46 protein-coding genes and 1 other annotated feature are annotated in these 54,839 nt (G+C 28.5%); of the genes, 43 read left to right on the forward strand and 3 right to left on the reverse strand.

Going from position 1 to position 54,839, the window contains the following annotated elements:
- The first annotated feature begins 120 nt into the window (after nt 1–120).
- The 16 genes from Q0F58_RS02985 to Q0F58_RS03060 all read left to right on the forward strand — a co-directional run bounded on the left by Q0F58_RS02985 (nt 121) and on the right by Q0F58_RS03060 (nt 19,951).
- Nucleotides 121–441, forward strand: a complete 321-nt coding sequence (locus Q0F58_RS02985) for a hypothetical protein (RefSeq protein ID WP_294372385.1) — start codon at nt 121–123, stop codon at nt 439–441.
- A gap of 235 nt (nt 442–676) precedes the next feature.
- Complete coding sequence (locus tag Q0F58_RS02990; RefSeq protein ID WP_294372388.1) at nt 677–2,800, forward strand: RND family transporter; 2,124 nt, start codon at nt 677–679, stop codon at nt 2,798–2,800.
- A gap of 19 nt (nt 2,801–2,819) precedes the next feature.
- Complete coding sequence (locus Q0F58_RS02995) at nt 2,820–4,928, forward strand: hypothetical protein (protein ID WP_294372393.1); 2,109 nt, start codon at nt 2,820–2,822, stop codon at nt 4,926–4,928.
- Nucleotides 4,929–5,180: 252 nt separating this feature from the next.
- Nucleotides 5,181–6,080, forward strand: a complete 900-nt coding sequence (locus Q0F58_RS03000) for an NUDIX domain-containing protein (protein ID WP_294372395.1) — start codon at nt 5,181–5,183, stop codon at nt 6,078–6,080.
- 263 nt (nt 6,081–6,343) lie between these two features.
- Nucleotides 6,344–7,702 carry an MATE family efflux transporter gene (locus Q0F58_RS03005; protein WP_294372398.1) on the forward strand — a complete coding sequence of 453 codons (1,359 nt, stop codon included), beginning with the start codon at nt 6,344–6,346 and terminating at the stop codon, nt 7,700–7,702.
- Nucleotides 7,703–7,831: 129 nt separating this feature from the next.
- Nucleotides 7,832–9,589 (forward strand): 1-deoxy-D-xylulose-5-phosphate synthase, encoded by a 1,758-nt coding sequence (locus Q0F58_RS03010; protein ID WP_294372402.1) that lies wholly within the window; start codon nt 7,832–7,834, stop codon nt 9,587–9,589.
- A gap of 241 nt (nt 9,590–9,830) precedes the next feature.
- The gene (locus tag Q0F58_RS03015) at nt 9,831–10,421 is read left to right on the forward strand and encodes a biotin transporter BioY (protein WP_294372405.1); all 591 of its coding nucleotides are present in this window, start codon (nt 9,831–9,833) and stop codon (nt 10,419–10,421) included.
- Nucleotides 10,414–11,370, forward strand: a complete 957-nt coding sequence (gene bioB / locus Q0F58_RS03020) for a biotin synthase BioB (RefSeq protein WP_294372407.1) — start codon at nt 10,414–10,416, stop codon at nt 11,368–11,370. Before Q0F58_RS03015 ends, bioB begins: the two co-directional genes overlap by 8 nt.
- Before the next feature lie 424 nt (nt 11,371–11,794).
- Nucleotides 11,795–12,463: a peptidylprolyl isomerase gene (locus Q0F58_RS03025; protein ID WP_294372410.1), complete on the forward strand. Its 669-nt coding sequence runs from the start codon at nt 11,795–11,797 to the stop codon at nt 12,461–12,463.
- Between the two features lie 90 nt (nt 12,464–12,553).
- Nucleotides 12,554–13,594, forward strand: a complete 1,041-nt coding sequence (locus tag Q0F58_RS03030; RefSeq protein WP_294372412.1) for an Acg family FMN-binding oxidoreductase — start codon at nt 12,554–12,556, stop codon at nt 13,592–13,594.
- Between the two features lie 374 nt (nt 13,595–13,968).
- Complete coding sequence (locus Q0F58_RS03035) at nt 13,969–15,891, forward strand: PrkA family serine protein kinase (RefSeq protein ID WP_294372497.1); 1,923 nt, start codon at nt 13,969–13,971, stop codon at nt 15,889–15,891.
- Nucleotides 15,892–15,897: 6 nt separating this feature from the next.
- Nucleotides 15,898–17,070: a sporulation protein YhbH gene (yhbH, locus tag Q0F58_RS03040; protein ID WP_294372415.1), complete on the forward strand. Its 1,173-nt coding sequence runs from the start codon at nt 15,898–15,900 to the stop codon at nt 17,068–17,070.
- A gap of 3 nt (nt 17,071–17,073) precedes the next feature.
- Nucleotides 17,074–18,444 carry a SpoVR family protein gene (locus Q0F58_RS03045; protein WP_294372417.1) on the forward strand — a complete coding sequence of 457 codons (1,371 nt, stop codon included), beginning with the start codon at nt 17,074–17,076 and terminating at the stop codon, nt 18,442–18,444.
- A gap of 251 nt (nt 18,445–18,695) precedes the next feature.
- Complete coding sequence (locus tag Q0F58_RS03050) at nt 18,696–19,241, forward strand: rubrerythrin family protein (RefSeq protein ID WP_294372420.1); 546 nt, start codon at nt 18,696–18,698, stop codon at nt 19,239–19,241.
- 14 nt (nt 19,242–19,255) lie between these two features.
- The gene (locus Q0F58_RS03055) at nt 19,256–19,531 is read left to right on the forward strand and encodes a hypothetical protein (RefSeq protein ID WP_294372422.1); all 276 of its coding nucleotides are present in this window, start codon (nt 19,256–19,258) and stop codon (nt 19,529–19,531) included.
- Nucleotides 19,532–19,594: 63 nt separating this feature from the next.
- On the forward strand, nt 19,595–19,951 hold the full coding sequence (locus Q0F58_RS03060) for a hypothetical protein (protein ID WP_294372425.1): 357 nt from the start codon (nt 19,595–19,597) through the stop codon (nt 19,949–19,951).
- Between the two features lie 118 nt (nt 19,952–20,069).
- Here Q0F58_RS03060 and pssA read toward each other — a convergent pair whose 3' ends face one another.
- On the reverse strand, nt 20,070–20,606 hold the full coding sequence (gene pssA, locus Q0F58_RS03065; protein ID WP_294372428.1) for a CDP-diacylglycerol--serine O-phosphatidyltransferase: 537 nt from the start codon (nt 20,604–20,606) through the stop codon (nt 20,070–20,072).
- 208 nt (nt 20,607–20,814) lie between these two features.
- On the opposite strand from pssA, the gene Q0F58_RS03070 reads away from it, so the two are divergent.
- On the forward strand, nt 20,815–21,705 hold the full coding sequence (locus Q0F58_RS03070) for a YegS/Rv2252/BmrU family lipid kinase (protein ID WP_294372431.1): 891 nt from the start codon (nt 20,815–20,817) through the stop codon (nt 21,703–21,705).
- A gap of 40 nt (nt 21,706–21,745) precedes the next feature.
- Nucleotides 21,746–22,399 carry a hypothetical protein gene (locus Q0F58_RS03075; protein ID WP_294372433.1) on the forward strand — a complete coding sequence of 218 codons (654 nt, stop codon included), beginning with the start codon at nt 21,746–21,748 and terminating at the stop codon, nt 22,397–22,399.
- A gap of 56 nt (nt 22,400–22,455) precedes the next feature.
- Here the strand turns inward: Q0F58_RS03075 and Q0F58_RS03080 are convergent, their stop codons facing one another.
- Both Q0F58_RS03080 and Q0F58_RS03085 read right to left on the reverse strand, forming a co-directional pair.
- Nucleotides 22,456–22,986 carry a hypothetical protein gene (locus tag Q0F58_RS03080; protein WP_294372435.1) on the reverse strand — a complete coding sequence of 177 codons (531 nt, stop codon included), beginning with the start codon at nt 22,984–22,986 and terminating at the stop codon, nt 22,456–22,458.
- A 155-nt stretch (nt 22,987–23,141) separates the two neighbouring features.
- Complete coding sequence (locus Q0F58_RS03085) at nt 23,142–25,115, reverse strand: YgiQ family radical SAM protein (protein ID WP_294372439.1); 1,974 nt, start codon at nt 25,113–25,115, stop codon at nt 23,142–23,144.
- A gap of 525 nt (nt 25,116–25,640) precedes the next feature.
- Here Q0F58_RS03085 and Q0F58_RS03090 point away from each other — a divergent pair.
- From Q0F58_RS03090 to Q0F58_RS03210, 25 genes are all read left to right on the forward strand, one after another.
- Nucleotides 25,641–26,888: a magnesium transporter MgtE N-terminal domain-containing protein gene (locus tag Q0F58_RS03090; RefSeq protein WP_294372442.1), complete on the forward strand. Its 1,248-nt coding sequence runs from the start codon at nt 25,641–25,643 to the stop codon at nt 26,886–26,888.
- A 104-nt stretch (nt 26,889–26,992) separates the two neighbouring features.
- Nucleotides 26,993–27,225 (forward strand) — a binding site (T-box leader).
- A 211-nt stretch (nt 27,226–27,436) separates the two neighbouring features.
- The gene (cysK, locus tag Q0F58_RS03095; protein ID WP_294372445.1) at nt 27,437–28,348 is read left to right on the forward strand and encodes a cysteine synthase A; all 912 of its coding nucleotides are present in this window, start codon (nt 27,437–27,439) and stop codon (nt 28,346–28,348) included.
- A gap of 53 nt (nt 28,349–28,401) precedes the next feature.
- The gene (epsC, locus tag Q0F58_RS03100) at nt 28,402–28,992 is read left to right on the forward strand and encodes a serine O-acetyltransferase EpsC (protein WP_294372447.1); all 591 of its coding nucleotides are present in this window, start codon (nt 28,402–28,404) and stop codon (nt 28,990–28,992) included.
- 10 nt (nt 28,993–29,002) lie between these two features.
- Nucleotides 29,003–30,040, forward strand: a complete 1,038-nt coding sequence (gene queG / locus Q0F58_RS03105; RefSeq protein WP_294372450.1) for a tRNA epoxyqueuosine(34) reductase QueG — start codon at nt 29,003–29,005, stop codon at nt 30,038–30,040.
- 66 nt (nt 30,041–30,106) lie between these two features.
- Nucleotides 30,107–30,811 carry a 1-acyl-sn-glycerol-3-phosphate acyltransferase gene (locus Q0F58_RS03110; RefSeq protein WP_294372452.1) on the forward strand — a complete coding sequence of 235 codons (705 nt, stop codon included), beginning with the start codon at nt 30,107–30,109 and terminating at the stop codon, nt 30,809–30,811.
- Between the two features lie 13 nt (nt 30,812–30,824).
- Nucleotides 30,825–31,445 carry an endonuclease III gene (gene nth, locus Q0F58_RS03115; RefSeq protein ID WP_294372455.1) on the forward strand — a complete coding sequence of 207 codons (621 nt, stop codon included), beginning with the start codon at nt 30,825–30,827 and terminating at the stop codon, nt 31,443–31,445.
- Between the two features lie 110 nt (nt 31,446–31,555).
- Complete coding sequence (locus Q0F58_RS03120) at nt 31,556–32,461, forward strand: D-alanine--D-alanine ligase (RefSeq protein ID WP_294372457.1); 906 nt, start codon at nt 31,556–31,558, stop codon at nt 32,459–32,461.
- A 170-nt stretch (nt 32,462–32,631) separates the two neighbouring features.
- Nucleotides 32,632–33,339 (forward strand): response regulator transcription factor, encoded by a 708-nt coding sequence (locus tag Q0F58_RS03125; RefSeq protein WP_294372500.1) that lies wholly within the window; start codon nt 32,632–32,634, stop codon nt 33,337–33,339.
- A 13-nt stretch (nt 33,340–33,352) separates the two neighbouring features.
- A complete protein-coding gene (locus Q0F58_RS03130; protein ID WP_294372502.1) occupies nt 33,353–34,834 on the forward strand; it encodes a cell wall metabolism sensor histidine kinase WalK in 1,482 nt (493 codons plus the stop codon).
- A gap of 80 nt (nt 34,835–34,914) precedes the next feature.
- Nucleotides 34,915–35,856, forward strand: coding sequence for a glycoside hydrolase family 25 protein (locus Q0F58_RS03135; RefSeq protein WP_294372459.1), 942 nt, complete (start codon nt 34,915–34,917; stop codon nt 35,854–35,856).
- 341 nt (nt 35,857–36,197) lie between these two features.
- Nucleotides 36,198–37,721, forward strand: coding sequence for a VanW family protein (locus Q0F58_RS03140; protein ID WP_294372461.1), 1,524 nt, complete (start codon nt 36,198–36,200; stop codon nt 37,719–37,721).
- A gap of 118 nt (nt 37,722–37,839) precedes the next feature.
- Entirely contained in the window at nt 37,840–38,304 is a 465-nt protein-coding gene (locus Q0F58_RS03145; RefSeq protein ID WP_294372463.1) for a tRNA (cytidine(34)-2'-O)-methyltransferase, read from the forward strand.
- A 478-nt stretch (nt 38,305–38,782) separates the two neighbouring features.
- On the forward strand, nt 38,783–40,162 hold the full coding sequence (gene rpoN, locus Q0F58_RS03150; RefSeq protein WP_294372466.1) for an RNA polymerase factor sigma-54: 1,380 nt from the start codon (nt 38,783–38,785) through the stop codon (nt 40,160–40,162).
- Nucleotides 40,163–40,576: 414 nt separating this feature from the next.
- Nucleotides 40,577–41,641, forward strand: coding sequence for a sugar-binding transcriptional regulator (locus Q0F58_RS03155; protein WP_294372468.1), 1,065 nt, complete (start codon nt 40,577–40,579; stop codon nt 41,639–41,641).
- Nucleotides 41,642–41,711: 70 nt separating this feature from the next.
- Nucleotides 41,712–42,716 (forward strand): type I glyceraldehyde-3-phosphate dehydrogenase, encoded by a 1,005-nt coding sequence (gene gap / locus Q0F58_RS03160; protein ID WP_294372471.1) that lies wholly within the window; start codon nt 41,712–41,714, stop codon nt 42,714–42,716.
- Between the two features lie 131 nt (nt 42,717–42,847).
- Nucleotides 42,848–44,038 carry a phosphoglycerate kinase gene (gene pgk / locus Q0F58_RS03165; protein ID WP_294372474.1) on the forward strand — a complete coding sequence of 397 codons (1,191 nt, stop codon included), beginning with the start codon at nt 42,848–42,850 and terminating at the stop codon, nt 44,036–44,038.
- Between the two features lie 370 nt (nt 44,039–44,408).
- Nucleotides 44,409–45,155: a triose-phosphate isomerase gene (gene tpiA / locus Q0F58_RS03170; protein WP_294372477.1), complete on the forward strand. Its 747-nt coding sequence runs from the start codon at nt 44,409–44,411 to the stop codon at nt 45,153–45,155.
- Between the two features lie 189 nt (nt 45,156–45,344).
- Nucleotides 45,345–46,877: a methyl-accepting chemotaxis protein gene (locus Q0F58_RS03175; RefSeq protein ID WP_294372479.1), complete on the forward strand. Its 1,533-nt coding sequence runs from the start codon at nt 45,345–45,347 to the stop codon at nt 46,875–46,877.
- Between the two features lie 437 nt (nt 46,878–47,314).
- Nucleotides 47,315–47,467, forward strand: coding sequence for a hypothetical protein (locus Q0F58_RS03180; protein ID WP_294372481.1), 153 nt, complete (start codon nt 47,315–47,317; stop codon nt 47,465–47,467).
- Between the two features lie 129 nt (nt 47,468–47,596).
- Nucleotides 47,597–48,136 (forward strand): hypothetical protein, encoded by a 540-nt coding sequence (locus Q0F58_RS03185; RefSeq protein WP_294372483.1) that lies wholly within the window; start codon nt 47,597–47,599, stop codon nt 48,134–48,136.
- A gap of 120 nt (nt 48,137–48,256) precedes the next feature.
- A complete protein-coding gene (gene gpmI / locus Q0F58_RS03190) occupies nt 48,257–49,795 on the forward strand; it encodes a 2,3-bisphosphoglycerate-independent phosphoglycerate mutase (RefSeq protein ID WP_294372485.1) in 1,539 nt (512 codons plus the stop codon).
- A gap of 120 nt (nt 49,796–49,915) precedes the next feature.
- A complete protein-coding gene (locus Q0F58_RS03195) occupies nt 49,916–50,518 on the forward strand; it encodes a protein kinase (protein ID WP_294372488.1) in 603 nt (200 codons plus the stop codon).
- A gap of 146 nt (nt 50,519–50,664) precedes the next feature.
- Nucleotides 50,665–51,957, forward strand: coding sequence for a phosphopyruvate hydratase (eno, locus tag Q0F58_RS03200; RefSeq protein ID WP_294372490.1), 1,293 nt, complete (start codon nt 50,665–50,667; stop codon nt 51,955–51,957).
- A gap of 225 nt (nt 51,958–52,182) precedes the next feature.
- Nucleotides 52,183–52,416, forward strand: a complete 234-nt coding sequence (gene secG / locus Q0F58_RS03205; RefSeq protein ID WP_294372492.1) for a preprotein translocase subunit SecG — start codon at nt 52,183–52,185, stop codon at nt 52,414–52,416.
- A 176-nt stretch (nt 52,417–52,592) separates the two neighbouring features.
- The gene (locus tag Q0F58_RS03210; protein WP_294372495.1) at nt 52,593–54,620 is read left to right on the forward strand and encodes a sodium-translocating pyrophosphatase; all 2,028 of its coding nucleotides are present in this window, start codon (nt 52,593–52,595) and stop codon (nt 54,618–54,620) included.
- Nucleotides 54,621–54,839 lie beyond the last annotated feature (219 nt).

The raw sequence follows: 54,839 nt of genomic DNA on the forward strand, positions 1-54,839 counted from the left end.
TTAAAAATGAAGCTATATTATAACTCAGGATTAATATAAACCTAGTAGTTAAATAATTGTAAATATAGAAATATTTTTAAATATACGATGTAATGCTGAGAAGTTTTTGCGACAAACTTCTTGACAACTACCGTTGGAATAGGTTGTTCATTATCAATATCTCAGACCACTGCTTTGAACAAATTGCCAATGGAATATTATCCGCATGGTGTGGCAATTTTAAATACGCTTCAGCAGGTTGCAGCGGCAATAGGTTCAGCAGTATTTATAGGAATAATGTCAGCAGTACAGGAAAAATCAATCACAGCTGTGGAAAGCATAGAAAATTCAGTAGCTGTTGGATTTAAATATGCAGTTTTATCTTTAGATATATTTGTGTTTGTTGGATTTTGTCTGTCAATTTTTATCTCAATAAAGAGTAAAAATAAATTAACAGTATAATATTTAAGTCTTCTTGAAATTATAGATAAATATTGAAAATTTCTTTTGACAAATTTTTTTAAAACTATAGTAAAAATGTATTTGCAATGTGGAAAAAATATATTATTTTGTGGTAATATGGAGATGGTTGAAATGATAATTATTTTAATATAAATGCAAATATAAATAGTATATAAATAAAAAATCATCAGAGTTAATTTTATCATATTAAAGTTAGTCAGGAGGAGATAAATACATGAGTAAAAAAAATAACTTTATTATAGATATGATAATTTACAAAAGAAATATAATTGAAAAAATTTTTATAGTACTGGTTATATTAAGTGTAATAGAATTTCCATTTGTAAAAGTAAATTACGATTTAACTAAGTATCTTCCTGAAACAGCACCTTCTAAAATTGGTATTAATGTTTTAGAAGATCAGTTCAGTTATCCTGGTACAGCTAGAATAATGGTTAAAGATGTGTCTATATATGAAGCTAAAATAGTCAAAGATAAAATTGCAGCTGTTGATGGAGTCGATATGGTTACTTGGGCTGATGATACTACAGATATATATCAGAGTAACAATTTTATTGATTATTCAAAAATTGATGATTATTATAAAGATAATTATTCAGTAATGGATATTGTATTTAAGGAAGGGGACACAAGTTCAAAAACTTCTAAAGCTATAGATGATATAAAAGAAATAACCGGAGATAAGGGATATTTTTCTGGACCAGCAGTTGAAAATAAATCTCTTGATGAAACTTTAAAAAGAGAAATGACTATTGCAGTAATACTTGGAGTATCTATAATTGCATTAATATTAATATTAACAACAACATCTTGGTTTGAACCAGTTTTATTTTTAACTGTAATGGGAATTGCAGTAATAATAAACATGGGATCAAATATATTTTTAGGAACAGTTTCATTTCTAACATATAGTATTGCAGCAGTATTGCAACTTGCAGTTGCAATGGATTATTCTATTTTCTTGTTGCATTCATTTACTAGAGAAAAAGCTAAAGGATTAAGTAATGAAGAGGCAATAGCTAGTGCAATAAAACTTTCAGTAATATCTATATTGTCCAGTGGAGCAACAACTATAGTAGGTTTTCTGGCTCTTACAATAATGAACTTCTCCATCGGGTATGATATGGGATTAGTTCTTGCAAAAGGAATAGTAATAAGTATAGTGTCAGTTTTATTTTTGATGCCGTCTTTAATTTTGAGATTTGCAGATAAAATAGAAAAAACAGCACATAAGCCTTTCACACCATCATTTGAAAAACTTGGACAAGTATTATATAAGTTGAGATATACAATTATTGTAGTAGCAGTTATCGTTTCTGTTCCTTCATTTGTAGCACAGAATATGAACAATTTTCTTTATGGAAATGAATCACTAGGTGCTAGCCCAGGAACTGTTGTATATTCAGACACTCAAGAAATAAACAAACATTTTGGAAGAAGTAATTTAATACTTGCTATTGTTCCTAATACTTCAAATGTTACTGAAAAAAATATGGTAAATGAACTTAAGGATTTAGATTATGTAAGGAAAGTAACATCTTTGGCAGATACACTTCCAGAAGGGGTTCCTGAGATGATTATTCCTGAAAATACAAGAAAGCTTCTTCATACAGATGATTATGCACGTATGCTTATTTATACAAAAACTAAAGGTGAAAGTAAGGCTGCATTTGAAGCTAGCGATCAAATAAAAAATATTGTAAATAAATATTATAGCGATGAAAATTATGTTACAGGTGTAACACCATCAACTCAGGACATAAAAGAAATAATTACAGATGATTATAGTAAAGTAAATATTCTTTCAATGGTGGGAGTATTTATAATAATGGTTATTACTTTTAAATCACTGGTAATTCCATTTGTAGTGTTGATACCAATAGAAGCTGCTACTTTTGTTAATATGGGGCTTCCATATGTATATGGACAAGAATTGATTTATATGGGATATATAATTGTAAGTTCTCTTCAACTTGGAGCTACAATCGACTATTCGATATTGCTTACAGGAAATTATCTTGATTTTAGAAAAGAAAGTAACAAAGGTGAAGCTGCAATAAAAGCAATTGAAAGAAGTGCATTATCTGTATTTTCATCAGGAACAATACTTACATGTGTAGGATATGCACTATATTTTGTATCTTCGGTTCAAGCTATAGCGGATATTGGAAGGCTTATTGGAAGAGGTGCACTTTTTAGTGTAATATTTGTACTTGGATTGCTTCCTGCTTTATTAGTATTGACTGATAAAATTATTTTTCATAAATCCAATATTAAATTAAATAAGATAAATATTAAAAACATCAAGAAAAGTTTAAATTTGAATAAGAACAAATAATTAAAAGGACGTGAGAAAAATGAAATTGAATAGGTTAATATCGTATGCATTATGTGTGTCTATAATAGGATCTACTTTTTCATTAAATGCATATGCTGACAAAGCACAGGTTTCAACTGATGAAGCTGCATATGCAAAGCTTGATTATTATGGAAAAATAGCTGATTTAAGTGTAGTAAAAGGTGTTAGCTTAAATGGAATTAATAATTTTACTGATTATGGTGAATATAGTAAAGTAACTAATATGAGCAGTGATTTGCAGCCAGAAATAAATGATGATTCTGTTACATGGAATATACCAGGGGAAAATGACAAAAAAAGATTTTATTATGAATGTGTACCTAAAGATTTATCAAGTGTGAACATGCCTTGGACATTTGATATAAGTTATAAATTGAATGGAGTTCCTACAGATGCAGATAAATTAAAAGGAGCATCAGGACTTGTTGATATAGAAATAAAGGCAACTCCTAATGAAAATATACCAGATTATTATAAAAATAATATAGTATTACAAATAATGTCTTTATCAGATATGGAGAAAACACTTAGTGTGGAAGCACCAGGAGCTCAGATTCAATCCATGGGAACATATAAAGCTGTTGTATTTTTTGTATTGCCAGGTGAAGAAAAAACTGTAAATATTAGAATTGGAACAGATTCTTTTGAAACTGATGGAGTAGAAATGGCAATGATTCCAGGTACATTAGATACACTAGATAAAATTAAGCAGATTAAAGAAGTAAAAGACAAAGTGCAGGATTCATTTGATTCAATAAATGATAGTTTAAATAGTGTATTGACTACATTTAAAAATATGGGATCAAGTTTAAGTAATTTAAAGAATGGTATAAATTCTTTAAATAATATAATAAATAATATGACTAATTCTGAAGATGAGATAAATGGAAATACTGATGAACTTATTGAAAAAATGAGCATTTTGAGCAGTGAGATTTCAAATACTATACCATACTTTTCTAAGGCTTCTCAATGTATAAATGATACTAATAATGATGTTAATAATATTGTAGATACTATGTCAGAATTGAAGAACCAAGCTCAGGATTATCGAGATTGTTTAAATAAATTAAAAAGAGATTTAGCAAGATTACAGAAAATTCTTGATAAGTCACAAGATTTAAATGATGATGCATCAGATGCAATAGATGATTTATCAGATGATTTAAATAGGTTGAGAAAAACAAAGAGAGATTTTAAAAATAGTTTAGACAAATTAAGTGATTTGGGACAAGATTCTTCTGACAATTTAAGTGATATTGAGAGTGCAATTGAAAAAGCTCTAGGTATATCAAGCGATTCAAATATTAATAATGTCGGTAATCAGTCACTCAGCATAATTAAAAAACTAAAAAAAGCAATAAGCGGATTTGATGATATGAACGATGGTTTAAAGGATTTTCTAGATTATGCTGATGATTTAAATAAGGATTTACAGGATATATTAGACATAGGAACAGATTATTTGAAATTGGCAAATAACGCTGCTGATAATGCAGAAAATATTGTAGAGGCAACTAAAAAAATTACTGATAACTTAAAAAAATCAGCAGATATAGCAGACAGATTAATGGAAAATGTTGAAACATTAAATGAGACTGCAAACAATTATTATACTGATTCATTAGACATGGTAGATGATATGAAAGAGTTAAGTGAAGGGATGAATGGGGTTGTTGATAGTATTACAGGTTTAATAAACTCAATTCAGGATATCTTGGTAAATAATGAAGGCGAACTTAAAAATTCCAGAAATGACTCAATTCAAGCTGCTTTGACTTTAATTGAAAAAAGTATAGATTTAACAAAAAGTTCAGATGACATAAATAATTCTAATAATACAATCCATGATGCAGTAAATAACGAATTGGATGATACGGAATCTGATAGTAATGTACTTAACATGGATAATAGTGAAAATTTTGTTTCATTTACTTCAGACAAGAATCCGTCACCAGAAAGTATACAAATTATAGTTAGAACTGAAGAAATTAAGATAGATGATGATGATGATGGTTCTAATGATTTAGAAAAAAGTGCTGATGATGAAGGAATATTAACAAGAATTATAAATATCTTCAAGAAAATAGTAAATTATTTTAAATAATATATATTATTTGGATTATTAAGGGGCTGTTGCACAAAGATTAAATCATATTATATATGGCATCAAATAACTTAATTAATATGCTATATATGGTGATTGGATTTTTTAATGCAACAGCTCCTTAATTTTCATCTTAATAAAATCTTATCATTGACAAAGTAATAAAATGAGAATAATATAAATATAGAAAGTTAATGACAAATTGTCTTTAAGATAAAAACGTATAGATATTCAAGAAAGAGAGGGAATAGTATGTCTGTAACTAAGGTTAATAGCAGAGGGTTAACAGAAGAAGAATTTTTAAAAGAATATTCACCTGGCAATTATGAAAGACCATCAGTAACAACTGACATATTAGTATTTACAGTAAAAAATAAGGAAAATCCTGATATAAGAAAAGCTGATAAGAAAAATTTAAGAATTCTTCTTATCAAGAGAAAGGATCATCCATATATAGGACAATGGGCTATTCCAGGAGGATTTGTAGATATACATGAATCCTTAGAAGAAGCAGCAGAAAGGGAATTAAAGGAAGAAACAGATTTAGAAAATATTTATTTTGAACAGCTTGCTACTTATGGAAATGTTAATAGAGATCCAAGAATGAGGGTTATCTCAGTAGCGTATATGGCATTAATTCCAGATAAACATTTAAAACCAAGGGCTGGTGATGATGCTGATGATGTGGAATGGTTTAACATTTCTAGAGAACAGATTAAATCTAGTGAAAGTGAAGATATATGGCTTTTAAATTTAATTAATGATAATAATGATATAAGAATAACTTATAAAGTTATAGAAAAACATATAAGACGTGGAAAATCACTTGAGGTTGAAACTGTTGTGATGCAGCAATCTTTAACTGAAGATTCGCTTGCTTTTGACCATTACAGGATAATAGTAGATGCGCTTCAGAGATTGAAAAATAAAATTCAATATACAGCTATAGCATTTAATCTTGTAGATGAATTCTTTACAAGATCAGAAATAAAATCAATATATGAAGTTATATTAAATAGAAAATTTGATCACACTGAATTGTGGAGAATGATAAAAGATAAAGTTATAGAAACAGATTTAGTTACAAAAGAAAAGGCTCATAGGCCTTCAAAATACTATAGATTCAATCCTCAATGGCAATATAGGTTCTAAATTTTAATAATAAATTAAGTTATAATAATTTGTGCTGCATAATTTTTATGGGAAAAATAGAAAATATGCAGCATTGTTTTTGTGAAATTCTCTTATTGAATTGTATAGAATATGTAAATATAATTGATATGAATTCAGAAAATATTGTAGATAAAAGAGTTGAAAAGTGTATTGAAAAAAATTTTTTGAAATTTATTTATTAATATTTGAGTTTAAATATTAAAAAAATAAAGTATTTTAAAGATTATATGTGGGGTAACTGAATGGATAAAGAAAAGATTATGAATATGACGACTGGAAATCCGATAAAATTAATATTGGCATTTGCTATGCCTTTACTTATAGGAAATATATTTCAACAGTTATATAATATGGTGGATACTATAATTGTAGGAAGATATTTAGGAGTAAATGCATTAGCAGCAGTTGGAGCTACTGGTTCAATAAATTTTCTTGTGCTTGGTTTTATTATTGGGCTTACACAAGGTTTATCAATACTTATAGCTCAATATTATGGAGCACAGGATTATAAGAGCATAAGAAAATCTATAACTATGTCAATTTATCTTTATGGAATAGTAGGGGCAGTGATTACAATTGTCAGTGTTGTATTTTCAAAAGAATTATTAATGCTTCTTAATACTCCTGAAGATATAATAATTCAGGCTGATGCATACATAAGAGTGATTTTCTGGGGGATTTTTGTAATAATATTATTTAATCTTCTTTCAGGAATTTTACGTGCCCTTGGAGATAGCAAGACACCACTATATTCATTATTGATATCATCTGTTATAAATATTATTCTTGATGTTTTATTTATTGTTCTATTTAAAAGTGGAGTAGCAGGTGCTGCTTATGCTACAGTAATAGCACAATTAGTATCATCTGCATTTTGCTTTTATAAAATTCTTAAAATAGATGTAATAAAAATATACAGAGAAGATTGGAGTTTTGATAAAAATTTCTTTACTAAATCATTTAAATTAGGATTACCCGTTGCATTGATGAATTCAGTAACAGCAGTTGGGGTTATGGTTCTTCAGTTTGCAGTAAATGGGTATGGTGCAATTTCAGTTGCAGCATATTCAGCAGGATCTAAAATAATAATGATATTAGAGCAAATAAGTGTTACTTTTGGAAGTGCAATTGCTACTTATGCAGGGCAGAATCTTGGAGCAGGTAAAATTGCAAGAATAAAAGAAGGAGTGCGAAAAACAAATATTGTATTGTTTACAATTAATGTGATTATAGGATTGGGTACAATTATTTTTGGAAAAGAATTACTTGCATTATTTGTATCAGAGACAGAAATTCAAGTAATCGATATAGGATATGAATTCTTAGTTATAACATCCATATTTTTATGTATACTTGGTGTATTGTGGATTTACAGGTCTACACTTCAAGCAATAGGTGATACTTTTGTGCCTATGCTGTCAGGAATTTTGGAATTTGCATCAAGAATTATAATTGTAATGATAATTCCTAAACTTATAGGATTTAAAGGAATACCACTTAGTGAGGTGGCTGCATGGACAACAGCGTCAATTCTCCTTGTAATTACTTATATTTATAGGATATCTAAATTGAATAATAAAGAAGAAAAGAATGCATACTGATTATATATGGATGATCATATAAATGCTGTCATTATTATATAAAATTTATTTTTTTATTAAAAAGTATTGACTTAGAGTTAACTCTAAGTGCTACAGTAATATTGAAAGTATGAGTATGGAGGGAAATGTATGTATTTAGAAAAAATAAATTCACCACAAGATGTAAAAAAATTATCTTTAGATGAATTAAAAAGTTTAAGCAGTGAGATTAGAGAAAAACTTCTAAAAAAGTTAAGTGAACATGGTGGTCATATTGGTCCAAATCTAGGAATTGTTGAATTAACAGTAGCATTACATTATGTTTTTGATTCACCAAAAGATAAGATTGTTTATGATGTATCACATCAAAGCTATGTTCATAAAATGCTTACAGGAAGAAAAGATGCATTTATTGACGAAAAGAAATATGATGATGTTTCTGGTTATTCTAATCCAGAAGAAAGCAAACATGACTTTTTTACAATTGGTCATACTTCAACATCAATAAGTCTTGCATGTGGTCTTGCAAAAGGAAGAGATTTAAAAAATGAAAAGGATAATATAATTGCACTCATAGGAGATGGATCTCTTAGTGGAGGAGAAGCCTATGAAGGTTTAAATAATGTAGCAGAAGCTGGAACTAACATGATTGTGATTGTAAATGACAATGATATGTCAATAGCAGAAAATCATGGGGGATTATATAAAAATTTATGTGAATTAAGAAAAACTGAAGGAAAGTGTGAATGTAATTTCTTTAAAGCAATGGGATTTGATTATCTTTATGTAAAAGATGGCCATGATTTTGAACAATTAATAAGCGCATTTAAGCAAGTTAAAGATATAGATCATCCTGTAGTAATACATATTCATACAATTAAGGGAAAAGGATATGCTCCAGCAGAAAACAATAAAGAATTATGGCACTGGGGAATGCCTTTTGAAATTGAAAGTGGAAAATCAAAGTTTTCAATGGGAAATGCAGAATCGTATGAAAACATTACAGCAGAATATTTGTTAGATGCAATGAAAAAAGATCCAACTGTAATGGCTATAACATCTGGAACACCAGGAGTATTTGGATTTAGTAAAGATAGAAGAGAAGAGGCTGGAAAACAATTTGTTGATGTTGGTATTGCAGAGGAACATGCAGTAGCTTTAGCATCAGGTGTTGCAAAGAATGGTGGAAAACCAGTTTATGGAGTATATAGCACTTTTGTTCAACGTACATACGATCAAATTTCTCAAGATTTATGTATTAACAATAATTCAGCAACTATATTAGTATTTGCCGGATCAGTGTATGGAATGAATGATGTTACACATCTTGGATTATATGATATATCTATGATTGGAAATATTCCTAATATGGTATATTTAGCTCCAACATGCAAAGAAGAATATTTGGCAATGCTTAAATGGGCAGTAAATCAAGATAAGCACCCAGTATCTATTCGTGTACCTGCAAATGGAGTTATAGAGAGTGGAATTGAAGATGTTACAGATTATAATGAACTAAATAAATTCCAGGTAAATAAAAAAGGAAAAGATGTTGCGGTTATAGCGTTAGGTGATTTTTATTCTATAGGAGAAAGTGTAGTTGAAAAACTTTCAGATAGCAATATTGAAGCGACTTTAATTAATCCTAAATTTATTACAGGACTTGATGAAAAGTTATTGGAAGATTTAAAGAAAGACCATAAACTTGTTATTACATTAGAAGATGGAATTTTAGATGGTGGTTTTGGACAGAAAATAGCTTCATATTATGGTGATTCAGATATTAAAGTTAAAAACTTTGGAATAGAAAAATCATTCCCAGACAGATATGATGTACAAGAAATTCTTAACGAAAATGGTATATCTGTAGATAATATTGTAAATTATATAAAAAGTTCAATAAATTAATTTATAATAGTTAATGAGAAATGGATCTTTAAATATTAATTTATCATAATAGCTATTATATTAAACCATATTTAAATATATAAATGCTGTGTATTAATTTGATACATGGCATTTTTTATTTTTTTATATTAATTGTAAACTTGATTGTTAACTTATAAAAAAAATAAGTTGACAATAATAATTAAACAATATATAGTTATATTGTAAAAATAAATTATATTTACGATTTGGGGTGCAATATATGACAGATTTTAAAATTACAACAAGAGATATGATTCTTGTTTCAATGTTTACTGCTTTAATAGCAGTAGGGGCTTTTATTAAAATACCAATTGGACCAGTTCCAATAACCTTACAATTATTATTTATAAGTTTAGCAGCTGTTCTTTTAGGATGGAAGCTTGGGGCTATGTCTGTATTGGTTTATGTAGTTTTAGGACTTATAGGATTTCCAATATTCACCGGAGGTGGTGGAATAAGCTATGTTGTAAATCCTACATTTGGATTTCTTATAGCATTTATTTTAGGAGCAGCTTTGACAGGATATTTAACAGAAAAGATGAAAAAGGTATCTGTTATAAAATTATTTGGAGCATGTTATGCTGGACTTGCAATTATTTACTTAATAGGTGTTGCATATTTTTATTTTATTATGAATTTTTATCTTGGAAAACAGGTAAGTGTTATGAGTGCAATAATGACATGTTTTGTAGTATTCATACCAGGTGACATATGTAAGTGTATCATAACATCAATTGCTGGTGTAAAATTGATTCCAATACTTAGAAAGATGAATTATATTAAAGTGAATGAAGGCAGTGTACATGCTTAATAATAAAGTGGTTGATAAGTTAAAAAATAAGATTTTAAATGGAAAACTTATAAATAAACAAGAAGCACTGACTTTGATTAATGAAGACTGTGATGAACTTTGCAGTGCAGCTAATGAGATAAGAAAGCATTATTGTAGTAACAATTTTGATTTATGCTCAGTCATAAGTGGAAGAATAGGAAGGTGTTCTGAAGACTGCAAATTTTGTGCACAATCTTCTCATTATAACGGTCAATGTAAGGTTCAGAATATGATTTCATATGAGGACTTTAAAGAGGATGCAATTTCAAATTTCAATAAGGGTATAAATAGGTATGGAGTAGTTTCAGCAGGAAAAAGGATAACTGATAAAGAAGTAGAAATACTCTGTGATTCATATAGAAAATTGAAAAGAGATTGTAATATTTCAATATGTGGATATGGAGGGATACTTCCATATGATCAAATTGTTAAATTAAAAGAAGCAGGAGTAACAAGGTATCACAATAATCTTGAAACTTCAAGAAGAGTGTTCAAAAATGTATGCACAACACATACATATGATGATAAATATCAGACTTTAGAATATGCAAAAAAAGCTGGTCTTGAAATTTGTTCAGGAGGACTTTTGGGAATTGGTGAAAATATGGAAGATAGAATTGATATGGCTTTTGACCTTCAGAAACTTCAAGTTGATTCAGTGCCAATAAATATATTACAGCCAAAGAAAGGAACTCCTTTTGAGAATGCTGAAAGCATTTCTTATGAAGAAATTTTAAGGACAATTGCAATATTCAGGTTTATACTTCCTAAATCTCAGATAAGACTTGCAGCTGGAAGACTTGATTTGCCTCAAGGAGGAAGAAAATGCTTTGAAAGTGGAGCAAATGCTGCAATTTCTGGAAACATGATTACTGTAAATGGCATTGATCCTGAGCAGGATATAGCAGAGCTTAAAAATTTTAAATAAATGTATTATTTAAATAAGATATATCGTAAAAATACTGATATATCTTATTTTTTGTTTCAAAGAAATTTATTAAACATGGATTATATTTAAAAAATGTTGTTTTGATTTTTTGATATAATATATTATGTTACAATAATAAAATAACGTAGAAATATTGCAGAGATTTCATAATTAAGAATTTTTCATATTAATATAAATATCAAGAATTAAACAATATATATTATTCTGAATATAAATATATACACTATATATTGATTTAAATTATATAAATTTATAATTATGAAATATCCACAATTAAATTGTATATTGTTAATTGAAATATATATTTTATACAAGACTTATTTTTGAGGATTAGGATAAAATATAAATAAATTTTACAATCAATTTAGTTAAAAATAGATATTGAGAAGAGGATGGTTTGAGAATGAAGAAATTTATAAAAATTATTACAGTTATTCTATGCATAATTCCAATTACACTTATAGGGTGTGGAAATCAGCAAAACAAAAGCCAAGAAAATAAAGAAAGTACAGAAATGTCAGATAAAAATAAAGATTTAACAGAGTCATCAGAAAATTTACCTGTAGCAACTATAGAAGTAGAAGGATATGGAACAATAAAAGCAGAATTATATCCTGAAGTAGCACCGAATACAGTAAATAATTTTATTTACTTAGCTAATAGTGGATTTTATGATAATCTAACTTTTCATAGGGTTATTAAAAATTTCATGATTCAGGGAGGAGATCCTGATGGAAATGGAACAGGAGGACCTGGATATACTATTGAAGGTGAATTCACATCAAATGGTATAGCAAATAGTTTAAAACATACAGAAGGAGTATTGTCTATGGCTAGAGCTAAAGATCCTGATAGTGCAGGAAGCCAGTTCTTTATAATGACTAAAGCAGCTTCCCATCTTGATGGAGATTATGCGGCATTTGGTAAAGTTATAAGTGGAATGGATGTTGTCAATGAAATAGAAAATGTAAAAACAGATTCTAATGATAAACCTAAGGACGGTGTTGTGATTAAATCAATACATGTTGATACAAATGGTGTAGATTATCCTGAACCTGTAAAAATTAAATAAAAGAAAGAATTGACAATATTTTTAGCAGGGTAGTATTAGCGTTGCATAAGATTGTTATACAACGCTATATTATTTTGGGGGGAGTTTTTTGTGAAAGATAAAATATTAAATGAAACTGATAAAAATGTAGACAATCTTCCAGAAGAAATTTCAGAAATAATCTATTATGGATCGATGGCTCCTAATTCACATAATACTCAATTATGGAAGGTGTCTGTTGATCCAGAAAAAAATATTATGAAAATATATTTAGATGAAGAACGTACTTTAAAAAAAGTAGATAGTGAAAACAGAGAAGCATATATTTCTATTGGTGCATTTACTACAAATATTTTAATGGCTTTTGAAGCATATGGATATGAAACTGATTTGTCAATTTCTGAAATAGATGGTGGCAATGTGGTCTTGATTAAATATAAAAAGTTAGAAGAAGATAATGTAAATGATGAAATAATTAATGCCATTATGAAACGTCACACTGATAAAAGACCTTTTTTAAATAAAAATATTAATGATGAGGATATTGAAAAAGTTATAGATGATAATAATGTATTTTTCTTAAAAAGTGGTTCTGAATCATTTGAATATATAAAAAAATCAACAGTTTCTGCAATGGAAAAACAGGCATATGATAAAAATAAAGCTGAGGAATTTTCAAAGTGGTTACGTTTGTCTGATAAAGAAACTATTGATAGTAAAGATGGTCTTTCGGCAGAACAACTTGGATTAACTGGCTTTGTAAAAAGTATATATTATCTTATTACTACTCATGAAAGTGCAAAAGAAGATTCTTATGCAAAACAGTCTGTAGATACAACTAAAAAGCAAGTTGATGGTTGTTCTGGATTTTTTATAATCACTGGAGGGACAAGCGATGATGAACTGATTAAAACAGGAATGTTATTGGAAAGGACTTGGCTTAAAGCTGTTGAAGCGGGGATTTCGATACATCCTATGAGTCAAGCTTTAGAAGAAGAGCCATATTGTGATGAGATAAGTGATGAATTAAATACTAATATGCCAGTACAAATGGTACTAAGAGCTGGTTATGTAAAAGAATATGGTGAAAATAATAAAATAAGAAGAGATCTTTGTGATTATGTAACTGTCAAAAATATCTCGTTAAATTAAGATATATATTGTAATTAAAAATGTACAATGCACAATTTATAATGAATAATGAAATCTTTGTAAGTTTTATTTTATATTGAATGGTTCTGTTATTAAAGTACATATATGAATTATAATTGTCCATTACTAATTTAGAATATATTTTTGGATTATGAAAAATCATTTTTTAATATTTAAAAATTGAGATATAAAAAATATCTCAATTTTTTTGTTATATATAAAAGTGGTTTTACATAATTATTAATATAAGTGCATAGATGCAATTTACTTCCAATGGATTTTTGCATTTATATGTAATTAACTTTTAAAAATTAGTCATACTGTAATGTTTTATATGAATATATTGTAATTAGGAGGGGGGAATATTTATGAGTATGAACTTTAAGGAATTTATTGAAACTGATAGAGAGAGGGCTAATACACAAAAATTTGAAGGAACTTTTTTAGAATATCTTGATATTGTAAAAGAACATCCTGAAATTGTTAAACTAGCTCACAAAAGACTTTATGATATGATTAAGAATAAAGGTGTTGAAGAATTAAAAGCTGAAGAAAATCCAAAAGTAAGAAAAATTTATGGAAATGAAATTATAAGGCGATATGGTTTCTTTAAAGATGATTTTTATGGAATTGATAAGGTTATCATGAAGCTTGTTAATTATTTTAAATCTGCTGCAATGAAAGGTGAGGAATCGAGACAGGTATTATATTTAGTTGGTCCTGTAGGAGCTGGTAAATCATCAATAGTTGAAAGCTTAAAGTCAGCAATAGAGGATTGTGATCCAGTATATGCATTGAAGGGATGCCCAATGCATGAAGAGCCGCTTCATCTTATTCCAAAACATTTAAGACCTAAATTTGAAGAAATTCTTGGAGTTCAGATTGAAGGGGATTTGTGTCCTGTATGTAAGTATAAATTAATGCATGAACTTAATGGAATGTATGAAGAATTCCCTGTTGAAAGAGTTGGATTTTCTATAAGGTCGAGAAAAGGAGTTGGTGTGGTTCCTCCTGTAGATCCTAATAATCAGGATACTTCAATACTTACAGGATCAATTGATATTTCAAAAATGGATTTATACTCTGAAGATGATCCTAGAATATTTTCTTTAAATGGTGCTTTTAATGTTGGTAACAGAGGGCTTGTTGAATTCATAGAAGTGTTTAAAAATGATGTTGAATATCTTCATACAATAATTACAGCAACTCAGGAAAAATCAGTCCCATCCCCAGGAAAAGGTTCAATGATTTATTTTGATGGTGTTATTGTAGCTCATTCTAATGAAGCAGAATGGAATAAGTTTAAATCAGATCATACCAATGAAGCGATATTAGACAGAATAGTAAAAATAGAAGTGCCTTATTGCTTGGAGCTTGATGAGGAAGTTAAGATATATCAAAAGATTTTGAGAAAGAGTAATTTTAATGCTCATATTGCACCTCATACAATTGAAGTTGCAGCAATGTTTGCAATTCTTTCAAGACTTACACCATCTGCAAAAGCTGATAGTATGACAAAACTTAAAATTTATAATGGTGAAGAGATAGTTGAAAAAGGAACTACAAAAAAGATAGATATTACTGAACTTAGGGAAGAAGCAGGACAGTATGAAGGTATGAAGGGAATAAGTACAAGATTTATTATAAAAGCAATAGATAATGCTCTTGCAGAATCTGAATATGACTGTATAAATCCTTTAAGTGTAATGGAAAATATAATTAAGTCAGTTAAAGAAATGGATATTGCAGCTGATGATAAAAAGAGATATTTAGGATTCATACAGGATACTATACGAAAAGAATATAATAAAATTCTTGAAAGAGAAATTACAAAAGCATTTATACATTCATTCAGAGAACAAGCTGAAAGTTTATTTAATAACTATATCGACAATGCAGAAGCTTATGTTAACAAAACAAAAATTAAGGATGCTTCTACTGGTGAAGAACTTAATCCAGATGAAGACTTTATGAGAAGCATTGAAGAACAAATAGGTGTTTATGCAGCATCAGCAAAAGGCTTTAGATCTGATGTTACTTCATATATGTTCTATATAATCAGAAAAGGTGGTAAATTAGATTATACTTCTTATGAACCATTAAAAGAAGCTATAGAAAAGAAATTGACAGAATCAGTTAAGGATTTATCTAGAATCATTACAAAATCAAAAGTAAGGGATAAAGAGCAGGCAGAAAAATACAATTCTATGGTTGAAGAAATGAAGAAAAATGGATATTGTATACACTGCTGTGATGTAATATTGAAATATGCAGCGAATAATTTATGGAGAGATTAAAAAGTTATGGCTGTATTTAGGGATTATACAAATAATCCAGTTGATCATGATAGATCCATAGAAGATAGAAGAAGACATAGACAGCTTGTTGAGAAGTCAATTAAAGAAAATCTTGGAGATATACTATCTGAAGAAAGTATTGTAGGTGAAAGCAAGAATAAAAAATTTAAGATTCCTATTAAGGGGATCAAGGAATATCAATTTGTATATGGAAGGAATTCTAAAGGTGTTGCAACTGGTGTTGGTGATGAACAGAGAGGAGATAAAATAGGAAGTAAAAAACAGCCTGCACAAGGAAATAAAGGTGCTGGAAATCAAGAAGGCGATGATGTTTATGAAACTGAAATTACTCTTGAAGAATTAATGGATTATATTTCAGAAGATTTAAATCTTCCAAATCTTGATCAGAAAAAATACTCTGAAATAGTTACAGAAAGTACTGGAAAAAAACGAGGATATCAAACTCATGGAATAAGGCCACGTCTTGCTAAGAAAAAAACTGTAATGACTAAGATAGCAAGAAAACAGGGGAAAAAGAGGGCACTTAAAGAACTGGGAGAAAATAATGAAATAGAAAGATTTCCATTTAGAGAAGAAGATTTAAGATATTATAGAGTAAAAATGAAACCTAAAAGAGATAGCAATGCTGTAATGATATTTATTATGGATGCATCAGGTTCAATGGATGTTACAAAAAAATATCTTGCACGTTCATTTTTCTTTGTATTAGCTACATTTTTGAAGAGAAAATATAATAACATTGCATTTGAGTTTATATATCACACTACTGTCGCTAAAAGAGTGGATGAATATGAATTCTTCCATAAATCAGAATCTGGAGGCACATATATTTCAAGTGGTATTAATGAAGCATTAAGTGTTATAGAAGAAAAATATCCTGTTGCTTCATGGAATATATATCCTATATATGCTAGTGATGGTGACAATTGGTCTGAGGATAATGAAAAGGCAATTTCAGCTGTGAAAAAAATATGTGGAGTAAGCAATATGTTTGGCTATGCAGAACTTCTTCCTTCAACATATACAACAACAATGTATCATAAATTTAACAAGGAAATTACTAATGAAAATTTTGTACCAGTAGTAATAAAAGAAAAAAAGGATTTATGGGATGCACTTAGAACCATGCTTAGAAAGGAACTAAAGGAGGAGGAGTAGATTATGAAGTATAGTATTTATGACTTGGAAAAATGGAATGAAAAAATAGAAGAAAAAGTTAAGGAATATGGTCTTGATTACTATCCTCAAGAATTTGAAATAATAGGGTTTAATGAAATGATTGGATATGAAGCTTATGTTGGAATGCCTTCAAGATATCCGCACTGGAGTTTTGGTAAATCCTATGAAAAAACTAAAACTCTTTACTCCTTGAATTTAACAGGACTTCCCTATGAAATGGTTATAAATTCAAATCCGTGTCTTGCATACTTAATGAAGGACAATACGTTATTATTACAGATTCTTACTATGGCTCATGTATATGGGCATAATGATTTTTTTAAAAACAACAGATTATTTAAACAAGGAACTAATGCAGATTATACTCTTGAAATGTTCAATCTTGATTCAAAGATAGTACGTGATTATATTGATGATCCTAGTATTGGATATGCAAAAGTAGAGAGAATTTTAGATGCAGCACATGCTTTGAGATTTCAAGTAGGAAGAAGTATAGGTGTTAAAGAATTATCTAATGATGAGATAAAGGACACTATTATTAAGGAATATGAAAGTAAAAAAGAAAATCGGGGAATTTTAGATTCGCATATTGAGATACAGCTTCCTGATTTAGAAAAAGTGCCATTAGAACCTGTGGATGATGTTATGGGATTCATTATTAAATATGGAAATCTTGAGGAATGGGAAAAGACAATATTAAGGATAGTAAAAAGAGAGGCTCAGTATTTCATTCCTCAGGTTGAAACAAAAATAATGAATGAAGGATGGGCAAGCTATACTCATTATAATATATTAAAACAACTTGATCTTCCACAAGAACTTCATTTTGAATTCCTAAAGAGGCATAATGATGTAATTGCCCCAGCTATTGGAGGATTAAACCCATATTATGTTGGTTTCAAAATATTTGAAGATCTTGATAAAAAATATGGAAAAGAAAAAATATTTGAAGTAAGGGAAGTTGATAGAGATGCTTCATTTATTAGAAGATATTTAACAAAAGAATTATGTGAAGAGTTAAATCTATTCCAATATAATCATAGAACATTTGATACAATAATTGAAGAAATATCTGATGAAGATGGATGGAAGGTAATTCGTGATACTATGAGCTATACATGTGGAATGGGTGGCATTCCATATGTAAGAGTAATTGATTTTAATAAAAAAGACAATACTCTTACTTTAGAAAATGTTTTTGATGGAAGAGCATTAGAACTTTCATATGCAAAAGAAACATTAAAATATGTACAAGAACTTTGGGGATATGATGTTAAATTGATTACTAAAGGGTCAGACAGACAGGAAATAATAATTAAATGTGATCAGGATAAGAAAATTACAATAGTATAAAAATGCAAGGCTGATGCGTAAATATTAATTAGGCTGAATCTAATGTTTAAATTCTTAATAAACAATTTTAGATTTAGCAGTAAAAATGTTTAATGCAGCAGTCTTGTTTTTTGATTTAGAGTTTATTTGGATAACTAATTTTTGTAAAGAATAAAAACATAATAGCATAAGATTTTATATGAAAGCATTAGTAACCAAAAAAATCTGTGAGAATAATATGAAAATATGGAAAAATACTTAGGAGATTATGAATGAACTTAAAAGGAAGCAGAACAGAAAAAAATTTATATAAAACATTTGCAGGTGAATGCAGGGCTAGAACCAAATATGATTTATATGCGGAAAAAGCTAAATGTGATGGATATATGTGGATTGCAGAGGTTTTTGAAGAAACTGCAAAAAATGAATTTGCTCATGCAAGGGAAGCTTATAAAAAATATTTAAGTAGAATTAATTGTACAAAAAATAATCTTATAGAAGCTGCCGTTGGTGAATCTGAAGAAGCTAATGTAATATATAAGGAATTTGAAAAAATTGCAGAAGAAGAAGGATTTCATGAAATAGCTCATTTTTATAAGGAACTTCAGGAAGTTGAGGAACATCATAAAAAAAGGTACCTTGAACTGGCAAAGAAGATGAAAGATAATATTCTTTATAAAAGTAACAATAAAGATACATTGTGGATGTGCTTAAATTGTGGTTATATACATGAAGGCTGTGAGGCACCAGAAAGGTGTCCATTATGTGGATATTCAATTGGATATTTTAAAAATATAAGTTCAAAGATATGCAAATAGGGGGAAGCTGTAGTATGTTGTATGTATATCCAGATGAATTTATAGTCCCAGTAGTATTTGTTGATATTAAAGAAATTATGGATAAACAAAAAGATTATAATAATATTAAAGAAAAAAATAATATAAAATCAACTTATATAGATTGTGAAATATTTCGGAATAATGATGATGAATACTATGATGAATTACAAAAAGAACTTGTTATTGCTTGCCAGTATGAAAGAGAATGCGCATCATATCTAAATTATGGAGATGATGACTATATAACTGATGAAACAGGAAGAATTTAATTATAATGAAGATAAAAGGCGAATATATTAATAGTATATAGAAATAAAAGAGGAATATGTGTAATGAAATATGATGAATTAGCCCAAAATCATTATAATGATATAGAAAATTTAAGCAGACTCATGAAAAATTATGTAGATGCATATAGATTACTTATAGCAGGAGCGGCAGAATTGTATAATGTAAATTTGGCTAAAAAGAGTGATGTAAAAAAAGCATTAGAAAGAGTTGATGGTTTAGGAAGTCTTATTGATAATGTAATTGAGGCATTAGATAGATGTGAAAGTGGATATTTAAAGTATTGTAAGATAAAAAATGATTATATATCTATAAGCACACAGAAAAATAAAATATATACAGAAATAGATAATGAACTGAATTTTCAGAATAATGGAAGGGATGATGAGGAGGAAGATTAGTTTTAAATATAGAAAAAAGAGAGCTGTTGTATTAAAGATTATAGTTGCAATATTTGAAAATGAATTATCATCCAAATATTGTAAATTTTTTATCTTTATACAACAACTCTTTTTGATTTTATACTTTTTTTAAACGTATTGTACTTACCATTAAATAAGAACCAACAATCATAAGAACAATGGTTATATAAGTAAGAACAGAGCTTAATTCTACTTTGAATAATAACAATAATAATGAAAATAATGCCATAAAACAACCAACTATTGTTATTGGAATACCTGTAAACACACCGTCAAACTGAGCCGTATTATAACGTGCAAGTCTAAACGCTCCACATATTGGGAATAATAACAATATTATAAAACCAATAATACCTAATAATCCAGATTCATTAAGGTTAAATAAAACATGAATAAGGATTGATGGAGCAACTCCAAAAGAAACAAGATCTGCTAACGAATCAAGTTCCTTTCCAAGATCACTAGATACATTTAAAAAACGAGCTATTCGTCCATCATATCTATCTACTAATCCTGCTAATAAGATAAACATACTTGCTAAAATATATTTTTCATTCATTGTTGACATTATAGATAATATTCCACAAGATAAATTAATAAAAGTAAATACATTAGGAATACAGCTTTTCCTCATAAAATCACTCCCGAAATTATAAAAAATACTTACAAAGAGTTATTATAGCACATTAACTGAAATAATATAAGGTATAAGTTAACCTTTAAGAATTTATTAAGGAATAATTTAGTTGTTAATATATAATTTGTTAATAGTATATTTGAAAAAAATATAGTGAGAGGTTATAATAAACAAAGATTATCTTTAGAGGAGGTACGGTTTTATTGTGAAAAAAGTTAGATTTATATATAATCCATACTCGGGTGAAAATGGGATAATAAATGAATTAGATAGTGTTATAAGGATGCATCAAGAAGTTAACCTAACAATAGTTCCTTATAGAATACAGAGAGGCAGAGCATTAAGTGAAGCATTAGATATCGTTGATGATACATATGAATATGTATTGATAGCTGGCGGTGATGGAACAGTAGATTCAGTGGTAAATGCAATGAAGGAGCGAAATATTGACCTCCCTATAGGAATACTTCCTGTAGGAACAGCTAATGATTTTGGTAAATTTATAAATATGCCTTCAGATATACAGGAAGCATGCAGACAGATTCTTGATTCAAAGCCGGTTCCATTAGATGTTGGAAAAATAAATAATAAATACTTTATAAATGTTGCAAGTACAGGATTGTTTACAGATGTATCACAAAAAACTGATGTTAATTTAAAAAACACTATAGGAAAACTAGCATATTATTTAAAAGGCCTTGAAGAACTTCCTAATTTTAGAAATTTAAAAATAAAACTTACTTCCAAAGAATGCACTTATAATGGTGATATGTATCTTTTATTGGCATTTAATGGAAAGACTGCAGGCAATTTTAATCTTGCTACTGAAGCTGATGTGGCAGATGGAAAACTTGATGTGATAATATTTAAAGCTGTTGCAATAATTGAATTGCTTCCATTATTTATAAAAGTGCTTAAAGGTGAGCATCTTGATTCAGATAAAGTTATATATTTTAAGACAGATGATTTATATATTGAATGTGATGAAGATATAGTTACAGATATTGATGGAGAAAGAGGACCGGATTTTCCATTAAGAGTTCAATGTATTAAAGGCGGAATAAAAGTTTTAGGAATAAAAGAAAATATACAATAATAAATATAAGTAACAGAAATAGTGATGGGAGTGTAAGAAATTGAATTTTGCATACTATATATTTTTGTTACTTATGATTTTTTTATGTTTTTATACATTAAAAATAAATTTTGAATTATCTCCTAAAAGAATAAAAATATATTTTACAATAGTTATTATCATATTATTATTTAGAAATTTAGCACTGGTCTTTCTATGCATATTTGAAAGCAGCAGATATTTGTACTATTTAAAATCTATCATTTATTTAGATAATATTGCAGTTCCATTAATAGTTATTGCAGTAACATATGTATACTCACGTTCACCAAAGCTAAAATTTACGGGAAGTTATTTTATTCTTGCTATTGTCAGTGCAGTTTATGCATTTATCATATTTAGGTCTAAAGTTATGATAAAGGTGAGTAATACTTATGGATTTATTATGTCCATAAATAATGAAATTCAAATATCACTATTTTTACTAATATTTCTTGGAATAATGCTTATAATTAATGTCCTTTTGCTAGATAAAAAGTATGTTAATAAGAAAGGAATATGGTTCATAATAACTGCAATTATGACAGTAATGATAGAAAAAATAATAATTATTGGAGGAATAAAGATTTTTCCGTATTGTATTATTGGAGAATTGATATTTTTAATAATAATTAGTTTTGTTATTAATGGGTTTAAAAAATCAAAATTAAATTAAAGAAATAAATGGGTCTTTTTGAATTAAAATTAATATAGACCCATTTTTGATTTTATTTATAATGCATAATCACAAAGCCTTCCAGAGTAAATTAAATCAAGTCCTGATATTGATTTAAAGTCATATGGCCTCATAAGTGTGAAGTGCTTGTCAAACTCAATTACTTTGGATTGTTCAAGCACATATGCAACAAATTGTGAACATACATAATGCTTTGGTCTGTGATATGGAATATTAAAGAGTATTGCGATTAAACCAGCGAAATTATATCTATATTCAGATTCATTGTTTTTAAATTCTTCAATTGATTCTTCTAGGGCTTTGTATTGTTCTTCTGTAATTTTTAATCTATATATTTCACATACTGTGTTATTATAAATTTTGTATATGCCACTGTTTATATCTTCTTTAACAAAACCTGCAATCAAAGGAATGTACAAATTTTGTCTTGCAAAACTATAAAGAGAATTTAAATTTTCATCGAGTGCTATTGATGCATGGTTATAAGGAGCTCGTGTAAAGAATTGAAGTATTTTTGAACATCCTGTATTGGTTTGGCTTATCATAATATAAATATTTTTTTCCATAGTAAATAAGTTCCTCATTTCAATATATACAATTAAAATTTATCTTAGATTTTTATGTAATAATTATAACTGGCAATAGTAAAAAATATATAATCTTTATTATAGAACTGCTACTTTAAAAATTATTTTTTAAAGTAGCAGTTGTTTTATTTATGTTAATGAATTCTTTTTCTATTATTAGATGCTTTTTTTGCTGAGTTTTTATTATTGAATTTTTCAGTTTTATTATGAGATTTTGATTTTTTATTATCACCAAAATGTTTAGAATTACTTCTGCTTTCTTTAGAAGAATTATTTTTATTGTTTTTTCCCTGATATCCTGTTTTTTTAGGAGCAAATCCAATTAAACAGTCTTTTCCATTTCCTATTAAGTCTTCTCTGTGAGCTTTAATTAAAGCTTTTTTTACTTTTTGATAGTTTTTTGGTACAGCAAATTGAATCAATGCCCTCTGCATGTCTTTTTCTTCCTGGGTTTTAGGAGTATAAACCTGTTCTCCAGTAATTGGATTAAATCCAGTGTAATATATAGTAGTTGATAAACTTCCTGGAGTAGGATAAAAGTCCTGCACCTGCTCAGGTGTATATCCCATCTTTTTCACATACAATGCAAGATCTATTGCTGCATTTAAGTCAGATCCTGGATGGGAAGACATTAAATAAGGAACAAGAAATTGTTTCTTTCCAAGTTTTTTATTTATCTGAAAATATTTATCAACAAATTTGTCATAAACTTCTCTTGTAGGTTTACCCATTTGATTTAATACTCTTGGAACAACATGTTCTGGAGCAACTTTAAGCTGCCCGCTTATATGATGTTCACATAACTCTTTAAAGAATGATTCATTAGGATCATGGATTAAATAGTCATATCTTATACCAGAACGAATGAATACCTTTTTTATTCCTGGAAGTTTTCTTACTTTCTTTAAAAGAGATAAATATTCTGTATGATCTATTATTAAATTATTACATGGCTTAGGAAACATACATTGTTTTGTTTTACATGTTCCATGAATTTCCTGCTTTTTGCATGCTCTATGCCTAAAATCAGCAGTAGGGCCTCCTATATCATGTATATATCCTTTAAAGTCAGGTAATGTAGTAAGAAGTTTTGCTTCATCAATAATTGATTCCTGACTTCTATTTTGAATAACTCTTCCTTGATGAAAGGTAAGTGCACAGAAAGAACATGAACCAAAACAGCCTCTATGACTTGTTATTGAAAATTTTACTTCTCTTATAGCAGGAATACCGCCTTTTTCCTCATAAATAGGGTGATATGTTCTTGCATAAGGAAGGTTATATGTAATATCCATTTCCTCTTGAGTAAGATTTTCCTGTGGTGAATTTTGAACCAGATATCTGTCACCATGTTTTTGAATTATGGTTTTTCCTAAAATTGAATCCTGTTCATAATATTCAAGTTTATAGGCTTCACCGTAAGCTTTTTTATCAGTAGAAACTTCTTCAAAAGAAGGAATATGTACAGCATCCTTTATATTAGATATATCATTTGTAAGATAACAAGTTCCACGTACATTAGTTATGTTTTTTATATTAGCTCCATATCTTAATAAATCAGCAATTTGTACAACAGTTTTTTCACCCATACCATACATTAATAAGTCGGCTTTAGAATCTACGAGAATGCTTCGTCTTACTTTGTTATCCCAATAATCATAGTGAGCAAATCTTCTAAGACTAGCTTCAATACCACCAATTGCAATTCCTATATCTTTATAGGCTTCTCTTATTCTATTGCAATAAACGATAACTGCTCTATCTGGTCTGTGGCCTGCTTCTCCACCAGGAGAATATAAATCTTCATGTCGTACTCTCTTTGCAGAAGTATAATGATTAACCATGGAATCTATATTTCCTGAATTAACAAGAAATCCGTATTTTGGTCTTCCAAGTCTTTTGAAGTCTTCGCAATTGTGCCAGTCAGGCTGTGCGATTATTCCAACAGAAAAACCTTGCGCTTCTAGTGTTCTGCCGATAATTGCAGTACCAAATGATGGGTGGTCTACATATGCATCTCCAGAAACAATAATAAAGTCTAACTGCTCAATACCTCTTTGATGCATATCGTCTTTACTTATAGGCAAAAATTCTTTATTAAGCTTCATAAAATTATTAACTCCAATCCTTTCTAAATTTTATCCACAAATTAGTTATATAAATAGTAACATTATCCACAAAAGTAAAAAATAAAAATGTGGACAATAATAAAGTCATGTATATTTCTTAAAGTATATTAACATAAGCTGTTGCACTTTACAAACCTAATGAAATGAAATAAATTCTAGGAAGTTTATTTATTTTGATAAAATTAAGTTAAAATAATCAATAATATTATTGCCTTTTAATTTGTATGTAATATAATAAGTATGGATTAAAATAATTATTGATATAGATAAAGAATAAATTTAGAAGTGATGTGTTAAATATTATAGAAAAAGGCTGGTGTAAAAACATGGAGGAAGGACCTCAGAATACTAAGTATAAAACGAGAAAATTAAATATTTGCAGAGGGAATTCTTTTAAGGTTTTGTGCTGTCTTATGATTTTTAAATAGTTGTTATTAATTATGTAGAATTGGTAATAATCATAGAAGAATTCTTTCTTTAAAAAGATTAGGAGGAATCTTTGTAATGGAATTATCAATGTTTTTGTATACAAATATACTAAATCGTAAGGTATATGATGAATTTGGAGATGTACTTGGATCATTAAAAGATATTTATGTAACTACAGAAGAAGGATATCCACGTATAATTGGGTATAAATTAAAAAAAGATGGAGTTACATTTCATTATGAATTCAGATCTATAAAATTTACAGAAAATGATGGAAAAATTAAAATTAAAACAAGAGGCAGCAAAGAAATACTTCCAATGAGGTATAGTTATCTTTTATCAGAGAATCTTCTTGATAAAAAAATAGTTGATATTAATGGAAAGCAGGTTGTTAGAGTTAATGATCTTAGGATAGCTAAGCTTGCAGGAGAATTTAGAGTAATTGCAGTTGAAGTGGGACCTTTTGCAAGATATAGAAGACTGAAGATATCAGGATTAATGAAAATTATATATAAAATTAGAGGAAAGTCTATAGAAGATACTGTATTAAGATGGGATGATGTAGAATCACTTGAAATGGTGAACAACAATTTACAGTTATCTGTACCATATAAAAAACTCTCAAAACTTCATCCAGCTGATTTAGCAGATATACTTGAAAATCTTGATACAAATTCAAGAAAGCAGGTTTTAGAATCTCTAGATGAGGATTTAGCAGCTGATACTCTTGAAGAAATTGATTCTGAATATAAAGGTGCTATAATTAAGGAATTATCAGACAGTAAAGCTGTAGAAGTTCTTGAAAATATGCCAAGTGATGAAATTGCAGATTTGCTTGATGACCTTGATGAAGAAGAAAGAGAAAAGATATTGGTAAATTTAGAAAGAGAAGATGCAGAGGAAGTTAAAGAACTTTTGAAATATGAAGATGAAACAGTAGGAAGTATCATGAGCAAGGAATTTATTTCTGTTCATCTTAATATAACTATAGGTGATACAATTGATATTTTAAGAGAAATGAAACCAGATGAAGAAGTTATGTATTATATATATATAACAAATGAAGAGGAACATATTGAGGGCGTTTTACCATTAAAAGATTTAATTTTATATTCTCCAGAAGTGAAGATAAAAGAAGTAATGGATAAAACAGTATCAAGAGTAAAGCACGATGATGAGATAAATAAAGTAATAGAAAAAGCAGCAAAATATGATTTATTGTCTGTACCTGTAATAGATGAAAATGAAAAACTTGTAGGGATAGTAATAATACATGATATAATAGATGAGTTTTTATATCCTTTATGGAAAAAGAAAAATTAGAAATAGTAATCAGTCAGCACTTTTGGGAAAATTTAAAAAAGGTGTTGACTTTTTTATGTTTTGGCATATAATAAAAATATAAAGTTTATCAAAACACTCAGAATTAAAAAACTATGAAAAAGGAAAGTAACATAGTGGAATGTTGACAGAGAGGAAAGGATGCTGAAAACTTTCTAACAGGAATTTATGTGAAGTGCCCTTTGGAGTTGAAATCTGAAAGATAGTAAGATTCTCCGGGTTCACCCGTTATAGTGATAGGTATATTTTGTGCTAAATTTGAGGTGGGATTTTTATTTATCCAATTAGAGTGGAACCGCGAAGTAACTTCGTCTCTATAAATGATTATAGAAGATGGGGTTTTTTTATTATATAAAATTAAATTGCTAGTGCACGAGTGATTTAAACATAATGAAATACACTGATGGATTAATAAGATAACATGAAATATAAATGAATTAGCATAAAATATTATTAATAGATTAAATAATAAAGGTACATTAACTTAGATTAATAAAAAAGAATTAATATATTTTAGGAGGACAAGTATTATGATTTATAATGGAGTATTAGAATTAGTAGGAAAGACACCAATATTAAAGGTGAATAATTTTATTAAGGAAGAAAATATTGCAGATGTTTATGTAAAATTAGAAAAGTTCAATCCAGGTGGAAGTGTTAAGGATAGAGCGGCATTAGGAATGATTGAAAAAGCTGAAAAAGAAGGATTATTAAAAGAAGGATCAGTAATAGTTGAACCAACAAGTGGTAATACTGGAATAGCTTTAGCTCTTATTGGAGGTTTAAAAGGATATAAGGTAATAATTGTAATGCCTGAAACAATGAGTAAAGAAAGAAGAGATTTAATAAAGGCTTATGGAGCTGAACTTGTATTAACTGAAGGTGCAAAAGGTATGAAAGGAGCAATAGAAAAAGCTTTAGAAATAGGAAGTGGAGATGGATATTTTATTCCACAACAATTCGAAAATTTAGCTAATCCAGAAAAACACTATGAAACAACAGCTGAAGAAATATATGCTGATATTCCTGACTTAGATGCATTTGTTGCAGGTGTTGGAACAGGTGGAACTGTTATAGGTATTTCAAAGAATTTAAAGAAAAAGAATCCTAATATTAAAGCAATAGCTGTTGAACCAGCAGGATCACCAGTTTTAAGTGGAGGAAATCCAGGAGGTCATAAGATTCAAGGTATAGGTGCAGGTTTTGTACCAAGTATTTATGAGAAGGATTTTGTAGATGAAGTAATCCAAGTTAAAGATGAAGATGCATTCAAAACTGCAAAAGGATTTGCTCAAAAAGAAGGAGTACTTATTGGTATATCAGCAGGGGCAGCAATTCATGCAGCTATAGAAACAGCAAGAAAATTAGGAAAAGGCAAAAAGGTACTAGCAATAGCTCCAGATGGAGGAGAAAAATATATATCAATGGGACTTTTTGATTAATTCTGCTGATAATCAATTGAAATTATACTGAATAAAAAAGGAGAAGAAGAGCTGTGTTTAAAATGTTAAATTATAGTCTTGAAAGAGTTTTAAAGGAAGATCCAGCAGCTAAGAGTAAAATAGAAGTATTATTATTATATCCATGTATTCATGCTTTGATATCATATAGAATAGCACATTTTTTCTATAAGCATAAAAGGTTTTTTATAGCACGTTTAATTTCTCAGTTATCAAGATTTTTTACAGGTATAGAAATTCATCCAGGAGCAACAATAGGTAAAGGTCTTTTTATTGATCATGGAATGGGTGTTGTAATTGGTGAAACAGCTGAAGTAGGTGATAATGTAACAATATATCATGGAGTTACTTTAGGTGGTACAGGAAAGCATAAAGGAAAAAGGCATCCTACTATTGGTAATAATGTTTTAATTGGAACTGGTGCAAAAGTATTGGGACCTATTATAGTTGGTGATAATGCAAAGATTGGAGCTAATTCAGTTGTTCTTCATAATGTGCCTGAAGGAGCTACAGCAGTTGGTTTAAGAGCTAAAAATATATTAAAAAATAAGGCAAAATCATGTATAATAGAGATAAAAGATTTACAGGGGCGCAAAAAGAAAATTTATAATGATATGATAATATAGAGGATACAGCATGGGAGTAAAAGAAGAAATAATAAACTATTGTTTTTCTTTAGGTATAAATTCAGTAGGTTTCATTAAATGTAGAAAATTCAATGAATTGAAGACATTTTTAGAAAAGCGGAAATTTTCAAATTTACAAAATGAATTTGAAGAAGATAATATAGAATTAAGAATAAATTCAAAAGAATGGTTTAAAGAGGGGAAAACTATAATTTCTATAGCTTTCCCTTATATTTTTTTAGATGAGAAAATGAAGATAAAAGATCAAAATGAAAGTGGATTTTCAGTTTATACACATGGACTTGATTATCATTTTGTAGTTAATAAATATTTAAATGAAATAGGAAGGATAATTGAGAAAAATGGAGGAAAGTATAAAACTTTTGTTGACAGTAATACTCTTCCTGAAAGATATTTGGCATATATATCAGGAGTTGGTTTTATAGGAAAGAATAATCTTATAATTACACCTGAATATGGTTCATATGTATTTTTAGGTGAAATAGTAACTGATTTGGAAATATATGAAGAGGACAAGAGAAGTTTTGATGAAATTAATTTATTTAAAGAGTGTGGAAAGTGTGATATATGTTATAGTAAATGTCCAACTAAGTCAATAAATAATTCAAGGAAAAACTGCAATATATGTCTTTCTTACATTACACAGAAAAAAGACTTAACAGATTGGGAAATGGGGAAGCTTGGAGGAAGAATATTTGGATGTGATACATGTCAATATAGCTGTCCATATAATTTACAAGTAAAAAATTCAAAAATACAAGAATTTAAACCATTGGATTTTGTTCAGAATGTTGATGAAGATTATATCATTAACATAAATAATGGTCAATTTAAAGAAGGATTTAAAAAGATATCGTGTGGCTGGAGAGGAAAAAATATATTAAAAAGAAATGCATTAATAAGAAAATATCTATTTAAAAAGGAAAGTAATGAAAAAATTGAAGATATAGCTTTTGAATCTCCATATCTAAATGGTTATTTAAATAGAATAATTGAAAAAAGCTATGATAAAGATAATGAATCATAAAATTGCAAGGCTGTAGAAAAAAATATATAATAGATAGGGATTTATTATAAAATGGGGGGAATGAGAATGCTATCACCAGTAACTGTTAAGATTATAAATATGCTTCCAGAAAGTATTTTTGTAAGTATAGCAAAAAAAATTGCTAATGGATATTTAAAAAAATATGCTAATTTAACGGTAAATGGTTTGGAAAAAATTGATAAGGTGAAAAAACCTAGAATTTTTGTATGCAATCATTTAAGCAATTCTGATGGAATAGTTTTAAATAAAATACTTAAAGAAAAAAGTGATCCATATTTCATTGCTGGAATAAAATTAACAAATGATCCAATAACAAATATAGGAACTAAGATAGTTAAGAATATAGCGATAAAGCCAAATTCAGCAGATAAAGATGCTATAACAAAAGTTGTTAAAGCATTGAAAGGCGGAGATGATATTCTTATATTTCCAGAAGGAACTAGGAGCAGAACTGGAGCTATGATTGAAGGAAAAAAAGGAATATTATTATTTGCAAAATTATCAAAAGCAGAAATAATACCAATAGGAATGTCTGGTACTGATAAACTTCTTCCAATAAGCAAGGATGGAAATATGGGAGGAGAAAAATGGCATAAAGCTGATGTTACTGTTAATATAGGAGATAAAATTGAATTTCCTAAAAAAGAAAAAGATGAAGACAAACATGAATATGATGATAGATGCATGGATATACTAATGAGAAGCATAGCTGCACTTTTACCTGAACATTACAGAGGTGTATATAAGTAAGGAGAATGTAAAAATGAAAGCAAGGACAAAGAAAATTGTAGAGATTTTAAAAGAAACTTATCCGGATGCAAAATGTGAATTGAATTACAAAACACCATTTCAATTGCTTGTAGCAACTATATTATCAGCTCAGACAACTGATAAAAAAGTTAATGAAGTAACTGATACGTTGTTTAAAGATTATCCTGATTTAGATGCATTTCTTGAAATTACTAATGATGAACTTGAAGAAAGAATAAAGCAGATTGGATTATATAGAAACAAATCAAAAAATCTTATTCTTATGTTCAGACAATTAAAAGAGAATTTTAATGGAGAAGTTCCTAAGACTATGGAGGGCATAACTTCTTTAGCTGGTGCAGGAAGAAAGACAGCTAATGTTGTATTATCAAATGTTTTTGGAGTTCCATCAATAGCGGTAGATACACATGTATTTCGAGTATCGAATCGTCTTGGACTTGCAAATAGTGATAATGTTCTTGAAGTTGAAAAACAGCTTCAAAAAGAACTGCCTAAGAAAGAATGGACATTAATGCATCATCTTCTTATTTTTCATGGAAGAAGATGCTGTACAGCAAGAAATCCTAAATGTGAAGAATGTCCTCTGAGTCATATATGTAAATATGAAAAATAAAATTAATTGAACCACTTTTGAGTAAAAATTATTATATGGTGGTTCTTTTATTTTTTATATTTTTAAACTAAAATAATAAAAGCAGGCAAGTAAAATATTGGAGGTAAAAAATGAAAATTGGAGTTATAATGGGTGGCATTTCATCAGAAAGAGAAATATCACTAGATAGTGGTAAATCAATAATTGAAAATATAAATAAAGATAAATACGAAGTTGTATCGATTGTCATAGATAAAAAAGAAGATATAGTAACAAAAGTTAAAGGAATAGATTTTGCTCTTTTAGCATTACATGGTCAATTTGGAGAAGATGGAACTGTTCAGTCAGTACTTCAGACTTTGGGAATTCCTTATTCAGGATGTGGTCCATTAAGCAGTGGTATGTGTATGGATAAGGATGTTACAAAATCTATTCTTCAAGCAGCAGGAATAAGAACTGCTCCATGGATAAATTTACATCAAAATGATGAAATAAACTATGAAGCAATTAAAAAATTAGGATATCCTGTAGTTGTTAAGCCTACTCATGGTGGTTCAAGTGTTGCAACATTTATAGTAAAAGAAGAAAAAGAAATAGCAGGTTGTGTAGCAGAAGCATTTAAATGGGATAAGGAAGTAATGATTGAAAAATTCATTAAAGGTGACGAAATTACTTGCCCAGTTTATGGTGATAAAATGCTTCCTGTAATTGCAATAAAGCCAAAGGCAGAATTCTTTGATTTTGCTTCAAAATATGATGATGGTGGAGCACAGGAAATTGTAGTAGAGTTAGATAAGGACTTGAACGAAAAAGTTGAAGAAATGGCTTTAGCTACTTATAAAGCTTTAAAGTGTGAAGTTTATTCAAGAGTAGATATGATAGTTACATCTGATGGAACTCCTTATATATTAGAAGTTAATACTTTACCAGGAATGACAAAGAACAGTCTTATTCCTAAAAGTGCAGCAGCAGTTAATATAAGTTTTGATAAACTTATTGATATGATAATAGAAGATTCAATGAAGATTTCAAGATAATAAAATTAGATTTATAAGCTACATTTTATAAAAAAGATGTAGCTTATTTTTATTTTAAATAATTGATCCTATTTCAGAAAAACTTAAGGAGTTATAATATTTTTATTAAGGAGTTTAGGCTAAAATAAAAATAAGATTAAATTCAGTATATGATGAAGGAATGGTGTTTGATGGAAAATGGAAGCATTTTAATTGTTGATGATGAAAAAGAGATAAGAGATCTTGTTGAGATATATTTAAAAAGTGAAGGATATAATACACTTCAGGCAAGTGATGGAGTTGAAGCTATAAATATAATAAAAGATAATGAAGTAGATCTTGTAATACTTGATGTTATGATGCCAAATTTAAATGGTATAGAAACATGCTTGAAAATACGAGAGATGAAGGAAATGCCAATAATAATGCTATCTGCTAAAAGTGAAGATATAGATAAAATATTAGGACTTAATATGGGAGCAGATGATTATATTTCAAAACCCTTTAATCCATTAGAATTAGTAGCAAGAGTAAAATCTCAGCTTAGGAGATTTTATAAATTTGGAACAAAACAAGATTTAGAACTTAAAGAGGATGAAAATACTATAATAATTGAAGATCTTACAATAAATCTTGAAACTCATGAAGTTAAAATTGGTGATACATTAATAAAGTTAACTCCAACTGAATTTGATATATTAGCACTTCTTGCAAAAAGCAGAGGAAAAGTATTTTCTATAGAAAATATTTATGAAAGTGTATGGAATCAGGATTTTATGACTTCTGATAATACAGTTATGGTTCATATACGTAAAATTAGAGAAAAGATAGAATCTGATCCTAGAAATCCAAGGTTTATAAAGACAGTGTGGGGGGTAGGCTATAAGATTGAAAAATAAATTAAAAAATAAAATGGAGAAAAATATAAATAAGTCCTATCTGAAAATTTTAGATTATATAGAGCATTTTATTTATATTATAAAAAAGAAAATTGAAAAAAGTATAAGATTTGAACTTATGCTTGTAATAGGAATATGCTTTTTGATATCATTTTTCTTTTTTAGTTTTACAAATAATTTTTTAAAAAGAGAATATACAGAGCCGCAAATAACATATGATTATGATGCCGTTGAGAGATTAGCAAGTGATCTTGCAGAAGAGATAGAAAATCAACAAATATTACTTACAGATACAGAAGCAATTTATGAAATATTAGATTCTATTCCACAATCTGATAAATGTTACATTACTGATCTTGATGGAAAAGTGCTTTTTAAGACAAGTGGAGTATCAGAAGAAAGTATAGACATATATAGTGCATTAAAAGATGCAATGACAAATTCTAATTATGAGAAAATAGGAGTAGTTAAAGAAAAGAAATATATAATGCCTCTTAAGATTGGTGATGAACGAGTATATCTTATATATAGCAAAGTTCCAGAAGCAACTATAACATATACGACAATAGATAAATCAAATTCATCATTAGCTGTATTTTTAACATGTATTGTATTTATAATTTCATTTGTAGTTATAACCAATAGTAAAATGAAATATTTAGATGAAATTGCAGTTGGCTTAAAAATTATAGCAAGTGGAAATCTTAATTATAGAATAGAAGAAAGAGGAACAGATGAAATAAAAAACATAGCATATAATATAAATTATATGGCTAAAGAAATTGGTGAGAAAATAAATGCTGAAAGAGATGCTGAAAAAACAAAAACAGATTTAATAACTAATGTTTCACATGACTTAAGAACACCACTGACATCAGTAATGGGATATATGGGGCTTGTAATTCAAAAGAGATATAAAGATGAAAAGGAAATGGATGAGTATTTAAATATTGCCTTTAATAAAGCTGAAAGATTAAAGGTACTGATTGATGATTTATTTGAGTATACAAAATACAATAATAATGGAATTAATCTAAATCGAAGTCAGGTTAATTTATCAGAATTTTTATCACAACTTATTGAAGAGCTTATGCCAATACTTGACGAAAATAATTTAAGTATATTTAAAAAATTCGAGTGTGAAAAAGTATTTGTATCAATAGATCCAATAAAGATGCTCAGAGTGTTTGAAAATTTACTTACTAATGCTATTAAATATGCATATAAACCAGGTGAAATAATTATTGGTTTGTATGAAAAAGATGGCAAGGCTGTTATAGTATTTAGAAATAAAGGAGATCATCTTACAAAAGAAAAAACAGATAAACTTTTTGACAGATTTTATAGAGTAGATGAATCAAGAAATACAAATACGGGAGGATCTGGTCTTGGGCTTGCAATATCAAAAAATATAGTTGAACTGCATGGAGGAAAAATATGGGCTGATTCTGTTGGAAATAATATAAGTTTTTATGTTGAACTTAATAAACAATAGGAATCATTTATAAAAAATAAGGTACTTTTTTTGATTAATATTAATATTTATATTAATGTAGTATTTTATTTGGAGGACATATGCAAGACAAAAATTCTAAAAGTCTTTTTGGTATTGATATAAATGAATATACTCAAAATGTACAATTCAATATTTTAGCTACAAAAATAGATTTCTTGTATTTAAGAGCATCTGGTTCTGGCTCTGGAAGATTTAGAGTTGACAGAAAATTTTTTGATTATGTTAAATCAAGCCATGAATATGGTATACCTGTAGGAGCATATCATTTTGGAGTCCCATCTTATGATTTGACTGATGCAGATAGACAATGTGATGATTTTATACAAGTTCTTCAAGAGGGATTTGGAAATAAAGATTATGGAGATTTATTTCCAGTACTTGATGTTGAAACTCCTATAGATAAATCAATATCAACAAAAACATTAGTCGATTGGATTGACCGCTTTAGAAAGCGGTTTGAACAAAAAACAAGAAGAAGACTAATGCTTTATACAGGTCTTTTCTTTATTGAAATATATGATAATTTTTATGTGCCAGGAAAAGGTTATCCTTTAAAGAATATGCTTTTGTGGATTGCTATGTATACTAATTTGCCTATAAATCCATCGGTTCCACCAGATATTGGAGGATGGACTAGGTGGAGAATATGGCAGTATAGCGAAAATCAAAAAATTCAAGGTGTTGGGAATCCTGTAGATGCAAATTGGGGGCCAAATAATATTTCATTATTAATGCAGCCAGCATCTGTAACAGGACTTAAAGCTAAATTGGAAAATGGAAGAATATATGTTTCGTGGAATAAAAATAATGATTCGGACATTTTAGGATATAACATATTCTTAAATAAAGAGTGGGTAGGTACAGTAGATGAAAATGATACAAATTATATTATAAGTTCTGAGAAAATAAGCAAAATAACTACAAGGCCTTTAGAAGTATCAATGGAGGCATTTGATTATGATGGAGAGACATCTAAAATCAGAGCTAAGGTAAATGTGTAAGCAGATAATAAATATTGATATTATTTATTATTATCTATTGTAATTTAGCTATCATAAGTACAACAAAATATGATATAATATTAGCGTTGATGACAATTTATATTTATATAAATTGTCATCAATTATGTGTTAAAAAATAATATATTTTTATAAGTAAAATATAAGTTTAAGTTATAATATATTTTGATAATATAGTTACTATATTTATATTAAAGATTTATGTCAAAATTGTATTTTATTAATACAAAATTAAGATTAAAAATAATTTATTACTGCAATTATTATTTGTTATATTATTTTAAAAAACTTATATTTTATATTTCTTGAAAGGGGATTAATAAGTGGAAAATGGTAGTGGGAGAAGAAAGTCTTCCAGAAAAAGTGCGTCAAAAAAAAAGAGGAAAATTGCACTCATGACAGCAGGGACACTTGTGATCATTATATGTGGTCTTGCAGCATATTTGGTGGCAATGAATAATTCAGTTAAGAAATGGGATGAAAAAATTTATCCTGGTGTCACTGTTCAGAATGTTGATATTGGTGGAATGACAAAAGATGAAGCCAAAATTAAATTAAAAGAAGCATTTGAAGGTGAAATAGATAATAAGGTTCTTCAAATAGATGTAGAGGGTAAGGAATTTGAACTTAAATATTCCCAAATATGTCCGTCATATGATATTGATGCTACAGTAGAAGAAGCATTTGAATATGGAAAGAACAATGGATTTTTTGAGAAATATTTGAAAATTAAAAGTAAAAAGAAAAATGATGTACATTTAGCTTTTTCTTATGATGAAGAAAAATTAGATGATTTTGAAAAGAAAATTATTGATGAAGTAAATCAAGAACCTGTAAATGCTTCAATTAATATTTCAGGAGATAAAATTCAGGTAGTACCTGAACAGGATGGTATGGAGATAGACCCTGAGGATTTGGATTTACAAATAAAAGAAGCATTAAATGGAGATACTGATTCAGAGGACAAAATAGAGATTTCAGCAGAAGTTACTAAAGCAAAAGTAACATCTGAAGATTTATCGAAAATTAAAGATGTTATGGGGTCATTTTCAACAAGTTATGGAACTTCAGCAGCAGGAAGAAGCCATAATATAGAACTTGCAACACAAAAAATTAATGGAACAATAGTTATGCCTGGAGAGACATTCAGTTTTAATGATGTTGTAGGACCTAGAACAGAGGAAACTGGATTCCAGGAAGCTGGAACATATGTTGGAAATAAAGTTGAACCAGGAATTGGCGGTGGAATATGTCAGGTATCAACAACTCTTTATAGAGCGGTTATGAGAGCAAATATAAGATCTACAGAAAGAACAAATCATTCTATGGCGGTAGGATATGCGGTACCGGGATTAGATGCAACAGTTTCATATGGTTACCTTGACTACAAATTTACAAATCCATATGATTTTCCAATATATATTCAGGGATATACAGCAGGAAAAATTGTGACTTATAATATTTATGGTGATTCTAGTGCATTAAATGGAAAAACATATGATATGGTTAACGAAATTCTTGAAACCCTTCCTGCAGAAACTAAAGTTGTAGAAGATCCAACATTGGATGAAGGAACTGAAGTTAGTGAAGGTGGAGGAATGACTGGCTATAAAGCAAAATCATATCAAGTAACATACGAAAATGGAGTAGAAGTAAATAGGGAACAAGTTTCTAATGACACATATGCAAAGGTAGATGTAATAATTAAAAAGGGAACTAAAAAGCCAGAAGCACCAGCACAGCCAGAAACTTCAACAGAAGAGAACAAACCTGTACAGGAAGAACAACAACAGCCAGTACCTGAAACTGATAATTCTAATTTAGAGGATATTACTATAGGACAATAGTGTATAATAAATGTAAAATTAATTATAAATTTAATTTTATTGGTTGTTGAGATGTATGCAGAAATTTAAAACAATGAAAATACATTTATATTTTTAGAATAATGAAGAGGGTGAAATTTTGAATTTTAATATAGTTTTATATCAACCTGAGATACCACAAAATACAGGAAATATAGCAAGAACATGTGTACTTACAGATTGTAAACTACATTTAATAAAACCACTAGGATTTGATATAAGTGAAAAACAAGTAAGAAGAGCTGGTTTGGATTATTGGAAGGATTTAAACTTAGAAGTTCATGAAAGTTATGAAGATTTTTTAGAAAAGTATGGAGATGAAAGAATATTTCTAGCTACTACTCATGAAAGTGGAAATCATTATGATGAGATAGAATTTAAAAATGGAGATTTCATAATGTTTGGAAGAGAAACTTGTGGGGTTCCTCAAGAAGTTCATGATAGATTTCAAGGATTAAGAGTACCGATGATAAAATCAAGTACCAGAAGTTTAAATTTATCAAATACTGTTGCAATAGTAGCTTATGAAGCATTAAGACAAATAGGATTTCCTAATATGAAATAATAAAACAAATATATATTTAAACCACTATAGTTGTTATGAACTATGGTGGTTTTTGCTTTAATTAATATATATTGTTGAAAATTAAATTTTCATTAAAATCAGTTGATATCTATATTTTACTGAAGAATGTATATTTAGAATAGACAGTATTATATTTACTAATTTATTGATTATATATATTTCAATTGACAATGAAGGATGAAATCTTGAAAAGATTTCTCTAATTGTTATGGGACTTTATTATAAAAAATATATATCTTAAAAGAGAATAATACAAAAAATTATGTAGTAAATATAAAATAAGTAAAGTATAAATGAGTACTTGCTATAATATGACTTAAAAGTTATACTTTATTTAATAGGTAAAATATTTTTTGAATACGTTTAACAAATGATAAACAGAGATGAAATTAAAAATATACAATTATATTTATTTGTATAATCCAATATGCAGTAACTATATGAACAGGAGGTAGCTATGAATCTTGATTATAGTATAAAAATGACTCAGCAACAAAAAATGATAATGACTCAAAATATGCAGCAATCAATTAAGCTTTTACAAATGTCTCTTCATGATTTGAGAGAATATATAGATAATGAATATTCTGAAAATCCTATTCTAGAAATAAATGAGCAGGATAACTCAGAAGATGAAATTCAAAATAGTGAATTAGAACAATATGATATTGAAAAGATGGCTCAAGAAATGGATTATGATAGTTATAAAGATAATCCGGAGCAAGCATATTCAAATGAGGAAATTTCACCATTAAATTTTATTGAAAAAAAGAAATCCTTGAAAGAATATTTGCATGAACAAATTCTTGAATTGAATGATAATGAATATTTCATAATGATTGCACAATATATTATAGAATCTCTTGATAGCAGAGGATATCTTGAAATACCTGTAGAAGAATTAGCTGTTGAATTAAATATTTCAAATGATGATGTTGAAAAAGGGTTAAAGATAGTACAGTCATTAGAACCCTATGGGATTGGAGCAAGAAATATTAAGGAATGTCTTATTATTCAAAGTATTAATTTAAATATACTTGATGATAATATAAAAGAAATAATAAATGAGCATTTAGAAGAAGTAGCAGAGAATAAATATGAGGCTATAGGAAAAGCATTAAAAATTTCACCAAGAGAAGCTCAAAGGTATGGAGATTTAATAAAAAAGCTTGAACCAAAACCTTCAAGGGGATTTTACACAGGAGAAGAAGTTAATTATATAATTCCTGATGCTGAAATAAGAAATATTGATGGCGAGTTTTTTATTATAATGAATGAAAGCGTACTCCCTAAACTTATGATAAATAAAACTTATAGAGATGCTCTTAAAAATGAAAAAAGCAATGAAGTAAATATTTATGTAAAGGAAAAAGTTAATAAAGCAGTTTTTTTAATAAAGGCTATAGAAGAAAGGAAAAATACTTTATATAAAGTGTTAGAAAGTGTTCTTCATAAACAGATAGAATTCTTTAAAAGAGGACATGCATATATAAAACCTCTTACACTTAAAGAAGTAGCAGAAGAGTTAGGAGTTCACGATTCAACAATAAGCAGAACAATTAAAGATAAATATATACTAACAAGTTTTGGAACAATAAAAATAAAAGAATTATTTGCTAATGGTATTTCAAGTGGGAATTCTGAAGATTTAACTACAATAAATATAAAGAATAAAATAAAAAAAATAATAGAAGAGGAAAATAAAGAAAAGCCGTTATCAGATCAAGGAATAAGTGATATTCTTCATCAGGCTGATATGAAGATATCAAGGAGAACTGTTGCTAAGTATAGAGAGGAGCTTGGAATAAAACCATCTTCTATGAGGAAAAGATTATAATTCAATATACCTGTAGATTAATAATAAATTAATTTACAGGTATATATAAAATGAATTTTATAAATAATATTATTAGAATCAAGAATCATTGATTATTATATACAATAGTATTTAAAATCAATTTGAATATATTAAAATACAAAATTTAAAATGCAAAAGATATAATTATATTAAAACATATAAGGATCAAAGAAATTTTGTAAAGATTTCATCATTTATTGTTAATTGACTATGAAATATATATTATATTAAAGTAAGAAAGATACTAATATCATTTGTATACTAAAACTTAAATTAGATACATGATTAAAAATTTCAAATAATTAAAAAAATTTCACATAAGGGGTTTAAAATTTTCTAAAGGTGTTCTATAATAATAGATGTGGGACATAATGAAATGCTATGGGACACATAATGACCAAGGGAGTGTTTGAGTTGCAGGAAATATTAGAATTACAGAAGAAGATAGTTCCTGAGCTTGTAAATACTTTAGAAAGAAGGTATAACGTACTCAGAACAATCTATCACAATGAACCAATCGGCAGAAGAAGTCTTGCTGAGAAATTAAATATCAGTGAGAGAACTGTGAGAACAGAAATAGGTTTTCTAAAGGAACAAGAGCTAATAGAAATAAATCCTGCTGGAATGAAGGTTACTAGTGATGGAAAAGAGCTTATTATTAAATTAGAAGATTTTATTCATGAAATAAAAGGACTTTCAGAAATGGAAGAAAAAATAAGATCTTTACTTAATTTAAAAAAGGTAATCATTGTTCCAGGAAGTGTTGATGAAAATCCTTTGGTTATGAAGGATTTAGGTAAGGCTTGTGCAAATTATGTAAAGGATATGATTAAAGATAATTCCATAGTTGCTTTAACTGGTGGAAGTACATTAAAAGAAGTTGTGGAAGCATTTCCTAAAATAACTAATTTATCAAATATTCAAGTGGTACCTGCTAGAGGTGGAATGGGTAAAAATGTTGAAACACAAGCAAATACATTGGCTGCATCTCTTGCAAAAAAACTTAATGGTACCTATAAAATGCTTCATATATCAGAAAATTTAAGCCTGGATATAATCGATAATCTTCTTAAAGAAGAGGCTGTAAAAGCAGTTATAGATACTATACATAAAGCTGATGTGTTAATGTATGGTGTTGGTAATGCTGTCCAAATGGCTAAAAAAAGAGGCGTCCCAGATGAGGAAATTAAAAATCTCATTGATAATGGTGCAGTAGGAGAAGCCTTTGGGTGTTATTTCAGCAGAGATTCTAAAATTATTTCTGAAACTACATCAATTGGAATTAAGATAAACAATGCGAGAAAAATAAAAACGCATATTGCTGTAGCTGGTGGGAATAATAAGGTTGAATCAATTATTGCAACTGAATATAATGATTGTACAGGTGTATTGGTTACAGATGAAGCTGCAGCCAAAGGAATACTGGACAAATTACAGAATTTCAGTTATAAGGATTAGTTTGTAAAATTTATTTTTATAAAATTTTAAAATAAATAATTATTAAAAGCATTATTAGGAGGTAATTGATATGGTAAACGTAGCAATTAATGGTTTTGGAAGAATAGGAAGATTAGCTTTAAGATTAATGATGGAACAACAAGATAAATTCAACGTTGTTGCAATCAACGACTTAACAGATGCTAAAATGTTAGCACACTTATTCAAATATGATTCATCTCAAGGTAGATTCAATGGTGAAATCGAAGTTAAAGAAGGAGCTTTCGTAGTAAACGGAAAAGAAATCAAAGTTACTGCAAATGCTAACCCAGCTGAATTACCATGGGGAGAATTAAACGTAGATATCGTATTAGAATGTACTGGATTCTTTGCTTCAAAAGAAAAGGCTTCAGCTCATATTCAAGCAGGTGCTAAGAAAGTTGTTATTTCAGCTCCAGCTGGAAACGACCTTCCAACAGTTGTTTACAATGTAAACCACGACATCTTAAAAGCAGAAGATACAGTAATTTCTGGTGCTTCTTGTACTACAAACTGCTTAGCTCCAATGGCTAAAGCATTAAACGACAAATTTGGATTACAAAAAGGTTTCATGACTACAATCCATGCTTACACTAACGATCAAAATACTTTAGATGCTCCACACAGAAAAGGTGATTTAAGAAGAGCTAGAGCTGCTGCTGCTTCAATTATCCCTAACTCAACTGGTGCTGCTAAAGCAATCGGATTAGTTATCCCAGAATTAAAAGGAAAATTAGATGGTAACGCTCAAAGAGTTCCAGTTATCACTGGTTCATTAACTGAATTAGTTTGTACTTTAGACAAGAAAGTAACAGTAGAAGAAATCAACGCTGCTATGAAAGCTGCTGCTACTGAATCTTATGGATATACTGAAGATCCAATAGTTTCTTGTGATGTTATCGGAATGAGCTATGGTTCATTATTCGATGCAACTCAAACTAAGATAATGGAAGTTAACGGAGAACAATTAGTTAAAGTTGCTTCTTGGTACGACAATGAAATGTCATACACTAACCAATTAATCAGAACTTTAGGATACTTCGCTAACTTAAAGTAATTTGAACTCAATTAAACATAAAACGCGCAAATTTATGTTAAAGTAAATAAGTCTGGTTTTGTAGTATAAGGCTATAAAGCCAGACTATTTTAAAATTATCTATAAAAAATATTTTTTTGAGGTGAATTTAAATGAATTTCAATAAGAAAACTATCGAAGATATCGATGTAGCAGGAAAAAAAGTATTAGTAAGATGTGACTTTAATGTACCATTAAAAGATGGTGTTATAACTGATGAAAACAGATTAAACGGAGCTCTTCCAACAATTAAATATTTAGTTGAAAAAGGTGCAAAAGTTATTCTTTGCTCACATATGGGTAAACCAAAGGGAGAACCAAAGCCAGAATTATCATTAGCTCCAGTTGCTAAGAGATTAAGCGAAATGCTTGGCAAAGAAGTTAAATTTGCTCCAGATGATAATGTTGTTGGACCAAATGCTAAAGCTGCAGTAGATGCAATGAAAGATGGAGATGTAGTATTATTAGAAAATACTAGATATAGAAAAGAAGAAACTAAGAATGGTGAAGAATTCTCTAAAGAATTAGCTTCATTAGCAGAAGTATTTGTAAATGATGCTTTTGGTACAGCTCATAGAGCTCACTGTTCAACAGTTGGTGTTACTGACTACTTAGATACAGCTGTATGCGGATACTTAATCCAAAAAGAATTAAAATTCTTAGGAGATGCTGTTGAAAACCCAGAAAGACCATTTGTTGCTATATTAGGTGGAGCTAAAGTTTCTGATAAGATTGCTGTTATCAACAATTTATTAGACAAAGTTAATACTATAATCATTGGTGGTGGAATGGCTTATACATTCTTAAAAGCTCAAGGATATGAAATCGGAACTTCATTAGTTGAAGAAGATAGACTTGACTATGCTAAAGAAATGGTTGCTAAGGCTGCTGAAAAAGGAGTTAAATTCTTATTACCAGTAGATCACAGAGTTGCAACTGAATTCAAAGATGTACCTGCTACAGTAACTGAAGATCAAAATATTCCAGCTGGAAATATGGGATTAGATATCGGACCTAAGACTGAAGCTTTATATGCTGATGCTATCAAAGATGCTAAGACTGTTATCTGGAACGGACCTATGGGAGTATTCGAATTCGAAAACTACAATAAGGGTACAATTGCAGTAGCTAAGGCTATGGCAGATGCAGATGCTACAACTATAATTGGTGGTGGAGATAGTGCTGCTGCTGTTAACACTTTAGGATTTGGAGATAAAATGACTCACATCTCAACTGGTGGTGGAGCATCATTAGAATTCTTAGAAGGTAAAGTATTACCAGGAATAGCTGCATTAAACGACTAATTTGAATTTAGAATTGTAAATTAGATTATTAAATTTAAGTTACATATAGATATTTATTATTTGGTTTTATGGCTGATGAAATAGAAAAGAGTTATGCTATTTTGAGATAAGTGTGATTGTAAATTTGAGGAAATTCGACGGGATTTTATGAAGTTTTCGGCCAAAAACTTTAACTTGAATTATAAAAATATTTAGTTGAAAAAGTATAATTTAATACCATGGACTATGGAAAAAGCAGTAAGAATGAACTTAAAAAAATCTGATCAATTTTTTTAAGTTCATAGCCATTAATAAAAATATATTCTTAAATTTTTGATTTAATTTTTGAAATTAGAATTACAAAAAATTAAAAATATATGAGGTGGATATAATGAGAAAGGCAATTATCGCTGGAAACTGGAAAATGAACAAAACTGTTGATGAAGCAGTTAAATTAATAGAAGAATTAAAGCCATTAGTTAAAGATGCTAAATGTGATGTAGTTGTAGCTCCAACTTTTGTATGTTTATATGCAGTAAAAAAAGATTCTGAAGGTTCAAACATAAAAATAGCTGCTCAAAACATGCATTTTGAAGAAAGTGGAGCTTTCACAGGAGAAGTTGCTCCAGCAATGCTTGAAAAAATGGGAATTGACTATGTTATATTAGGACATAGTGAAAGAAGAGAATACTTTAATGAAACTGATGAAGCTTTAAATAAAAAGGTTAAAAAAGCTTTTGAACACAACTTAACTCCAATTCTTTGCTGTGGAGAAACTTTAGAACAAAGAGAAGCTGGAGTTACAAATGACTTCATAGCTTGTCAAATAAAAGTTGACATGGCTGGATTAACTAATGAACAGGCTGCAAAAGTTGTTATAGCTTATGAACCAATCTGGGCTATTGGAACTGGTAAGACTGCTACTAAAGAACAAGCAAATGAAACAATTTCAGCTATAAGAAAAGTTGTAGAAGGAATGTACGGAAAAGAAGTTGCTGATGCAGTAAGAATTCAATATGGTGGATCAGTTAAACCAAATACAATAAAAGACCAAATGGCAATGTCTGATATAGATGGAGCTTTAGTTGGTGGAGCTAGCTTAAAAGCAGAAGATTTCTCAGCAATAGTTAATTATTAGAATAGTTAATTATTAGAAAATGTCTATGATTTATTCATAGACATTTTTTATTTTTTGATTTATTATATATAAGTAATTTATTGTAAAAAAATCAATTTATAATATTAAATGGGAAAATTAAATTTTCTAAAATAGGGTAGAATTAATGAGGGGATATATGGAACTAATATATTGATAAAGGAGAAAAAAATGAAAAGTAATAGTTCTGTATTAAAGAAAAATGAATTAGAGGCAAATTTTTTTACCGCAAAAGTTATGGCTATAGGATGTATTTTTACACTTGCTATTTCAGTATTAAACTATTTGAAAATATTTGATATTGAAAGCAATACAATATTAATAACAACTGTAACAGGAATAATTATACTGTTAATTCCAACTCTGATAGTCAATATTCTAAAAATGAATCAACCTTGTGTAAAATATATTATAATTACATGTTGTGTAATAACTGTAGCTATATATAATATTACTTTGTCATACCATGTGATAATCTTATTTGTATGCCCTTTAGTTCTTGCTTGTATGTATTTTGATAAAAAAGTAACGTTGGTTGTATTGTTAGAAATTATGGTTTTATCAACTATTTCACAATTGTTAGCATATGTTTGGAAATTTACTCCAGATGATAATGTAATTAGTTTATTTCAGGTAGTAGTATTTCAGATAATTCCTAGATTTATAGAAATATTATTTTTAGCAATAATTTTTATGAATATAAATGATAGAACTTCACATCTTTTAAAAAGTGTAATAGATTCTCAAAGTAAAAGTGATTCTATAGTTAATGATATGTCAATAATAGTGGATAAATCAGCAGAGATTTCTAAAAAATTGGTTAACAGTATGCATGTTTTATCAGAAGAAACAGGAAACATATCAAATACTAATAAAAATATAGTTACTTATGCTGATGAATTGAGAAATGGTTCAGCAGATACAATTTCACACATTGGAAAAGCAGAAAATAATGTAAATTTAATAGTTGATAGTATAGTAGAACTATCTAGTGAAAATAAATCAGTATATGAACTTTCTAATAATATAAAGAAAATAGCATCTTTAAATTCAGAAACTATGAACATTGCAACTGAGAATATGAATGTTATAAGCAACAGTACAAATGAAACTAAAGATGTTGTAAATATATTGGGCGAAAAATCTAAAGAAATAGCAGGAATTATAAACCTTATAAGTGATATTTCGGCTCAGACAAATCTTTTAGCTTTAAATGCAGCAATAGAATCAGCGAGAGCTGGGGAACACGGCAAAGGATTTGCAGTTGTTGCAGAAGAAGTAAGACAGCTTGCAGAACAATCTCAGGAGGCTGTAAATAGCATAGATAAAATAATTAATGAAGTAATAAATAGAACTAATGCTGCTGTAAATTCAATTGATGAAAGTGCTGGGTTAGTTCAAAATGGATTAAATTCTATATTAGAAGCTAAAGAATCATCTGATAAAGTTCTTTCTGCCAATGAAGAAATGAATAAAAAAATTGAAAAAATAAAAAATATTACTGAAAATGTAATAGACAATAGTGGTGAGATTGCAAAAATTGTGGGACAAGTAAAGGATATATGCAGTGATAATCTAAATGGATTAGAAAAAGTATCTCAAGCTACTAATAAAGAATTTGAAGCAATGAATAAATTAGTTAATTTAGTTTCAGATATTGAAAAAATAACAGATGAATTAAAAGAAATTATAAAAGAAAATTAATTTGTAACGAATTTTAAGAGTTAGAAGTGTATAATAAAAAAATATATAATAAATTAAAATAATTGAATATTAAAATAATTTGAAACTGCCTAATAGATTTTTGAAACCATGTGCAGTTTCTTTTTTGTTATATATGAATTCTTATTATTTTTACGGAATAATGTAAATAATAAGGGAAATAATTAAATAATAAAAAATATATTATATAAAAGATTTATATCACATTTAAAATATATATAAAGTTTAAACTATAAAAAATAATTATATTCTAAATTATAGAATAAGATAATAATTAAAAAATTTTGAAAATATTTAATTTGCATTTGCGTAGTCTAAATCTACCTGTTTTAGTAGATAAGTAGTTTAATAATAAAACTGCATATAAAGCAATTGAAAAAAATACGAAAATGGATTATAGAGGAAATGGGGGAGTGGAAATGAATATAAAAAATAAAACATTGTCATTTTATGTGAATAAAAAAATAGAAAATATGGAACTTACAAGAAAGCAAAAAGACCGTGAAGAAAAACTAAATAAAAAATCTAATACAATCAAAGCTTATAAAAATTTTAAGCAAGATGAATCCTAGGGTATTAAAGTTAATTTAGGTAATAAAAGTAAAAATGGTAAATCAGATTTTATTAATGAAATAACTGAAAGAAACAAGAATGCTGAAGAAAGAATAGAGCATATAAAAGAGAATGATTTTAACCACTTAATGAAAATGGAAAAAAGAAAAGATGAAATAGCCAAAGGTATACAAGATCTTTGTAAAGATAAAAGGGAAATGTTTTTAAAATGGACAGAATTAGATGGTTCATTAAGCAATATATTGATGGGTAATGTTGATTCAGTTCTTTCAACTATGAATTATAATGAAGTTGCAGAATCAATATCTAATGTTCAGCTTAGTATATCTCAAAGAAGTTATAATGAATTAAAGAAATATTATGATGGTGGATATAATAAATTGGAAAGTTATGAACAGTATAGAAAAGATAGAGGAGAATCAGTTGAATTTGATGAAAATAACATGACTGATGAAGAAAAGGAGCAATTTGAAGCGTTAAAGAGTTTAAAAAGAAAATATAAGAATTTATTTAAAATAGATGAAGATATAAAAAATTTCAAGAAACAGAGTAAAGAACATATAGAAAAAATAATTGAAGATATAAAAAAAACTATAGGAAATATAGAACCTAAACATAATTTGTTAGATAATGCTACACATGAAACTAGAACTAATGGCAGTAAATAGATATATAAATCTTATTTGCAATGGAGTCAAAAAAATAATATAATTAAATAGTTGAAAGAGAAAAAGAGTAGATAAGCATGTATTATTTATTTTAGATAAACATTTTGGAGGGATAGGAAAATGTCAAAGAAACCAGTTATGTTAATGATATTAGATGGTTTTGGAATAGCGCCAAAATCAGAAGGAAATGCTGTAAGTTTAGCAAATAAACCAAATTTCGATAGATTATCTGCTAATTATCCAACATCACAATTACAAGCAAGTGGTATGGCAGTAGGTTTACCAGATGGTCAAATGGGTAACTCAGAAGTTGGGCATTTAAATATAGGTTCAGGAAGAATTGTATATCAAGAATTAACAAGAATAACTAAAGCTATTAATGATGGAGAATTCTTTGAAAATGAAGCTATTAAATTAGCAATGGATAATGCTAAAAAGACTGGAGCTGCATTACATTTAATGGGCTTATTATCTGATGGTGGAGTTCATTCACACATTGATCATTTAAGAGGTCTTTTAGAATTTGCTAAAAAAGAAGGCGTTCAAAATGTATTTGTTCATGCATTTATGGATGGTAGAGACGTTCCACCTTCATCAGGAAAAGAATATATAGAAAAATGTGAAGCTATGATGGCTGAAATTGGAGTTGGTAAAATAGCAACTATCAGTGGAAGATATTATGCTATGGATAGAGATAACAGATGGGAAAGAATTGAACTTGCATATAATGCATTAGTTTTAGGAAAAGGTGAAACTGCAAATAGTGCAGTAGAAGCTATAGAAAATTCATATCATGATAATAAGACAGATGAATTTGTATTACCAACAGTTATAACTGAAAATGGAGCTCCAATAACAAATATTAAAAATGGAGATTCAGTTGTATTCTTTAATTTCAGACCAGATAGAGCTAGAGAAATAACTAGAGCTATAAATGATAAGGAATTTGCTGGATTTAAGAGAGAAACTTTAAATCTTACATTTGTAACTATGACTCAATATGATAAGACTTTAGAAGGTGTTCATATAGCATATAAGCCACAAGTATTGACTAATACTCTTGGAGAATACTTAAGCAAGAATGGAAAAACTCAATTAAGAATTGCTGAAACTGAAAAATATGCTCATGTTACTTTCTTCTTCAATGGTGGTGTTGAAAAAGAAAATCCAGGTGAAGAAAGAAAAGTTATACCTTCACCAAAGGTTGCAACTTATGATTTAAAACCTGAAATGAGTGCTTATGAAGTAACTGAAGAATTACTTTCAAGATTAGACAGCGATAAATATGATGTTGTAATATTAAACTTTGCAAATCCAGATATGGTTGGTCATACTGGTGTTGTAAGTGCTGCTGTTAAAGCGATAGAAGCAGTTGATGAATGTTTAGGTAACATAGTTGATAAAGTGTTAGAAAAAGATGGAACAGTGTTTATAACTGCTGACCATGGTAATGCTGAAACTGAAATAGATTTTTCAACAGGTAATCCATTTACAGCTCACACAACAAATCCAGTTCCATTTGTATGGGTATCTAATCATACTGAAGGAAAGACAGTAAAAGATGGTAAGTTAGCTGATATAGCTCCAACTATGCTTAATGTTTTAGGTCTTGAAGTACCAGCAGAAATGACTGGAGAAAATTTAATAGTAAATAAATAATCTTAAATTTATATTATTAAAAACACATGTGGAATTTTTTCTGCATGTGTTTTTTTATTTGAATATTTTAATGTTTTTATAAATATATTATTAGAAAGGAATGATTATAGGATTGAGTTTATGAAAAAGAAATTTGCTTATTCAGTTAATTTTGATGAAGATACAGAAAAACTATTTAGAGAAGCGAAATATCTTGGTCAAGGAAATAATGGAGTAGTTTATGAATTACCCGATAGTAAGGCAGTAAAGATTTTTTCTTCAGAGAAAGTATGTAAGGATGAAAGTTATATATTGTCAAAAACAAATGGTTCTATATATTTTCCTAAAGTATATAAAAAGGGAATGAATTATATAGTAAGGGATAAAGTTGAAGGAGAAAGGCTGGATAAATACATAAAATCACAGGGATTAAATCAAGAATTGACAGAAAAGATATATAGATTGTGGATGGAGTTTAAAAAATTGAAATTTAAAAAACTTGATATAAGATGTAAAGATATATTGGTATCAGAAAGCAAAAATCTTATGATAATTGATCCTAAAAAATCTTATGATAGAAAAGTAGATTATCCAAGACATTTAATGAAAGGATTAAAACGTCTTGGTGTATTAGATGAATTTTTGAACGAAATAGATAAAATTGACAATAAAAGAGCGAAAGAATGGTATGAAAAATTTAATAGATACTGTGAAACAGAAAATCATTTAAGATTTATGGAATAGGAATTGCTGCAGAGGCAGCAATTCCTTTTTTGAATAAAAATATAAATGAATATTTAATATGACAATTACAAATAATAGTAAAGTAAATGAAAAAGGTTTAAAGTTTTTATTTGTTAATATTTCATAATAATGAGGAGGCATAAAATATGATGGACTATTTAGAAATTGTAGATGTAGTAGCAAGACAAATCATAGATTCAAGATGTTTTCCAACTGTAGAAGTAGAAGTATATCTTGAAGATGGTACAATGGGAAGAGCAGCTGTTCCATCAGGGGCATCAACTGGTATGTATGAAGCAGTTGAATTAAGAGATGGGGATAAAAATGTATATCAAGGAAAAGGCGTCTTAAATGCAGTTAAAAATGTTAATGATACTATTGCTGAAGAACTGATAGGATGCAATGTATTTGAACAGGTATATATAGATAAAATGCTTATAGAATTAGATGGAACTAATAATAAAGGAAAACTTGGAGCAAATGCTATATTAGGAGTATCATTAGCTGTTGCTAATGCTGCTGCTAACGCATTGGGAATTCCTTTATATAGATATATAGGAGGAGCAAATTCAAAAGTGCTTCCAGTTCCTATGATGAATATATTAAATGGCGGATCTCATGCAGATAATTCTGTTGATTTACAGGAATTTATGATTATGCCGGCTGGAGCTTCAACTTTCAATGATGCATTAAGAATGTGTGCAGAAGTTTATCATACATTGAAAAAAATCTTAAACAATAAAGGCTATGCAACAGGAATTGGAGATGAAGGTGGATTTGCACCTAATTTAAAGAGCAATGCGGAAGCACTTGATGTAATAATAGAAGCAATAGAAACAGCTGGATATAAACCAGGAGAAGAAATATTCATAGCTATAGATGCAGCGTCATCTGAATACTATAAAGATGGAAAGTATGTTTTAGAACATGAGGGAAAAACATTAACTAGTGCAGAAATGGTTGATTTCTTTGAAGAGTGGGTTAACAAATATCCAATAATCTCAATTGAAGATGGAATGGCAGAAGAAGATTGGGATGGGTGGAAATTGATGACTGAAAGATTAGGAAAAAAAGTTCAGCTTGTAGGTGATGATTTATTTGTTACTAATACTGAAAGACTTGAAAAGGGTATTAACCTTGGTGTTGCAAATTCAATTTTAATAAAATTAAATCAAATAGGGACTTTAACAGAAACTTTAAATGCTATAGAAATGGCTAATAGAGCTGGATATACTGCTGTTGTTTCTCATAGAAGTGGTGAAACAGAAGATACAACAATTTCTGATTTAGTTGTAGCTACAAATGCTGGTCAGATTAAAACTGGTGCTCCAGCCAGATCAGAAAGAGTAGCAAAATATAATCAATTAATAAGAATAGAAGAACAATTAGAAGATGTAGCTGAGTATAGAGGAAAAAAAGCATTTTTCAATATAAAATAATTAAAAAAACAGGTGTTTTAATGCACCTGTTTTTTATATAAATTACTTATAAAAATATTGTTATAAAGTGAAATAAATTAGGAAAAATATTTTAAATTATAAAAAAAGTGGTATAATATAAATAAGCTCAGATGTAATTTTTTACTACAGAAAAGTTGTAATGGATCATTAAATGTGATAATATTTAATATGTACGTTTATTGATTATTATAGGAGGTGTTACCTATGCAAAATATATTAATGGTCTTAGAAGTTTTATTAGGACTAGGAGTAATCATTACAGTTTATATGCAACCAAGTAAAGCAGATGCATTAAGTGGTTTAATTCAAGGATCTACTAACGATACATTTTTCTCTAAGAATAAATCAAGAACTAAAGAAGTTGTTCTTGTAAGATTAACAATATTATTTTCTGTATTGTTTGCAATTAATACATTTTTAATAAATTTAGTAAAATAGTTATCTGAGCTGCTTTGTTTTAAATTGAGCAGCTTTTTATTTTAATATAGATGTAAACGATTAACAAAAAAGAGAATAATAATATTAGAATGTTACAAAAGAATAATGAATATATCTATAAAGTGAAATAAGCCTAATCATTTATACTAAACCAAAAAATATGAGAGGTGATGGGTATGAATTTATTATATGTTCCAATTTTAACAGGTATTATTGCTATAGTTGTTGTTTATTTCATTGTTCAAGGAATTCTAAAAAAGAATTCTGGAAATGATAGAATGAAGGAAATATCAGGATATATCGAAGAAGGGGCCATGGCGTTTCTTAGAAAAGAATATTCATACTTAGCGATATTTGTTATAGTTGTAACTTTAGCAATTTTGATATTTTTAAATGTTCAGACAGCAGTAGCATTTATAGTTGGAGCTTTGTTTTCAATAATATCAGGATTTGTTGGGATGAGAATTGCTGTAAAATCAAATGTGAGAACAGCAGAGGCTGCTAAACAAGGGATAAAAGGAGCATTATCAGTTGCTTTTTCAGGTGGATCTGTAATGGGTTTATGTGTAACAGGATTAGGATTGATTGGATTAGGATTTTTTTCATTAATTTTCAATTTGAATGCAGAGTATATTACAGGATTTGGACTTGGTGCATCTTCTATAGCATTATTTGCAAGAGTTGGAGGAGGTATATATACTAAAGCAGCAGATGTTGGTGCAGATTTAGTTGGTAAGGTTGAGGCTGGAATTCCAGAAGATGATCCAAGAAATCCTGCAGTTATTGCAGATAATGTTGGTGATAATGTCGGTGATGTTGCAGGAATGGGTGCAGATTTATTTGAATCTTATGTAGGTTCAATAATATCAGCTGTAACACTTGGAACTGCCTTAACAGCTAGTTTTGGAGAAAATATAGTAATATTTCCATTGGTATTATCAGCAGTTGGTGTATTGTCCTCATTAATAGGAATAATATATGTTAGATCATATAAAGGTGAAAATCCTCAAAAGGCTTTAAATGGGGGAAGTGCAATATCTGGTGCAATAGTAGTTGTTGTTGGTTTTATTTTATGTAAATTGATGATAGGCAACATGAAAATATTTGTTCCTATAGTAACAGGTTTAATTATAGGTTTATTAATTGGAAAAATTACAGAAGTATATACTTCTGCTGATTATAATAGTGTAAAATTGATAGCTGATGAATCAAAGACAGGTCCAGCAACTAATATAATTGCAGGATTATCGGTTGGTATGAAATCAACAGTAGCTCCTGTTATTTTGATTGTTATTGGTATAATAGTTTCTTATTTTGGTATTGGGGGTGTTTCTGATACAGCACTTGGATTATATGGAATAGCACTTGCGGCAGTGGGAATGCTTGCTACAACAGCAACAACAATAGCTGTTGATGCATATGGACCTATTGCAGATAATGCAGGAGGCATAGCAGAAATGTGTGAGTTAGATAAAAAAGTAAGAGAAATAACAGATAAATTAGATTCAGTTGGAAATACTACAGCTGCAATAGGAAAAGGATTTGCGATAGGTTCAGCAGCTCTTACAGCATTAGCACTTTTTGCATCATATTCGCAAGCTGTGAAATTAGAAACTATAAATCTTTTAAATCCATTAACATTAGTTGGAGTTTTGCTTGGTGGAATGTTGCCATTTTTATTTGGAGCATTGACTATGCAGTCTGTAGGAAAAGCTGCAACTCAGATGGTAGAAGAAGTGAGAAAACAATTTAGAGAAAAGAAAGGTATATTAGAAGGAACTGAAAAACCAGATTATTCTGCGTGTGTAGAAATTTCGACTAAAGCAGCATTAACAGAAATGATTTTACCAGGCATTTTAGCAATAATTGTTCCATTACTTACTGGTTTATTGCTTGGAACAGAGGCATTAGCAGGATTAATAGGAGGTGGAGTCTTAGCAGGAGTATTACTTGCAATAATGATGGCAAATGCTGGTGGAGCATGGGACAACGCAAAAAAATATATTGAAACAGGAGTAAATGGAGGTAAAGGAAGTTTTGCTCATAAAGCTGGAGTAGTTGGTGATACAGTTGGGGATCCATTTAAGGATACATCAGGTCCTTCAATGAATATTTTAATAAAGCTTATGACAATAGTTTCAGTTGTTTTCGCTCCAGTAATTGTTGAATATGGAGGCTTATTGTTAAAGTTATTTAATCTATAGATAGTTATCTAAAGAAGGTTATTTTAATGGATTAATTTTAAATAACCTTCTTTACAATATAAATTTTAACAAATGTATTGTTTTATTTTTATAGGAGTTTTTGCAAGGGCAAAAGAAAAAATATAAGAAAATATTTTAAAAGGTGTTGACATATATGTAAAAAGATTGTATATTAATAACATAGTAATTCGCTAAGAATACTTAAAAAGTAAATAGTTT

Source organism: uncultured Clostridium sp. (assembly GCF_934754915.1).
Lineage (GTDB): Bacteria > Bacillota > Clostridia > Clostridiales > Clostridiaceae > Clostridium.

Bases quoted from the DNA above. Each gene is read 5' to 3' on its own strand.
- Q0F58_RS02990 (WP_294372388.1), top strand. From the start codon at position 677: ATGAGTAAAAAAAATAACTTTATTATAGATATGATAATTTACAAAAGA.
- Q0F58_RS02995 (WP_294372393.1), top strand. From the start codon at position 2,820: ATGAAATTGAATAGGTTAATATCGTATGCATTATGTGTGTCTATAATA.
- Q0F58_RS03000 (WP_294372395.1), top strand. From the start codon at position 5,181: ATGTCTGTAACTAAGGTTAATAGCAGAGGGTTAACAGAAGAAGAATTT.
- Q0F58_RS03005 (WP_294372398.1), top strand. From the start codon at position 6,344: ATGGATAAAGAAAAGATTATGAATATGACGACTGGAAATCCGATAAAA.
- Q0F58_RS03010 (WP_294372402.1), top strand. From the start codon at position 7,832: ATGTATTTAGAAAAAATAAATTCACCACAAGATGTAAAAAAATTATCT.
- Q0F58_RS03015 (WP_294372405.1), top strand. From the start codon at position 9,831: ATGACAGATTTTAAAATTACAACAAGAGATATGATTCTTGTTTCAATG.
- bioB (WP_294372407.1), top strand. From the start codon at position 10,414: ATGCTTAATAATAAAGTGGTTGATAAGTTAAAAAATAAGATTTTAAAT.
- Q0F58_RS03025 (WP_294372410.1), top strand. From the start codon at position 11,795: ATGAAGAAATTTATAAAAATTATTACAGTTATTCTATGCATAATTCCA.
- Q0F58_RS03035 (WP_294372497.1), top strand. From the start codon at position 13,969: ATGAACTTTAAGGAATTTATTGAAACTGATAGAGAGAGGGCTAATACA.
- yhbH (WP_294372415.1), top strand. From the start codon at position 15,898: ATGGCTGTATTTAGGGATTATACAAATAATCCAGTTGATCATGATAGA.
- Q0F58_RS03045 (WP_294372417.1), top strand. From the start codon at position 17,074: ATGAAGTATAGTATTTATGACTTGGAAAAATGGAATGAAAAAATAGAA.
- Q0F58_RS03050 (WP_294372420.1), top strand. From the start codon at position 18,696: ATGAACTTAAAAGGAAGCAGAACAGAAAAAAATTTATATAAAACATTT.
- Q0F58_RS03055 (WP_294372422.1), top strand. From the start codon at position 19,256: ATGTTGTATGTATATCCAGATGAATTTATAGTCCCAGTAGTATTTGTT.
- Q0F58_RS03060 (WP_294372425.1), top strand. From the start codon at position 19,595: ATGAAATATGATGAATTAGCCCAAAATCATTATAATGATATAGAAAAT.
- pssA (WP_294372428.1), bottom strand. From the start codon at position 20,606: ATGAGGAAAAGCTGTATTCCTAATGTATTTACTTTTATTAATTTATCT.
- Q0F58_RS03080 (WP_294372435.1), bottom strand. From the start codon at position 22,986: ATGGAAAAAAATATTTATATTATGATAAGCCAAACCAATACAGGATGT.
- Q0F58_RS03085 (WP_294372439.1), bottom strand. From the start codon at position 25,115: ATGAAGCTTAATAAAGAATTTTTGCCTATAAGTAAAGACGATATGCAT.
- Q0F58_RS03090 (WP_294372442.1), top strand. From the start codon at position 25,641: ATGGAATTATCAATGTTTTTGTATACAAATATACTAAATCGTAAGGTA.
- cysK (WP_294372445.1), top strand. From the start codon at position 27,437: ATGATTTATAATGGAGTATTAGAATTAGTAGGAAAGACACCAATATTA.
- queG (WP_294372450.1), top strand. From the start codon at position 29,003: ATGGGAGTAAAAGAAGAAATAATAAACTATTGTTTTTCTTTAGGTATA.
- Q0F58_RS03110 (WP_294372452.1), top strand. From the start codon at position 30,107: ATGCTATCACCAGTAACTGTTAAGATTATAAATATGCTTCCAGAAAGT.
- nth (WP_294372455.1), top strand. From the start codon at position 30,825: ATGAAAGCAAGGACAAAGAAAATTGTAGAGATTTTAAAAGAAACTTAT.
- Q0F58_RS03120 (WP_294372457.1), top strand. From the start codon at position 31,556: ATGAAAATTGGAGTTATAATGGGTGGCATTTCATCAGAAAGAGAAATA.
- Q0F58_RS03125 (WP_294372500.1), top strand. From the start codon at position 32,632: ATGGAAAATGGAAGCATTTTAATTGTTGATGATGAAAAAGAGATAAGA.
- Q0F58_RS03130 (WP_294372502.1), top strand. From the start codon at position 33,353: ATGGAGAAAAATATAAATAAGTCCTATCTGAAAATTTTAGATTATATA.
- Q0F58_RS03135 (WP_294372459.1), top strand. From the start codon at position 34,915: ATGCAAGACAAAAATTCTAAAAGTCTTTTTGGTATTGATATAAATGAA.
- rpoN (WP_294372466.1), top strand. From the start codon at position 38,783: ATGAATCTTGATTATAGTATAAAAATGACTCAGCAACAAAAAATGATA.
- Q0F58_RS03155 (WP_294372468.1), top strand. From the start codon at position 40,577: ATGACCAAGGGAGTGTTTGAGTTGCAGGAAATATTAGAATTACAGAAG.
- gap (WP_294372471.1), top strand. From the start codon at position 41,712: ATGGTAAACGTAGCAATTAATGGTTTTGGAAGAATAGGAAGATTAGCT.
- pgk (WP_294372474.1), top strand. From the start codon at position 42,848: ATGAATTTCAATAAGAAAACTATCGAAGATATCGATGTAGCAGGAAAA.
- tpiA (WP_294372477.1), top strand. From the start codon at position 44,409: ATGAGAAAGGCAATTATCGCTGGAAACTGGAAAATGAACAAAACTGTT.
- Q0F58_RS03175 (WP_294372479.1), top strand. From the start codon at position 45,345: ATGAAAAGTAATAGTTCTGTATTAAAGAAAAATGAATTAGAGGCAAAT.
- Q0F58_RS03180 (WP_294372481.1), top strand. From the start codon at position 47,315: ATGAATATAAAAAATAAAACATTGTCATTTTATGTGAATAAAAAAATA.
- Q0F58_RS03185 (WP_294372483.1), top strand. From the start codon at position 47,597: ATGAAAATGGAAAAAAGAAAAGATGAAATAGCCAAAGGTATACAAGAT.
- gpmI (WP_294372485.1), top strand. From the start codon at position 48,257: ATGTCAAAGAAACCAGTTATGTTAATGATATTAGATGGTTTTGGAATA.
- Q0F58_RS03195 (WP_294372488.1), top strand. From the start codon at position 49,916: ATGAAAAAGAAATTTGCTTATTCAGTTAATTTTGATGAAGATACAGAA.
- eno (WP_294372490.1), top strand. From the start codon at position 50,665: ATGATGGACTATTTAGAAATTGTAGATGTAGTAGCAAGACAAATCATA.
- secG (WP_294372492.1), top strand. From the start codon at position 52,183: ATGCAAAATATATTAATGGTCTTAGAAGTTTTATTAGGACTAGGAGTA.
- Q0F58_RS03210 (WP_294372495.1), top strand. From the start codon at position 52,593: ATGAATTTATTATATGTTCCAATTTTAACAGGTATTATTGCTATAGTT.